This window comes from Sphingomonas sp. P4_G3 (assembly GCF_056401105.1).
This window is the reverse complement of record NZ_JBFUJZ010000006.1, coordinates 1-56,276: the sequence shown is the minus strand read 5'-3', so window position 1 is coordinate 56,276 and position 56,276 is coordinate 1. Positions and strand designations below refer to the sequence as shown.

At 65.7% G+C, this 56,276-nt stretch carries 50 protein-coding genes and 1 pseudogene (1 of these 51 running past the window's edge); 22 read left to right on the top strand and 29 right to left on the bottom strand.

The window, feature by feature from the left end:
- From AC1DQQ_RS15610 to AC1DQQ_RS15600, 3 genes are all read left to right on the top strand, one after another.
- On the top strand, positions 1–169 hold the 3' end of the coding sequence (locus AC1DQQ_RS15610) for an SRPBCC family protein (protein WP_478045703.1). It extends 302 nt beyond the left edge of the window; only the last 169 of its 471 coding nucleotides appear in the window; the start codon falls outside the window, past its left edge; it ends in the stop codon at positions 167–169.
- Entirely contained in the window at positions 162–824 is a 663-nt protein-coding gene (locus AC1DQQ_RS15605; RefSeq protein ID WP_478045702.1) for a dihydrofolate reductase family protein, read from the top strand. The genes AC1DQQ_RS15610 and AC1DQQ_RS15605 overlap by 8 nt, the downstream gene beginning before the upstream one ends.
- 64 nt (positions 825–888) lie before the next feature.
- Positions 889–2,172 (top strand): phospholipid carrier-dependent glycosyltransferase, encoded by a 1,284-nt coding sequence (locus AC1DQQ_RS15600; RefSeq protein WP_478045701.1) that lies wholly within the window; start codon positions 889–891, stop codon positions 2,170–2,172.
- A 104-nt stretch (positions 2,173–2,276) separates the two neighbouring features.
- Here the strand turns inward: AC1DQQ_RS15600 and AC1DQQ_RS15595 are convergent, their stop codons facing one another.
- Positions 2,277–2,729 carry a nuclear transport factor 2 family protein gene (locus AC1DQQ_RS15595; protein WP_478045700.1) on the bottom strand — a complete coding sequence of 151 codons (453 nt, stop codon included), beginning with the start codon at positions 2,727–2,729 and terminating at the stop codon, positions 2,277–2,279.
- Positions 2,730–2,817: 88 nt separating this feature from the next.
- The gene (locus AC1DQQ_RS15590) at positions 2,818–3,741 is read right to left on the bottom strand and encodes a LysR substrate-binding domain-containing protein (protein WP_478042797.1); all 924 of its coding nucleotides are present in this window, start codon (positions 3,739–3,741) and stop codon (positions 2,818–2,820) included.
- Between the two features lie 138 nt (positions 3,742–3,879).
- Between AC1DQQ_RS15590 and AC1DQQ_RS15585 the strand changes: the two genes are divergently transcribed.
- From AC1DQQ_RS15585 to AC1DQQ_RS15575, 3 genes are read left to right on the top strand one after another with little or no spacing between them, the layout of a single operon-like run.
- Positions 3,880–7,065, top strand: coding sequence for an efflux RND transporter permease subunit (locus AC1DQQ_RS15585; protein WP_478045699.1), 3,186 nt, complete (start codon positions 3,880–3,882; stop codon positions 7,063–7,065).
- Positions 7,058–8,197 (top strand): efflux RND transporter periplasmic adaptor subunit, encoded by a 1,140-nt coding sequence (locus tag AC1DQQ_RS15580; protein WP_478045698.1) that lies wholly within the window; start codon positions 7,058–7,060, stop codon positions 8,195–8,197. Before AC1DQQ_RS15585 ends, AC1DQQ_RS15580 begins: the two co-directional genes overlap by 8 nt.
- Positions 8,187–9,590: an efflux transporter outer membrane subunit gene (locus AC1DQQ_RS15575; protein WP_478045697.1), complete on the top strand. Its 1,404-nt coding sequence runs from the start codon at positions 8,187–8,189 to the stop codon at positions 9,588–9,590. Before AC1DQQ_RS15580 ends, AC1DQQ_RS15575 begins: the two co-directional genes overlap by 11 nt.
- A gap of 113 nt (positions 9,591–9,703) precedes the next feature.
- Here AC1DQQ_RS15575 and AC1DQQ_RS15570 read toward each other — a convergent pair whose 3' ends face one another.
- Genes AC1DQQ_RS15570 through AC1DQQ_RS15555 form a run of 4 tightly spaced genes read right to left on the bottom strand, consistent with a single transcriptional unit; the run spans position 9,704 to position 13,054 of the window.
- Positions 9,704–10,804 (bottom strand): glycosyltransferase family 2 protein, encoded by a 1,101-nt coding sequence (locus tag AC1DQQ_RS15570; protein ID WP_478045696.1) that lies wholly within the window; start codon positions 10,802–10,804, stop codon positions 9,704–9,706.
- A complete protein-coding gene (gene leuB, locus AC1DQQ_RS15565; RefSeq protein WP_478045695.1) occupies positions 10,801–11,865 on the bottom strand; it encodes a 3-isopropylmalate dehydrogenase in 1,065 nt (354 codons plus the stop codon). Before leuB ends, AC1DQQ_RS15570 begins: the two co-directional genes overlap by 4 nt.
- Before the next feature lie 33 nt (positions 11,866–11,898).
- Positions 11,899–12,510, bottom strand: coding sequence for a DNA repair protein RecO (gene recO / locus AC1DQQ_RS15560; protein WP_478032100.1), 612 nt, complete (start codon positions 12,508–12,510; stop codon positions 11,899–11,901).
- A gap of 58 nt (positions 12,511–12,568) precedes the next feature.
- Positions 12,569–13,054: a hypothetical protein gene (locus AC1DQQ_RS15555; protein ID WP_478045694.1), complete on the bottom strand. Its 486-nt coding sequence runs from the start codon at positions 13,052–13,054 to the stop codon at positions 12,569–12,571.
- Between the two features lie 325 nt (positions 13,055–13,379).
- On the opposite strand from AC1DQQ_RS15555, the gene AC1DQQ_RS15550 reads away from it, so the two are divergent.
- Entirely contained in the window at positions 13,380–14,183 is an 804-nt protein-coding gene (locus AC1DQQ_RS15550; protein ID WP_478032097.1) for an arginyltransferase, read from the top strand.
- Positions 14,184–14,206: 23 nt separating this feature from the next.
- On the opposite strand, the gene AC1DQQ_RS15545 is transcribed toward AC1DQQ_RS15550, so the two are convergent.
- The 5 genes from AC1DQQ_RS15545 to AC1DQQ_RS15525 form a co-directional block, all read right to left on the bottom strand.
- The gene (locus tag AC1DQQ_RS15545; RefSeq protein ID WP_478032095.1) at positions 14,207–14,905 is read right to left on the bottom strand and encodes a transglutaminase domain-containing protein; all 699 of its coding nucleotides are present in this window, start codon (positions 14,903–14,905) and stop codon (positions 14,207–14,209) included.
- On the bottom strand, positions 14,905–15,840 hold the full coding sequence (locus AC1DQQ_RS15540) for an alpha-E domain-containing protein (RefSeq protein ID WP_478032093.1): 936 nt from the start codon (positions 15,838–15,840) through the stop codon (positions 14,905–14,907). The genes AC1DQQ_RS15545 and AC1DQQ_RS15540 overlap by 1 nt, the downstream gene beginning before the upstream one ends.
- A 145-nt stretch (positions 15,841–15,985) precedes the next feature.
- The gene (locus tag AC1DQQ_RS15535; RefSeq protein ID WP_478042804.1) at positions 15,986–17,425 is read right to left on the bottom strand and encodes a circularly permuted type 2 ATP-grasp protein; all 1,440 of its coding nucleotides are present in this window, start codon (positions 17,423–17,425) and stop codon (positions 15,986–15,988) included.
- A gap of 171 nt (positions 17,426–17,596) precedes the next feature.
- A complete protein-coding gene (gene bla / locus AC1DQQ_RS15530) occupies positions 17,597–18,433 on the bottom strand; it encodes a subclass B3 metallo-beta-lactamase (RefSeq protein WP_478045693.1) in 837 nt (278 codons plus the stop codon).
- Positions 18,433–20,469 carry a protein-disulfide reductase DsbD family protein gene (locus AC1DQQ_RS15525; protein WP_478045692.1) on the bottom strand — a complete coding sequence of 679 codons (2,037 nt, stop codon included), beginning with the start codon at positions 20,467–20,469 and terminating at the stop codon, positions 18,433–18,435. The genes bla and AC1DQQ_RS15525 overlap by 1 nt, the downstream gene beginning before the upstream one ends.
- A 79-nt stretch (positions 20,470–20,548) precedes the next feature.
- Here AC1DQQ_RS15525 and AC1DQQ_RS15520 point away from each other — a divergent pair, with 79 nt between their 5' ends.
- Positions 20,549–22,189, top strand: a complete 1,641-nt coding sequence (locus tag AC1DQQ_RS15520; protein ID WP_478032086.1) for an alkaline phosphatase family protein — start codon at positions 20,549–20,551, stop codon at positions 22,187–22,189.
- Positions 22,186–22,539 carry a VOC family protein gene (locus AC1DQQ_RS15515; protein WP_478032084.1) on the top strand — a complete coding sequence of 118 codons (354 nt, stop codon included), beginning with the start codon at positions 22,186–22,188 and terminating at the stop codon, positions 22,537–22,539. Before AC1DQQ_RS15520 ends, AC1DQQ_RS15515 begins: the two co-directional genes overlap by 4 nt.
- A 108-nt stretch (positions 22,540–22,647) precedes the next feature.
- Here AC1DQQ_RS15515 and AC1DQQ_RS15510 read toward each other — a convergent pair whose 3' ends face one another.
- The 6 genes from AC1DQQ_RS15510 to AC1DQQ_RS15485 form a co-directional block, all read right to left on the bottom strand.
- A complete protein-coding gene (locus tag AC1DQQ_RS15510) occupies positions 22,648–23,583 on the bottom strand; it encodes a right-handed parallel beta-helix repeat-containing protein (RefSeq protein ID WP_478032083.1) in 936 nt (311 codons plus the stop codon).
- A 300-nt stretch (positions 23,584–23,883) separates the two neighbouring features.
- The gene (locus AC1DQQ_RS15505; protein ID WP_478032081.1) at positions 23,884–24,297 is read right to left on the bottom strand and encodes a nuclear transport factor 2 family protein; all 414 of its coding nucleotides are present in this window, start codon (positions 24,295–24,297) and stop codon (positions 23,884–23,886) included.
- 85 nt (positions 24,298–24,382) lie between these two features.
- Complete coding sequence (metH, locus tag AC1DQQ_RS15500) at positions 24,383–27,040, bottom strand: methionine synthase (RefSeq protein ID WP_478045691.1); 2,658 nt, start codon at positions 27,038–27,040, stop codon at positions 24,383–24,385.
- A 150-nt stretch (positions 27,041–27,190) separates the two neighbouring features.
- On the bottom strand, positions 27,191–28,237 hold the full coding sequence (locus tag AC1DQQ_RS15495; protein WP_478045690.1) for a homocysteine S-methyltransferase family protein: 1,047 nt from the start codon (positions 28,235–28,237) through the stop codon (positions 27,191–27,193).
- 91 nt (positions 28,238–28,328) lie between these two features.
- The gene (gene metF / locus AC1DQQ_RS15490) at positions 28,329–29,267 is read right to left on the bottom strand and encodes a methylenetetrahydrofolate reductase (protein WP_478032078.1); all 939 of its coding nucleotides are present in this window, start codon (positions 29,265–29,267) and stop codon (positions 28,329–28,331) included.
- The gene (locus AC1DQQ_RS15485) at positions 29,267–30,226 is read right to left on the bottom strand and encodes an ArsR/SmtB family transcription factor (RefSeq protein ID WP_478042811.1); all 960 of its coding nucleotides are present in this window, start codon (positions 30,224–30,226) and stop codon (positions 29,267–29,269) included. Before AC1DQQ_RS15485 ends, metF begins: the two co-directional genes overlap by 1 nt.
- Before the next feature lie 374 nt (positions 30,227–30,600).
- Here AC1DQQ_RS15485 and AC1DQQ_RS15480 point away from each other — a divergent pair, with 374 nt between their 5' ends.
- From AC1DQQ_RS15480 to AC1DQQ_RS15465, 4 genes are read left to right on the top strand one after another with little or no spacing between them, the layout of a single operon-like run.
- On the top strand, positions 30,601–30,900 hold the full coding sequence (locus AC1DQQ_RS15480) for a hypothetical protein (RefSeq protein WP_478032074.1): 300 nt from the start codon (positions 30,601–30,603) through the stop codon (positions 30,898–30,900).
- On the top strand, positions 30,900–31,097 hold the full coding sequence (locus AC1DQQ_RS15475; protein WP_478045689.1) for a hypothetical protein: 198 nt from the start codon (positions 30,900–30,902) through the stop codon (positions 31,095–31,097). The genes AC1DQQ_RS15480 and AC1DQQ_RS15475 overlap by 1 nt, the downstream gene beginning before the upstream one ends.
- On the top strand, positions 31,094–32,038 hold the full coding sequence (locus AC1DQQ_RS15470) for an aldo/keto reductase (protein WP_478045688.1): 945 nt from the start codon (positions 31,094–31,096) through the stop codon (positions 32,036–32,038). Before AC1DQQ_RS15475 ends, AC1DQQ_RS15470 begins: the two co-directional genes overlap by 4 nt.
- Before the next feature lie 23 nt (positions 32,039–32,061).
- Positions 32,062–32,886, top strand: a complete 825-nt coding sequence (locus AC1DQQ_RS15465; protein WP_478045687.1) for a protein phosphatase 2C domain-containing protein — start codon at positions 32,062–32,064, stop codon at positions 32,884–32,886.
- Positions 32,887–32,963: 77 nt separating this feature from the next.
- On the opposite strand, the gene AC1DQQ_RS15460 is transcribed toward AC1DQQ_RS15465, so the two are convergent.
- Positions 32,964–33,368: a GFA family protein gene (locus AC1DQQ_RS15460; protein WP_478045686.1), complete on the bottom strand. Its 405-nt coding sequence runs from the start codon at positions 33,366–33,368 to the stop codon at positions 32,964–32,966.
- Positions 33,369–33,454: 86 nt separating this feature from the next.
- Between AC1DQQ_RS15460 and AC1DQQ_RS15455 the strand changes: the two genes are divergently transcribed.
- Entirely contained in the window at positions 33,455–34,144 is a 690-nt protein-coding gene (locus tag AC1DQQ_RS15455; protein WP_478032066.1) for a helix-turn-helix transcriptional regulator, read from the top strand.
- A gap of 245 nt (positions 34,145–34,389) precedes the next feature.
- On the opposite strand, the gene AC1DQQ_RS15450 is transcribed toward AC1DQQ_RS15455, so the two are convergent.
- A complete protein-coding gene (locus AC1DQQ_RS15450; protein ID WP_478045685.1) occupies positions 34,390–35,985 on the bottom strand; it encodes an isocitrate lyase in 1,596 nt (531 codons plus the stop codon).
- A gap of 138 nt (positions 35,986–36,123) precedes the next feature.
- The gene (locus AC1DQQ_RS15445; RefSeq protein ID WP_478045684.1) at positions 36,124–36,651 is read right to left on the bottom strand and encodes a lipocalin-like domain-containing protein; all 528 of its coding nucleotides are present in this window, start codon (positions 36,649–36,651) and stop codon (positions 36,124–36,126) included.
- A 95-nt stretch (positions 36,652–36,746) separates the two neighbouring features.
- Between AC1DQQ_RS15445 and AC1DQQ_RS15440 the strand changes: the two genes are divergently transcribed.
- Positions 36,747–37,628 carry a LysR substrate-binding domain-containing protein gene (locus AC1DQQ_RS15440; protein ID WP_478045683.1) on the top strand — a complete coding sequence of 294 codons (882 nt, stop codon included), beginning with the start codon at positions 36,747–36,749 and terminating at the stop codon, positions 37,626–37,628.
- A gap of 3 nt (positions 37,629–37,631) precedes the next feature.
- Here AC1DQQ_RS15440 and AC1DQQ_RS15435 read toward each other — a convergent pair whose 3' ends face one another.
- The 5 genes from AC1DQQ_RS15435 to AC1DQQ_RS15415 form a co-directional block, all read right to left on the bottom strand.
- Positions 37,632–38,087: an AAC(3)-I family aminoglycoside N-acetyltransferase gene (locus AC1DQQ_RS15435; RefSeq protein WP_478045682.1), complete on the bottom strand. Its 456-nt coding sequence runs from the start codon at positions 38,085–38,087 to the stop codon at positions 37,632–37,634.
- Between the two features lies 1 nt (position 38,088).
- A complete protein-coding gene (locus AC1DQQ_RS15430) occupies positions 38,089–39,480 on the bottom strand; it encodes a helix-turn-helix domain-containing protein (RefSeq protein WP_478045826.1) in 1,392 nt (463 codons plus the stop codon).
- Positions 39,481–39,800: 320 nt separating this feature from the next.
- Complete coding sequence (locus AC1DQQ_RS15425) at positions 39,801–40,418, bottom strand: DUF4893 domain-containing protein (protein ID WP_478032057.1); 618 nt, start codon at positions 40,416–40,418, stop codon at positions 39,801–39,803.
- Positions 40,419–40,494: 76 nt separating this feature from the next.
- Complete coding sequence (locus AC1DQQ_RS15420; RefSeq protein ID WP_478032055.1) at positions 40,495–41,280, bottom strand: 3-hydroxybutyrate dehydrogenase; 786 nt, start codon at positions 41,278–41,280, stop codon at positions 40,495–40,497.
- Between the two features lie 13 nt (positions 41,281–41,293).
- Positions 41,294–42,427: a patatin-like phospholipase family protein gene (locus tag AC1DQQ_RS15415; protein WP_478045681.1), complete on the bottom strand. Its 1,134-nt coding sequence runs from the start codon at positions 42,425–42,427 to the stop codon at positions 41,294–41,296.
- A 107-nt stretch (positions 42,428–42,534) separates the two neighbouring features.
- On the opposite strand from AC1DQQ_RS15415, the gene ypfJ reads away from it, so the two are divergent.
- On the top strand, positions 42,535–43,458 hold the full coding sequence (ypfJ, locus tag AC1DQQ_RS15410) for a KPN_02809 family neutral zinc metallopeptidase (RefSeq protein WP_478045680.1): 924 nt from the start codon (positions 42,535–42,537) through the stop codon (positions 43,456–43,458).
- Positions 43,459–43,605: 147 nt separating this feature from the next.
- On the opposite strand, the gene AC1DQQ_RS15405 is transcribed toward ypfJ, so the two are convergent.
- The 3 genes from AC1DQQ_RS15405 to AC1DQQ_RS15395 form a co-directional block, all read right to left on the bottom strand.
- Positions 43,606–45,267 (bottom strand): ATP-binding cassette domain-containing protein, encoded by a 1,662-nt coding sequence (locus AC1DQQ_RS15405; RefSeq protein WP_478045679.1) that lies wholly within the window; start codon positions 45,265–45,267, stop codon positions 43,606–43,608.
- Positions 45,268–45,584: 317 nt separating this feature from the next.
- On the bottom strand, positions 45,585–46,184 hold the full coding sequence (locus tag AC1DQQ_RS15400) for an alpha/beta hydrolase (protein ID WP_478042825.1): 600 nt from the start codon (positions 46,182–46,184) through the stop codon (positions 45,585–45,587).
- A gap of 149 nt (positions 46,185–46,333) precedes the next feature.
- Positions 46,334–48,955: a DUF4118 domain-containing protein gene (locus tag AC1DQQ_RS15395; RefSeq protein ID WP_478042826.1), complete on the bottom strand. Its 2,622-nt coding sequence runs from the start codon at positions 48,953–48,955 to the stop codon at positions 46,334–46,336.
- A gap of 257 nt (positions 48,956–49,212) precedes the next feature.
- Here AC1DQQ_RS15395 and kdpF point away from each other — a divergent pair, with 257 nt between their 5' ends.
- From kdpF to AC1DQQ_RS15365, 6 genes are all read left to right on the top strand, one after another.
- On the top strand, positions 49,213–49,302 hold the full coding sequence (kdpF, locus tag AC1DQQ_RS15390) for a K(+)-transporting ATPase subunit F (RefSeq protein WP_066809408.1): 90 nt from the start codon (positions 49,213–49,215) through the stop codon (positions 49,300–49,302).
- 10 nt (positions 49,303–49,312) lie between these two features.
- Positions 49,313–51,046, top strand: coding sequence for a potassium-transporting ATPase subunit KdpA (gene kdpA, locus AC1DQQ_RS15385; RefSeq protein WP_478042827.1), 1,734 nt, complete (start codon positions 49,313–49,315; stop codon positions 51,044–51,046).
- 12 nt (positions 51,047–51,058) lie between these two features.
- Positions 51,059–53,080, top strand: coding sequence for a potassium-transporting ATPase subunit KdpB (gene kdpB, locus AC1DQQ_RS15380; RefSeq protein ID WP_478042828.1), 2,022 nt, complete (start codon positions 51,059–51,061; stop codon positions 53,078–53,080).
- A 129-nt stretch (positions 53,081–53,209) separates the two neighbouring features.
- Positions 53,210–53,806 carry a potassium-transporting ATPase subunit KdpC gene (gene kdpC / locus AC1DQQ_RS15375; RefSeq protein ID WP_478045678.1) on the top strand — a complete coding sequence of 199 codons (597 nt, stop codon included), beginning with the start codon at positions 53,210–53,212 and terminating at the stop codon, positions 53,804–53,806.
- A gap of 279 nt (positions 53,807–54,085) precedes the next feature.
- Positions 54,086–54,778, top strand: coding sequence for a response regulator (locus AC1DQQ_RS15370; RefSeq protein WP_478045677.1), 693 nt, complete (start codon positions 54,086–54,088; stop codon positions 54,776–54,778).
- A gap of 109 nt (positions 54,779–54,887) precedes the next feature.
- The gene (locus AC1DQQ_RS15365; protein ID WP_478045676.1) at positions 54,888–55,937 is read left to right on the top strand and encodes a LacI family DNA-binding transcriptional regulator; all 1,050 of its coding nucleotides are present in this window, start codon (positions 54,888–54,890) and stop codon (positions 55,935–55,937) included.
- Positions 55,938–56,014: 77 nt separating this feature from the next.
- Here AC1DQQ_RS15365 and AC1DQQ_RS15360 read toward each other — a convergent pair.
- Positions 56,015–56,276 (bottom strand): annotated as a pseudogene (locus AC1DQQ_RS15360) (S8 family peptidase); the annotation flags it as partial.

Sequence of the window (56,276 nt, the reverse complement as noted above, 5' to 3'; positions counted from 1 at the left end):
CGAATACACGCCCGAAGGCGACAAGACGCGCTTCCGCGCCGGCGCGCGCCACTGGACTAAGGAAGCGTTCGAGCAACATCAAACGATGGGCTTCGAGCAGGGATGGTCGGTCATGGCCGACCAGCTCGAAGAGGTCGCCAAGCGACTGACGGAGACGGCCGATGCGTAAAATTGTCGGCACCGTCTTCGTCTCGCTCGATGGGGTGATGCAGGCACCAGGCGGGGTGAACGAGGATATCACCGGCGGCTTCGCGCATGGCGGTTGGCAGTTCAAATTCCCCGACCCCGCGGCCGACGCAACGCTGGGCGCCACGTTCGATGGCTATGACCTGCTGCTCGGGCGGAGGACGTACGACATCTTCGCCGCTTACTGGCCCTATGTCGAAGGCGAGGAAGCCAAATTGGGCGAGACCTTCACGAACGCCGGCAAATATGTCCTGACGCGCGGCGATCAGCCGCTCGAATGGGAAAACAGCCACCGGTTGAAGGGCATGGACGATGTCGCGGCGTTGAAGCAGAGCGACGGCCCCGATCTGATGATCTGGGGGTCGAGCGAAGTCTATCCCGGCCTGTTGTCGGCCGGACTGCTCGATCGGCTGACGGTGATGATCTACCCCCTGACCCTGGGCGACGGCAAAAGGCTGTTTGGCGACGGCACGCCCGCCGGTGCACTGAAGATGGTCGATCACCAGGTCACGCCGTCCGGTACGATCATCGCGACCTACCAACCCGCTGGCCCGATCCCCGAAGGCGCGTCGGTGCCGCCGATCGCTACCGCGCGCGAGGCGGAGCGGCAGCGTCGGATGCAGGAAGGGACGTGGTGATCCCCACCTGATCGGACGTAAATTGCCGTCGCCGAAGCGCGAACGGCACGCTAAGCGGGCGGGGATGCATGGTCGTCCCCGCCCGTTTCTCGTCGCGATCCTGATCGGGCTGGCTGCGGAAGCCTTGTTCCTGTGGGGCGTCACGATCCCGTCGAAGATCGTGTTCGACGAGATCCATTACGTGCCCGCCGCCCGGGCGTTGCTTTCCCTGTCGGGGCCGGTCAACACCGAACACCCCCTGCTCGCCAAGGAGTTCATCGCCGCGGGGATCGCATTGTTCGGCGACAACAGCCTGGGCTGGCGCTTCTTCTCGACGATCGCCGGCGCGGCGACGGTGATGGCGGTGTTCGCGATCCTGTGGCTGCTCTACCGCCGCATGCGCCCGGCAGTGATGGGCGCGATCTTCGCGCTGCTCAACTTCACGATCTATGTCGAAGCGCGGATCGCGATGATCGATCCGTTCCTGGCCGCCTTCACCCTGTGGGGAATCGCGGCGATTCTGTGGGCGATGCGTGCGCCCGCCGGAAAGGTCTGGCCGCGCTGGATCCTGTCGGCCGTGCTGTTCGGCCTGGCCGTTGGTACAAAATGGGCGGCCGTCCCTTATGTCGCTTGGGCAGGGATGGGCTTCCTGGCGGTACGCTGGCGCGACACGGCGAGAGCGAAACGGCCGCTCGCGACTTTGTGGTCGGGCCGCGATCAGCCGCACTGGCCGGGACTTCCCGCGATCCCGGCGCTCGCCGTCTTCGGACTGGTATCGATCGCGATCTATTTCCTGACCTTCGCGCCGGCCTTTTTCTACCACGACCAGCCGCTGACGCTCGCCGATCTGCTACCCTTCCAGGACATGATGTACCGCGAGCAGACCCAGGTCCTGCCGCACCACACCTACCAGTCAGCGTGGTGGAGCTGGCCGCTGATGATCCGGCCGATCTGGTATTTCTACGAGCCGTCGGACGGGGCGATGCGCGGCGTGCTGATGATCGGCAATCCGGTGATCCTATGGGGCGGATTGCTGGCAGTGCTCGCTTGCCTATGGGGTTGGCTGCGGTCTCACGATCCCCGGCTGTTGTTCGCCGCCGGGCTGTGGCTGGCGAGCTATCTGATCTGGGCGATCATCCCCAAGTCGCTGGGGTTCTTCTATTATTACTATCTGCCCTCGATCTTCCTGTGCATCGCGCTGGCGGCCGCGTTCGAGCATTTCGGCAAGGGCAAGCTGCAGCATTGGGTTGAGGGGTTCGCGATCCTGGCGTTCGGCATCGCGGTCTATTTCTTCCCGATCATCTCCGCCGCGGCGCTGCCGGGAGAGCAGGCATTCATGCACTGGATGTGGTTTTCCACTTGGCCCTAGCGGAATAGCGGATGCTATTCCGCGCCCGAGGGCCAAGTCGGCCGGCGGCGCGCAGCGCCGACCGACGGCGCGGATTAACTCCGCGCCGTCCCACGGCCTTCCCACTACTTCACCATATTCGCCTGCGTGAACACCACTCGCCAGCGCCCGTCCCGCTTCGCCCAGACGTCGACGAACCGAGCGTGCGCCGTGATCGGCTTGCCGCGATCGGACCCCTTGGCATCGACCGTCCCGCCGAGCACGGCGCCGTCCGACCACACACGACGGACCGTCAGCGAGAGCGCGACATAGGTCGTCCTGCTGCCCGGCGCGGTTGCTTCGGCGATATATTGCGCCTTGGTCTGATTCTTCCCGTTCGACCCCGCGAGGATGTAATCGTCGGCGAGCAGCCGGTCGAGCTCGGCGCGGTTGGCCTTGAATTGCGCGAGATCGTAAGCGGTCGCCGCGGCAGCGAGATCGCGCGGCAACCCGCGATAATCGGCGCCTTGGAGACCCGTCTGCGCCGAAGCTCCGGTCAAGGCCATAAGCATGCCGATGACCCAGATTGCCGACCGCATGATGTGACTCCCCTGCAATGTACGGGCAAGAGTAGCCGGACGGCTCGCCGCGGCAATGACCCGCGAGGTCATGGCCAACGATGCACCACTAAGCCTCCATCGCGCTCGCCGGACGAGTGAGTACCTCGAGAAAATGCGTGCATGGCAGCGTCAGGTCGGCGGCGTGATGGACCAGCCACAGCATCATCGTCACGCCGGTCAGTGGGCGATAGGCCAATGCCGCCGATTGCAGATTGCACAAGGATTCCGCCAGTACCATCACGCCGATCCCAGCCGCGGTCAGCCCGAACAGGGTCGACACGTCGCTCACCACCTGCGCGACATTGGGCTCGACGCCGCGTTCACGCATCAACGCCATCAACTCGCCGGTGAACAGGCTGCGTTCGGTCGAGTAGAAGACCATTGGTTCGTCCGTCAGATCGACGAGGTCGACCGTTTCCTGCGCGGCCAGCCGATGATCGGGCGGCACCCCGACGAACAGGCGCTCGCGGAGGAAAGGCTGCGCGATCAGACCGCGCGGCAGGACGGGTTTCTCGCGGCTGCGCATGAAGCCGATGTCGAGCAGCCGGTCGTCGATATCCTCGACCTGGGCGCGTCCCGACGCCTCGCGCAGCACCAGCTTCACATCGGGATAGAGCCGGCGGAATTCGGCGATCGCGCGCGCGATCTCGGGAATGAAGGGGGCCGAAGCGTTGAACCCGATCGCCAGTTCGCCAAGCTCGCCGCGCGCCGCGCCGCGCGCGACCGCCATGGCGTGCTCAGCCTGGCGCAACGTCGCCCGCGCGGCATCGAGGAACAGTTTGCCGGCAGGAGTCAGCGCGACGCTGCGGCTGGTGCGGTCGAGCAAGCGCACCTGCAGTTCGTCTTCCAATGCCCGGATTTGCTGACTGAGCGGCGGCTGCGAAATGCCGAGATGCTTCGCCGCGCGTGCGAAGTGCAGATCCTCCGCGACGCGGACGAAATAGCGCAGGTGACGTAACTCCATGATCGATATGTAAGAAATATCAATCATGCCGTAAACAATATTGGACAGGCGCGATTGCCGCGCCCACTTCGCCGCAACGCAGCATCGGCTTGCCACCGGTGCCATCACCAGATCGCCGACGGCGCCTCCCAGCCCGCCATCGGCAATCGAGCATGGGAATCGCCGATGATCGGAATCGTCCGCATAGCGCTGACGCGACCGCTGACCTTCGTGGTCATGGCCATTCTAATCGCGCTGATCGGCGTGTTGACGGCGATCCGGACTCCGGTCGACATCTTCCCCAATATCCGCGTGCCGGTGATCGCGGTCGCCTGGCAATATAGCGGCCTGCCGCCCGACCAGATGTCGGGGCGTATCATCACGCCGTTCGAACGCGTACTGACGACGACGGTCAACGATATCGACCATATCGAGAGCCAGTCGATGCCCGGCATCGGCGTGACCAAGATCTATTTCCAGCCGGGCGCCGATATCCGCACCGCCACCGCGCAGGTGACCAGCGTGTCGCAGACCGTGCTCAAGCAGCTGCCGCCGGGCGTCACCCCGCCGCTGATCCTGAACTACAACGCCTCGACCGTGCCGATCCTGCAACTCGCTTTGTCGGGCAAGGGTCTGTCCGAAGGCAAGATGTTCGACCTGGCACAGAACCAGGTCCGCCCCGGGCTGGTGACGGTCCCCGGTGCGGCTATCCCCTATCCCTCGGGCGGGCGTCAGCGCCAGATCCAGGTCGATCTCGATCCCGCGGCGCTGCAATCCAAGGGCCTGTCGGCGCAGGATGTCGGCAACGCGATCGCCGCGCAGAACCAGATCAACCCGGTCGGTTTCGCCAAGATCGGCAGCTTCCAATATAGCGTCGCGCTCAACAACGCGCCGGGTTCGGTCGAGGAACTCAACAACCTCCCGGTCAAGGTGGTGAACGGCGCCACCATCTATATGCGCGACGTCGCGCACGTCCGCGACGGATCGGCGCCGCAGACCAATGTCGTCCATGTCGACGGGTCGCGATCGGTGTTGATCACCGTGCTCAAGAACGGTGCCACCTCGACGCTGGCGATCGTCCAGGGGATCAAGGACGCACTGCCCAACATCCAGGCGACATTGCCCGGCGCGCTCAAGATCGTGCCGATCGGGGACCAGTCGCTGTTCGTCAAGGCGGCGGTCGAAGGCGTCATCAAGGAAGGCGCGATCGCCGCCGCGCTCACCTCGGTGATGATCCTGCTGTTCCTGGGTTCGTGGCGGTCGACCGTGATCATCGCGATCTCGATTCCGCTGGCGATCCTGGGCGCGATCATCGCGTTGGCGGCGACCGGCAATACGCTCAACATCATGACCTTAGGCGGCCTGAGCCTCGCGGTCGGCATCCTGGTCGACGACGCCACGGTGACGATCGAGAACATCAACTGGCACCTCGAACAGGGCAAGCCGGTGTTCGCCTCGATCATGGACGGCGCGGCGCAGATCGTGACACCGGCGTTCGTCTCGTTGCTGTGCATCTGCATCGTGTTCGTGCCGATGTTCTTCCTGCCGGGCGTCGCCGGCTTCCTGTTCGTGCCGATGGCGCTTGCCGTGGTGTTCGCGATGATCATGTCGTTCATCCTGTCGCGCACGTTGGTGCCGACCATGGCGAATTATCTGCTGAAGCCACATGCCGGCGACATGCACGCGGCCGGGACGCCCGCCTCGCGCAACCCGCTGGTCCGCTTCCAACGCGGATTCGAACAGCGCTTCGAACGGTTTCGCAAAAGCTATGGCGCCTTGCTCGAACGCGCGCTGGCCAAGCCGCGCCCGTTCGTCATCGGCTTCCTGGCGTGCGTCGCGCTGTCTTTCCTGCTGGTGCCGTTCCTCGGCGAGAATTTCTTCCCGTCGGTCGATGCCGGGCAGATGGCGCTCCATGTCCGTGCCCCGGTCGGATCGCGGATCGAGGATACGTCGGCGCAATTCGACCGGATCGAGCAGCGCATCCGTCAGATCATCCCGGCGGACGAATTGGTGTCGGTAGTCGACAATATCGGCCTGCCGGTCAGCTCGATCAACACGACCTATAACAATTCGGGCACGGTGGGCCCGCAGGACGGCGACATCCTGATCCAGCTGACCAAGGATCATAAGCCGACCGACGATTATGTCCGCATGCTGCGCGAGCAATTGCCGCACGATTTCCCCGGTTCGACCTTCTCGTTCCTGCCCGCCGACATCACCAGCCAGATCCTGAACTTCGGCGCCCCCGCCCCGATCGATATCGCGATCTCCGGCAAGGACGGCGACGGCAATGCCGCCTTCGCACGCGAGGTGCTGCGCCGGATCACCGCGATCCCCGGCGTCGCCGACGCCCGCATCCAGCAATCGGCGCGCTATCCGCAGCTCGACGTGAACGTCGACCGTAGCCGGATCGGCCAATATGGCCTGACCGAGCGCGACGTGACCAATAGCCTGGGTAGCTCACTCGCGGGCACATCCCAGACCGCACCGGTCTATTTCCTCGATCCGGCAAGCGGCGTGTCCTACCCGGTGGTGGCGCAGACGCCCGAATATCAGGTCGGGTCGATCAGCGACCTCGCCAATGTGCCGGTATCGGCCGCGGGTGCGAGCAGCCAGATCGTCGGCGGCATTGCCACGATCGGCCGCTCCTACGCGCCGACGGTCGTATCGCACTATAATATCGCACCGGTGGTCAACGTGTTCGCGACCACCAACGGGCGCGATCTCGGCGCGGTGGCCGGCGATATCAATCGCGTGCTCAAGGATATGAAGGCGAAGGCGCCGAAGGGGACGACCGTCACGTTGCGCGGCCAATATGCGACGATGAACAGCGCGTTTTCGGGCCTCGCCTTCGGCCTGCTCGGCGCGATCGTGCTGATCTACCTGCTGATCGTGGTGAACTTCCAGTCGTGGCTCGACCCGTTCGTGATCGTCACCGCGTTGCCCGGCGCGCTTGCCGGGATCGTCTGGATGCTGTTCGCGACCGGGACGACCTTGTCGGTCCCCGCTCTCACCGGCGCGATCATGTGCATGGGTGTCGCCACCGCGAACTCGATCCTGGTGGTCAGCTTCGCGCGCGAACGCCTGGCCGAATTGGGCGACGCGACCGCGGCGGCGCTCGACGCCGGCCTGGTCCGCTTCCGCCCGGTGCTGATGACCGCGCTGGCGATGGTCATCGGCATGTTGCCGATGGCGCTGGGCCTCGGCGAAGGTGGTGAGCAGAACGCCCCGCTCGGCCGTGCGGTGATCGGCGGCCTGATGGTCGCGACCTTCGCCACCCTGATGTTCGTTCCCGTAATCTTCAGCCTCGTCCATCGGCGCCACGCCGAAAAGACGGACGCGGCTCCCAAGCTGGAGGAAGCCTATGCCTGACGGCGACGGCCCCAATCTGAAACGCACCGGCATCATCGCCGCGGTCGCCGCGATCGCGGTGGTCGGGATCGGGATCGGCACGCGCGTCCATTCGCAGGCGCAGCTCGCGACCTGGACGCACGACCAGTCGACCCCGACGGTCAATGTGATCCACGCCAGGCCGAGCGCCGCGACGACTGCGCTGACGCTGCCCGCGACGCTGCAGGCGCTACAGAGCGCGCCGATCTATGCGCGGACCAGCGGTTATGTCCGCAAATGGTATGTCGATATCGGTGATCCGGTCCGTCCGGGCCAGTTGCTGGCGGTGATCGACGCGCCTGAGGTCGATCAGCAGCTCGCCGCCGCGCGCGCCGACCTGCAGACCGCGCGCGCCAACCAGCAGCTCGCCGCGACCACCGCGACGCGCTGGCAGGCGATGCTCGGCAAGGATGCGGTATCGAAGCAGGAAACCGACGAGAAGGTCGGCGACCTCGCCGCCAAGTCCGCCGTCGCCAATGCCGCGCGCGCCAATGTCGGCCGGCTGCAATATCAGCAGGGCTTCACCCGGCTGACCGCGCCGTTCGCGGGTGTGGTGACGTCGCGCTCGACCGACATCGGCGCGCTCGTCACCGCGGGCAGCGCCGCCAGCGCGCCGCTGTTCACCGTATCGGATGTCAGCAAGATCCGCGCGTTCGTGAAGGTCCCCCAGGCTTATTCGGCGCAGGTCCATCCGGGCATGGAAATCCAGCTGAGCCTGCCCGAATATCCGGGCCGCCCGTTCAAAGCGGTGATGACCCGCTCGGCCGGCGCGGTCGATACCAGTTCGGGCACCGTGCTGGTCGAATTGCTCGCCGACAATGGCGACCGCGCGCTGAAGCCCGGCGCCTATTCGCAGGCGACCTTCCCGATCGGTGGCGCGGGCAATGCCGTCGAGCTCCCCGCCAGCGCGATGATCATCGGCAAGAACGGCACCCAGGTCGCGGTGCTCGATGCCGGCGGCAAGGTGCAACTCAAGACGGTGACGATCGGACGCGATCTAGGCGATCGCGTCCAGATCAGCGTCGGCCTGACCCCCGCCGACCAGGTAATCGACAACCCGCCCGATTCGATCCAGTCGGGCGACAAGGTGCAGGTCGCGCGCGGTGGTAAATAGGCGTCTCCTCGCGCTGTCGCTGGCGTTGCTTGGCGGGTGCTCGCTGGCGCCCGATTATCAGCGCCCGGCGATCAGCACGCCCGCTGCGTTCAAGGAAGCGCCGTGGCAGCCCGCCGGCAGCGATGTCGCCCCGTCCGGCAAATGGTGGGAAGCGTTCGGCGACCCCGCGCTGACGGCGCTCGAGGAACGGATCGACAAGGGCAATTTCGACCTCGCCGCCGCGTCCGCGCGCTATCAGCAGGCCTTGGGCGCCGCACGTCAGGCCCGTGGCGACCTGCTTCCCCAGGTCGGCGCATCGACCAGCATCGAGCGCCAGCGCCAGTCGGCGAACCGGCCCAACAGCCCGGGCAGGTCCAGCATCTTCACCGACAAGGCGATCGGCGCCTCGCTCTCCTACGAACTCGACCTGTTCGGCCAGGTACGAAACCGCGTCGCCGCGGGTGACGCGTCGGCCAAGGCCGCGGCGTTCGATGTCGATGGCATCCGGCTGGGCCTCCAGACCCAACTCGCCTCGACCTATTTCGATTTGCGCGGGCTCGATGCGAGGATCACGCTGCTCAAACAGACCGTCGCGTCCTACCAGCGCGCCTTCGACCTCACCGATACGCGCCATTCGGGCGGGATCGCCTCGGGGATCGACGTCAGCCGGGCGCAGACGCAGCTGTCGAGCGCCAAGTCCGAATTGTCGACGGTCGAGATCGACCGCGCGCAGGACGAGCACGCCATCGCCGTGCTGGTTGGCGAAGCGCCAGAGACCTTCTCTATCCCGGTGGCCGATCAACAGACGAAGCCGCCCACGATCGCCGCGGGCATTCCCTCGACCCTGCTCGAGCGGCGCCCCGATATCGCCGCCGCCGAACGCCGCGTCGCCGCGGCCAACGCCGAGATCGGTGTGGCGCGCGCCGCGCTGTTTCCCAACATCACCCTGGGCGGCGCGGCCGGTTACGAGGCAGCCGGCGGCAGCTGGCTGAGTGCGCCAAGCACCTTCTGGGCGCTCGGCCCACTCCAGGCCGTCCTGTCGATCTTCGACGGCGGCAAGCGCCGCGCTGGCGTAAAGATCGCACGAGCACAATATGACGAAGCCGCCGCCAATTACCGCCAGACCGTCCTCACGGCATTCCGCGAGGTCGAGGACGATCTCGCGGCGCAGCGCTTGCTGATCGCGAGCGAAGCCGATCAGGCAGAGGCGACGCGCGCTGCCGAGCGCACGCGCGATCTGGCGTTGACCCGGTATCATGACGGGGCGTCGGATTATCTTGAGGTGGTACTCGCGCAGACCGCGGCGTTGGATGCCGAGCGTAGTTTGCTGCAGCTGCGCGCGCGGCAACTGCAGGTGGCTAGCGATACGTTCCGGGCGTTGGGTGGGGGATTGGGGGCCAGCGCGTCGCAGTGATCCGCCGGCGAGCCGGCGCGAAGTGAATTCGCGCCGTCGGTCGGCGCTTTGCGCCGCCGGCCGGGCTCGGCGCCGAGGCGCGGAATAGCATCCGCTATTCCGCTGCGCCGAGCCTAATACCTCCCCCAAACAAACTTGCTCGACAGCGCGTAATTCCACACCGCGCCGATCAATACGCCGACCATCGCCGACGCCGCCCAGCCGCTGTCGCGGAAATCGTGCAGGAATCCCGCCACGCCGATATTGGCGACCAGCCCGACCGCACACACCGCGCAGAACGAAATCCAGCCGTCGATCAGCTGACGCACGCCCTTCAGCCGGCGGTCGCGATAGGTCAGCGCGTTGTTGAGGAAGAAATTGCCGGTCATCGCGGCGACCGCGGCGATGATCTGGCTGGTGAGGAAATGGATATTCAAGACGAACATCGCGAAGGTCAGCACCGCCATGTGCACGCCAACGCCGATCGCGCCGATCGCCGAGAACATCGCGAAGCGCACCGGGATGACGTTCCCGAACATGCGGTCGTAGAGCGCGATCAGATATTCCATCGCAACGACGTGATCGAGCTTGCTCTCGCCCTCGGTTCGGACGCGGAATGTATAAGGCAGTTCGCGGAAATGGAGCGGGCGCGGTGACCCGGTCATGATGTCGAGCAGGATCTTGAATCCGATCGCGGCGAGGCGCGGCGCGAGTTTGCGCACGATCTCGGTGCGGATCATGAAGAATCCGCTCATCGGATCGCTGAGATCGGCCTCGAGCACATGCCGCGCCAGCCTGGTCGCCAGCGCCGATTTGGCGACGCGGTCCTTGTCCCATTCGCCTGTCCCGCCGCCATCGACGAAGCGCGACCCGATCACCACGTCGAGCGTGGCATCCTCATGCAGCGCTTTGACCATGGCCGGTAGGATCGTCTCGTCATGCTGCAGATCGCCGTCGATCACCGCGACCAGGGGCGCGGCGGTCGCCAGCATTCCTTCGATACACGCCGAGGACAGCCCGCGCCGCCCGATCCGCTGGATCACTCGCACGCGGCGATCGACCCGCGCTAGTTCGCGCGCCGCATCCGCGGTGCCGTCGGGACTGTCGTCATCGACGAAGATCGCTTCCCAGGCGACTTCCTTCAGCGCCTCGTCGAGCTTGGCGACCAGCACGGGCACATTGCGACGCTCGTTGAAGGTCGGAATGACGACCGCGAGGTCGAGCAGGTCGCTCACAGGCCGGCGAGGATCGCGTCGCCCATCGCCGAGGTCGACAGCGTACCGCCCAGATCCGCGGTGCGCGCGCCGCCCGCAATCGCCTTGCCCACCGCCGCGTCGATCCGGTCCGCCGCTGCCGCCATGTCGAGCGAATGCCTGAGCATCATCGCCGCCGACAGAATCGTCGCGCAGGGATTGGCCTTCCCTTGGCCGGCAATATCGGGCGCCGATCCGTGGATCGGTTCGTACATGCCGAGGCTCGACCGCCAGCTCGACAGCGAGGCCGACGGCAGCATCCCGATCGACCCTGCGCACATGCTCGCCTGATCCGACAGGATGTCGCCGAACAGATTGCCGGTGACGATGACGTCGAACTGGCCGGGATTGCGCACCAGCTGCATCGCGGCATTGTCGACATACATATGGGTCAGCTCGATATCGTCATAATCCTCGGAGACCTCATTGACGATGTCGCGCCACAATTGCGAGGTTTCGAGGACATTGGCCTTGTCGACCGAGCACAATTTGCCACGACGGCGGCGCGCGGTCTCGAACCCGACGCGCGCGATGCGTTCGACCTCGGTCTCGTCATAGCGCATCAGGTCATGGCCCTCGCGCACGCCGCCCAGCCCGACGCGGCGGCCCTTTTCGCCGAAATAGACGTCGCCGGTCAGCTCGCGGACGATCACCATGTCGATCGCGCGGGCAATTTCGGGCTTGAGCGGCGAGGCATCCTCCAGGCCCGGAGTCAGCTTGGCCGGACGCAGATTGGCGAACAGACCGAGTTCGCGGCGTAGTCCCAGGATCGCCGCTTCAGGACGCAACCGGCGTTCGAGCCCGTCGAATTGCGGATCGCCCACCGCTCCGAACAGGATCGCGTCGGCGCGTTTGGCGAGCTCAAGCGTCGATGCCGGAAGCGGGTTGCCTGCTTGCAGATAGGCCTGGCCGCCGACCGGCGCCTCCTCGAACGTCAAGTCGAGCGCCAGCGCGTCGAGCACGCGGCGCGCTTCCGCAATGACTTCGGGTCCGATCCCGTCTCCGGGCAGCAAGGCGATCAACGGCACGCGGCTTCCTTTCATTCGACGCGCCCGCCTTTGCCGGGACGAACGCCGTCACGCAACCGCGCGCTTGAGCCTTTCGACCAGGCGCGCGCGGGCGGCCAATGCCTCGGCGCGGCGATCGGTCAACAGATGGGTCTCAATCTCGCGGCCCGTCAGCGCCAGCGCGGCGATGATTTCGGGCCAGCCGGACTCGCCGCTCACCGTCTGCGACTGGCCGAGGCCATAGCCAAGCTCGGCCAGCAGCAGATCCTCATACCGCACCAATGCCACCGCCCAGCCGCGCGCGGCGGGCGCCGCCTCGATCGCCCCGATCATGCCGTCGAGTGCACCATAAAGCCGTGGGTAAGCCTGGTTTTCGGGCAGCGCGATCGCGGTCAACGCGGTCACCCATTCCAGCGCGGCACTTGCCAATGGCTCGGAATAAAGTGGGGCGCGGCTGTGGATCAGTTCGACGGTCAGCCCGGCAAGCTGATCCTCGGTCCGCGCCCGCCACTCCCCCACCACGAGATTGGCCGGCTGCAACACCGGCCGCAGCGCCCGCGACCGCCCGCCACGAACATAGCCCGCGATCATCCCCGCCTCGCGCGTCAGGCAGCGCACCACGGCATTGTGCTCGCCATGCTGGCGGACCGACAGGACCAGGGCTTGCGCGCGAAGGTGCATGAGGCCGGGGTAGAGCGCGCGGCGGCGCTATGCCACCCCGAGCCTCAGGCAGTCCACGTTATTCCGCCGCCGGCCGCAGCACCGGCCCGGTCGCACGGCGACCGATTTCGTTCACATCATCCAGCGCCTGGACCAAGTCGCGATAGCGCGGCCTGGTGCGGCTTTGCTGCATCAAGGTCACGGTGTGGACGCGGCCGCTGACACGGCGCGTCAGCGCGCAGTCGACGCCGTCCATCACATAAGGCTTTTCCGGCGGCACTGTGCGTTGCTCGAAGCGCGCGAAGTCGAGTTCGCGCCAGATCTTGCTCACCTCGGCCTTGGTCGCCCGCGCCCGCAACACGCCATCCGACCGGCGAGTCACTTTCATCACCTGGCCATTGGCCAGAATCCGTGTCTGCTCATAGCGCCCGTCGAATCCACCGGTGCAGACGCTTTCGACATAATCGATTCCGCGCGGCGCGAACGGGAGAACGGGTTGCACGCGCTGCGCCGTCGCGGGGACGGCAAGTGGAACGATCAGGGCGGCAATCAACAAGCGACGCATCATCATCTCCTTAGAGTTCCTTGCAGCTACGCTGAGACGGTGCCGGGCCGGTGCCGCAACCGTTTCAGTTCCGCTGAAACAGAGCCGTCGCGGTTAATCAGGACTCCCTGAACCGAAGCTTGCGACAAAACGAATCGGAGCAGCGACGAGCCGCCTTGCGCCCGCGAGTCGCGAGGCCGTATTCTGTATCCGCAAGGCGGTTCGTCTCATTCTGGTGAATCATTAACCACCTTTCTTGGTAAAGCCGCTTTTCATCACGCCCCACTCGATTCATAGTGCGTTCCAGAGGCCGGATGGACCGGCGTCTGAGGGGACATATTCGTCGGTGACCGCGCCATTTCGTTTTCCGCGCTTTTTCGTGACATCGCCGTCGCCATGTCCCTATTTGCCGGGCCGGCAGGAGCGGAAGGTCTTCACCGAACTCAACGGCCCGCACGCCAGCGAACTTAACGACGCGCTCGGCCGGATCGGCTTCCGCCGCAGCCAGTCGGTCGCCTATCGCCCGAGTTGCGCGGGATGCTCGGCCTGCGTCTCGGTTCGCGTCGTGGCGCCCGAGTTCAAACCCAATGCGAGCCAGCGCAAATTGCTGCGCCGCCATGCCGATCTCGAAATCACCGCCTGCAATCCCTGGGCGACCGACGAGCAGTTCCAATTGCTTCGCCGCTATCTCAGCGCGCGGCACCCGGGCGGCGGGATGACGATGATGGACGACAGCGATTATGCCGACATGGTCGAGCAATCGCCGGTCAATTCGGTGGTCGTCGAATATCGCGAGCCAAGCCTGCATGGCGAACGCGGCCGGTTGATCGGCGCGTGCCTGACCGACCAGCAGGCCGACGGCCTGTCGATGATCTACAGCTTCTTCCTGGCCGATGAGGAAAGCCGCCCGGGCTTGGGCAATTTCATCATCATGGACCACATATTGCGCGCCCGCGCCGCCGGCCTGCCCTATGTCTATCTCGGCTATTGGGTGAAGGGATCGGCACGCATGGCGTACAAGACGCGCTATCGCCCGATCGAGGTGCTCGGTCCGTCGGGGTGGTCGTTGCTCGAAGACGAAGAGGCGAATTACGCTCCGCCAATCCACCCTGCCGAACAGGCGTTGGCGATTACCAGCGAGTTCGTCTGAAACCCTCCCTTTCGGGGGAAGAGCTAAAGCCTAATACGGCCCCCAATCACTGTCGCCACGCCGCTGAGATCGATCGCGCTGGCGACCCGTGCATGATCCTCGCCCGCGGACAGGCCAATCGCGGGATCGAAGCCAACCCAACCAACATCGGCGACATAGGCTTCGGCCCAGAAATGCGGCGTCGCGCCGCCATCGCGCGCGAAATAGCCCGACACGCATCGCGCCGGATAGTTCAAGCGCCGCGCCGCCGCGACGAACATCGCAGCCAGAACGTCCGCACCGGACTCCTCCGCACGGCGATGGAGCGCCACGTTGAGCAGATGCAGGCGATCGATATCGCCCTCCGCTTCGTCGATCGCGTCGATCGCGAGGGCGGCAAGGTCGGGCGCCTCCGCATTGCCGGACGATTGGCGCAGGAACAGCGACGGCGGCAAGGGTTCGGGGTGCGCCGCGCTGAGGATGCCGCTCGATGGACCGGTGAACACTTCGCCGCCGACATGGATCTCGATCCGGTTGAGCGGACCGTCGGCGTAGAGCATCGTCAGGATATTGCCATAACCGTCGCGCCCGACGTTGAGGCGGGCGTCGCAATCGGGACCGATCCGCCAGCCGGCGACGGTCTGGTCGTGATTGTCCTCCGGGGTAACGCGCAGCGCCAAGGTGACGCGCGGCAACGAAACGGGGAAGTCGACGATGATGGTGTGATCGACGACGATCCGCATCAGGCGAACTTGAACTGCCGCCCGATCGCGAAGTGCAGATCGGCATTTTCGGCAATGAAGGTCTCGAGATATTGGTGCAGCCCGCCCAGGATCACGTCGGCCGACCGCGTCTTCATCATCCGCGCGTGCCGCCCCCGCGCCATGCGATCGGCCTCGCCATGGTGCCCGGTGCGCTTGGCGAGGAGCGACAGCAATTCGACCGATTCCTCGACCGAGGCGGCCAGGCTGCGCGGCAGCTCGTGGCGCGCGATCAGCAAGTCGATGACGTTGGCCGGCGACAGGCCGTCCGAATAGAGCCAGCGATAGGCGGTCACTGCCGACACGGTTTGCAGGATGGTGGTCCATTGGTCGCGATCGACCACGCCGCCGACCGTCTCATCCTCGGGCAGCAGGATATGGTATTTGACGTCGAGCAGCCGCGCGGTGTTGTCGGCGCGCTCGATTGCCTGACCCAGCCGGATGAACCAGGTCGTCTGGTTGCGCAGCATACGGTGGATCGCGCCCTCGAACCCGCGCGTCTCCGCCTTGACTGCCTCGGCCAGATTGAGGGTCGCGGTGGCGCCGCCGGGCGACGAGCGGCTGTCGAACAACAGCCAGGCGCGATTGATTCCGGTCCAGGCGTCGCGGGTCAGTGCGGTTCGCACTGCGCGCGCATTGGTCCGCGCCTTGTCGAGGCATCGCACGATCGACCCGGGATGGCTGGCGTCGAGCGTCAGGAAGCGCGCCACCGACTGCTGCCCGATCGTCGCCCCCGAGGCCTCGAACGCTTCCTGCGCGTCGATCACCGCGAGCGCGCTGGCCCACGCTATATCGCCAGCGGGCCGGGGGGAGAGGACGTCGAGGCGGACTGTTGCCTCGACCAGGCGGGCGATAAAGTCGGCGCGCTCGACATAGCGGCCGAGCCAGTAGAGCGAGGAAGCGGTGCGAGAGAGCATCAATGGTACCCTCGTCCAATCCCGAACGCTTCCCCGGCGAAGGCCGGGGGCCAGTTCCGCTGCGTTTCGTTGGCGAGGACAATCCGGGCTAACTCAAGTCGCCGAAGCTGGGCCCCGGCCTTCGCCGGGGAGGTGTTGAGGAAGGTCATGCCGCCCCTCCCTGTACCTGGAAATGCGCCGGGCCGTTGTCGAGCAGCACGAAACTATCCTTGGTCCCGCCGCCTTGCGACGAATTGACCACCAGCGATCCCTCTCGCAATGCCACGCGCGTCAGCCCCCCTGGCACCACTTGCACGCCCTTCGATCCGGTCAGCACGAACGGTCGGAAATCGACGTGGCGCGGGGCGAGGCCTTGCTCGACCAATGTCGGCACGGTGGACAAAGCCAAGGTCGGCTGCGCGATGTAGCGATGCGGTTCGGCGATCAACGCCGCGCGGAACCGTTCGATCTCATCCCTCGACGCGGTCGGCCCGACCAGCATGCCGTAACCGCCCGATCCGTCGACCAGCTTCACCACCAGTTCGTCGAGATGCTCGAGAACATATTTCAGCGCATCGGGTTCGCGGCAGCGGAAGGTCTGAACGTTGGGCAGCTTGGCCTCGGCGCCCGTATAATAACGCACGATCTCCGGCATGTAGGAATAGATCGCCTTGTCGTCGGCGATGCCGTTGCCCGGTGCGTTGAGCAGCGCGACATTCCCCGCCGCATAGGCCGCGATCAGGCCCGGTACGCCCAGCATCGAGTCGGGGCGGAACACCAGGGGATCGAGATAATCGTCGTCGATCCGGCGATAGATCACGTCGACCTTCACCCGCCCGGCGATCGTCCGCATCCAGACGATATCGTCGTCGACCACCAGATCCGCCGCCTCAACCAGCTCGACCCCCATCGAATCCGCGAGAAAGCTGTGTTCGTAATAGGCCGAATTGAAATGGCCCGGCGTCAGCACGACACAGACCGGGTTGCTCCCCGTTCCCTGCGGCGCGACCGACTTCATCGTTTGGAGCAGGCGGTCTGGATAGGAATCGACCGCGGCGACGCGGAACTGGCGGAACAGCTCCGGGCACAGCCGCAACATCGCCTCGCGGTTTTCGAGCATGTAGCTGACGCCCGACGGTGTCCGCGCATTATCCTCCAGCACGAAGAAATCGTCGGGCCCGGTCCGCACCAGGTCGATCCCGCAAATATGCGCCCAGATGCCGTGCGGCGGCCGCATTCCGGCTATCTCGGGCCGGAATTGTGGATTGCCGAAGATCAGATCCTCGGGCAGCACGCCGTCCTTCATGATCCGACGAGCGCCGTAAATATCGTCCAGAAAGGCGTTGATCGCCTCGACCCGCTGCACCAGCCCCGCGGACAGGCGCGACCATTCGTCGGCGAGGAACACGCGCGGTACGATGTCGAACGGGATGATCCGCTCGCTGGCGTCCTCATCGCCATAGACGGCGAAAGTGATACCGAGCTGGCGGAACGTGACTTCGGCCGATTGCTGGCGGCGCTTGAGCTCGGCGGCGTCGGTGGTGTCGAGCCATTCGCCGAGCGCGGTCAGTTCGGGACGAACGAGCGCAGCACCCGAAGTGCCCATGATCTCGTCAAACGCCGGCCCGATTCCCACCAAATGCCAAAGCCCCACCAGGTGTCAGAGTTCCATGCTGCAATGGAATGCTGCGGCGCACAAGCGCCGCCGAAAAGAAATGCGTGCGGGGCACGCATTTCGGCGGCGCATTGCGAGGTAGCGAGCCGCAGGGAGGCTACATCACTTAGCGATCGCCTGCTGCTTGAGCAGTTCCTTGTCGAACGCCGCCTTGGACTCCGCGACCATTTTCGGGAGCAGGCCCGGGGTCAGCCACTTCCCGCTCACCTTGCGTCCCATCACGTCCGACAGTTCGGGGTGTGCGGTCAGCACGATATCCGCCTTCATCGCGCCGAGCCGTTTGAAGCTCGCGCGGTAATCGGCAACGATGCCGGGATAGGTCTTGTTGCCGTAGAGCTTGTTGCCGGCAACCGACAGGCTGCACGGGAACACTACACTCTTTACGCCCACCTTCAGCTTCACCGTCGTGGTCCAGGTCGTGCATCCGTGTGTATGCCCGGCGGTCACCAATGCGGTCATGGTCACCCCGCCCAGCGCCACTTTGTCGCCGTCCTTGAGGTGACGATCGACCTTAACCGGCGCGAAGGTGCCGACATAATTCTGATCGCCGAAATGCTTGCCGTTCTCCAGCGCCCAGACGTCGCCTTCCATCGCGTCGAGCTTGGCGCCGGTATCGCGCTTCATCGCCGCGAGCCCGTCGGCATGGTCGAAATGCGCATGGCTGTTGAGCAGGATCTTGATGTCGGACAGCTTGAAGCCGAGCGCCTTGATGTTCGCCTCGATCGCCGGGACATTCTCCTCCATCGTCGCATCGAGCAGGATCAGCCCCTTGGGCGTGGCGATCAGATAGGATGCGAGGCCCGCGGTCCCGACATAATAGATATTGCCGGCGATGCGGAACGGGGCGGTCGGCTGAGTCCAGGCCGGCGGATCGTTCGAAGGCGCCGCCGCGATGAGCGCGAGGGCGGCGACGGTCATACCCAGCATTCTGATGATCATCACAACTCCTCCAGCAGCGACTGGCTCAATACCTGCGGCAAGATACGCGGCTCGCCGCCGCCCGCGGGATAATAAAGATAGAGCGGCACGCCCGCGCGATTATGCGCTTCGATGAAGCGGCCGAGCACCGGATCGCCATTGGTCCAGTCTCCGACCAGGACCGCGACATTCTTCGCCTTGAACGAGGCATGGACGGCATCGGTGTCGATCGCGACGCGCTCGTTGACCTTGCAGGTCAGGCACCAATCGGCGGTGAAATAGGCGAAGACCGGGCGCCCTTCCGCGCGCAACTGGGCGAGCCGCGCCTCGCTGAACTTCTCCTCGCCCGCGCCGACGACAGCCGCTTGGCTGGGATGATCGCGCACCAACCATACGCCCGCCACCGCGACCAAGGCCAGGATCACCAAGGCTACCGCGCCAAAGCCCACGCCCTTCGCCTGCCGCCGTCCCGCCGCCCACAAAACGATGCCGGCGCCCAGCGAGACGAGCAGCGCCAGCGCCATGCCGTCGACGCCAGCCTGCTTGCCCAGCACCCAGGCAAGCGCGACCGCGGTCAACCACATCGGAATCGACAGGATGCGACGCAGCGTATCCATCCACGCACCCGGCCTTGGCAGCCGCTTGCGCAGCGCCGGTGCGAACCCGAGCAGCAAGAAGGGCAGCGCAAGGCCCAGCCCCAAGCCTCCGAACACAGCGAGTGCGGCGGGCCAGGGCAAGATCAACGCAGCGCCAAGCGACGCCGCCATGAACGGTCCGGTGCACGGCGTCGCCACGAACGCGGCGAGCGCACCGGTGACGAATGCGCCGCTCGCGCTACCGGTTCGGTTGACGAAGCCAGGCACGGGCACCTCGAACACGCCGGCGAGATTGAGCGCGATCGCGACGGTTAGCAGCAACAGCAGCATGACGACGCGCGGGTCCTGCAACTGGAACGCCCAGCCCACCGCGCTCCCACCGGCTCGCAGCGCCAGGATCGCCGCACCAAGCGCCAGGCACACCGCGATCGCGCCGCCGGCATAGGCCAGCGCCTCGTGCCGCGCCGCGCGCTCGTCGCCGCCGGCACGCGCCAGACTCAATGCCTTGAGGCTCAGGATCGGGAACACGCAGGGCATGACATTGAGGATCAGCCCGCCCAGCACGGCGCCGAGAAACGCGAGCAAGGCTGTCGACCAATCGCTCCCACCGGCAGTCGCAGTCGGCGCCGGAACGACGCCGGGGGCCGCCGTCAGTGCCAGTGCATGACCGTCGATGCTCAGCACGCCCTCGATCGGGCCCGGCGCGCCCTTGCCCTTGGTCGTGACGATCAGCCGATCGCCGTCGCGCACCACTTTTTGCGGTTCGGCATAGTCGATCGCATTGGCAGTAATCGGATAGAAATAGGCCCCTGCCCCGGCGGCGCCCGCCGGATAGGGGATCGCGATCCGCACCGCGCCGCCTTGCGCCTGATAGGTCGCGCGCGATCCCAGCGGCTGCGGCAATGCGCGCCTCCATTGCGCGAATTGCGGCGCCAGCGCCTGGTCGGGCTGCCCGTCGCCGACGGCCAGCTCCGTCGCGAGATCGGCCTGTTCGGGAACGCACAAGGTTTTGGTACAAACGAGATATTGGAGGTGCAGCTTGATCGGCAGCCGGGTTCCCGTCGCCAATCCCTGGGGCACGGTCAGCGGTACGATCACCGCATAAGGCTGCTCGAACACATAGTTCATCAACCCGGCGACGATCAGTTGCTGCGGCGCCGGATAGCGCGGATCGGCCGCGGTCACATTGCTTGGTAGCGTCCAGGCGAATTTCGCCGGAAATCCGGCGTCGCCCGGATTCTGCCAGTATCCATGCCAACCCTGCTGCGGCCGGCTATCGAGCGCGAGGTTGATCGTGCTGCCCGCTTTGGGCGTGCTTGTCTCCGCGACGAGCTGGATTTTCAGATGCGGCGGCGGATCGTTCGCCGGATCGCCTTGCGCGGACGCCGGAGCGGCCCAGGCGAAGATCGCCAGCATCATCGTCAGCATCATTGTCACGGGGACGAAACCGAACGCGCGCATGCGACCTCTTGTACCTGACACGTCCGCCCCTTAGCGGTCCTTCATCGCCTCGCCCAGCCCGCCAGCGGAGTTTCCCCCGATGCGCCTTGCCAAATTCGTCCCGCTTGCCCTCGCGCTCGTCGCCGCGCCGCTCGCCGCACAGGACGCCCCGCCGGCCGCCGCACCCGCCAAGGCGCCACCGCCGAAGCTCGTCGTGGTGATCTCGGTCGACCAATTCTCCGCCGATCTGTTCGCCGAATATCGCAATCGGTTCACTGGCGGGTTCAAGCGCCTGCTCGACGGCGCGGTTTTCCCCGCCGGATTCCAGAGCCATGCCGCAACCGAAACCTGTCCCGGCCATTCGACGATCATGACCGGCGATCGCCCGACGCGGACCGGGATCATCGCCAACGAGTGGTACGAATGGACCGGCCCGCGCCCCGGATCGATCTATTGCGCCGAGGATCCGTCGAAAGGCTCGGCCAAGGACTATGTCGCCTCCGACATTCACCTGCGCGTGCCCACGCTCGGCGAACGAATGAAGGATGCCGACCCCGACGTCCGGACGGTGTCGATCGCGGGCAAGGATCGCGCCGCGATCATGATGGGCGGGCACAGGGTCGACCAGCTCTGGTTCTGGCGCGACGGCAAGGGCTTCATTTCCTATGCCGGCCGCGCCGAGCCTGCCGCGGTGACCGCCGCCAACGCCGCGACGAAGGCCGAGATCGCCAAGCCCGGCGCCGCGTTCGCCGAGCCCGATTGGTGCAAGCCGGTCGACCGCGCAATGGTCGCCAACGGCCAGACCGTCGGCGCCGGCCGGTTCGAACGGGCCGCCAATGTCGAACCTAAATGGAAAGCCTCGCCCGCCTTCGACAGCGCGATCGTCGGGCTCGCCACCACCATGGTCCGCGACATGAAGCTCGGGCACGGCAAGTCGACCGACATACTGACGATCGGCGCTTCGGCGACCGATTATGTCGGGCACACCTACGGCACCGAAGGGTCGGAGATGTGCATCCAGCTCGCCAATCTCGACCAGACACTGGGCAAATTGTTCGCCGCGCTGGACAAGACCGGCGTCGACTATGTCGTCGCGCTGACCGCCGATCATGGCGGCAACGACATTCCCGAACGTGAACGTGAACGTGCGATGCCGATGGCCGACCGTGTCGCGCTCGCACTGACGCCCAAGACCGTTGGAGAGGTGATCGCCAAGGACATGGGGCTGACCGGTCGCATCCTGTACGGCGTCACCAATGGCGACGTCTGGATCGACCCCAAGCTGACCGGCGACCAGCGCGCCAAGGTGCTCGCCGCCGCCGTCGCGCATTACCGCGCCGATCCGCAGGTTGCCGCGGTCTATACCCAGGCGGAGATCGCCGCCGCGCCGCTGCCCGAAGGCCCGCCCGAGGGCTGGACGTTGCTCCAGCGCGAGCGCGCCTCGTTCGATCCTTCGCGGTCGGGCGATTTCGTCGTGTTCCTGAAGCCGCGCATCACCGCGATCCCGCCCGGCGATTATCCCGGCGCGGTGGCGACGCACGGATCGCCCTGGGATTATGACCGCCGCGTGCCGATCCTGTTCTGGCGCAAGGGGATGAAGGGGTTCGAGCAGCCGCTGTCGATCGAAACGGTCGACATCATGCCCAGCCTGGCCGGCGTACTCGGCTTCGCGCTCAAGCCGGGCGATGTCGACGGCCGCTGCCTCGATCTCGACGGCGGCACGGGGAGCACCTGCCCATGAGCTACGCGATGCGCCGCGTGATCATCTTCACGCACAATTTCGCCGCGATGCGCGACTTCTATCGCGACATGTTCGGGCTGGAGGTCGTCGAGGGGGACGATGGCTGGGCCGATCTGGCCGCAGGCGGCTGCAACATCGCGATCCATGCCGCAGGCAAAGGCGTCAAGATCGGTCCCGATTTCGAGGGCCCGCACAAGATCGTCTTTCACGCCGACGATGTCGCCAAGGCACGCGAGGATCTGGTGTCGCGTGGAGCCAAGATGGGGCCGGTCAAGGTGTTCGGCGATCTCCATCTGTGCGACGGCGACGATCCCGACAAGAACCGGTTTCAGCTGTCTAATCGGCCTTAAAACGATCCGCTTTCAGTGCTCCTGCGAAAGCAGGAGCCTAGGGTCGCAAGCGATTCCCTCTGTAACCCTGGGCTCCTGCTTTCGCAGGAGCACTTAGAGTAACGACCTTCAGCGCTCCTCGTATTTCCGGATGCCCGCCGCCAATTGGTTCTCGCCCACCTCCAACCGATCACGTCCGACATTGGCGACGAACGCCGGGCTCTTGGCGAAATTGGGCGCGAGGGTCGCGACATTGTCGACGACTTTCAGCCCGGTGGACGGATAGGTCCGCCCTTCCGCCGCGACGACGATGAAGCCGGTCCAATTCTCCTTGTTCGGTCCGTCGGCGAAGGTGTTGCGCGCGATCAGTCCGGTGCCGCCTTCCGACAAGTCGATCATGTAATTGGTCTTGCGGCCCTGGCTGTCGTCGAAGCTGTTGTCGGTGATCGACAGATTGGGCACCCGCAATTTGACGTAATGCCCGCCGGTGCCGCGCTCGAAGCGCGAGCGCGTGATCGTCACCGATCCCTTGTTCGCGAGATAGATCGAATGCGAACAATCGACCGTCTCGTCGCACTGGCCGAGCCCGGAAAAGGTCGAGCGGTCGATGACGATCTGCTGGCCCGCGGGCTGGCCGCCGAGAATGCCTTCCTGACTGTCGAGGAACATCGAGTTGCGCACGGTCAGGTTGCCCATCTCGGTGCGGATGCCGGCGCCGTTGCCGTCCGACACGCGCATGTTGCGGAAAACGATGCCGTCGACGACCGACGACAGTCCGCGCAGCACGAACGCCGCTTTGCCTTCGCACGCCTCGCCGTCGAAGATCACCTTGCCCGGTTCGGCCGCCTTGAAGGTGATGTTGCCGCCCGCCTGGACGGTGCATTGGTGATAGACACCGGGCGCGATCACGATCGTCGCGGTGCCCATCCGGATCGACTGCACCGCATCGTCGAGATTGGCGAAGCCTTGCCCGGTTTCCTGCACGGTGAACGGCGCGGCACCCGGCTCGGCCTGGAGGGGTGTTGCGGCGAGTAACGGGAGCAGGGCGAACAGGGCAGGGCGCATTGGGAGACTCCTTCGCGCGTGGCTATTCTACGCTCGGCGTGCCGACAGAAGGGCGAATGACGGTTAATTCCGCCTTTCCGCTGCGCGTGATCGCCTCAGATGTGAATCAGGTCGAGCGATGACCCAATGGGAGACAAATTCCTTCTCCCCTTGTGGGAGAAGGAGGGAGCGCCGAAGGCGCGGAAGGATGAGGGGGGGTCTGCGAGGTGGCTGAGAGTCCCCCTCACCCTTCCGCCGACTACGTCGGCTCCCTCCCTCTCCCACAAGGGGAGAGGGAAAGAGTTGCGCAATCCCCGCGCACTACCCAGCCGCCATCGCACTCGCGGCCATCTGCGCCATCGTCGCGGTATCGGCGAACTCGACCAGCGACACCGCCTTCAAGTCGTCGTCCAGCGTCCAGATGTCGCATATTTCGGTGACGTCTCGCTCACCGCCGCGTGCGGAGACATCGATACGCCAGTGCATGAAGACGGTATGATCATTCACCGCGACGTGCAGCCGCTCCATCTCGTGGAAAGTGAAGAGGTCGATCAACTCGTTGATCGCGCCCAGCGCGTCGACCGGCCCCACATCGAATCCCATGACATCGCTTCGGCCGACGAGCCGAAAGGTGGCGCCCGGCGCAAAACGCGTGGCGAGCGCTTCCTTGTCGCCCCGTTTGCGCGCGGCATAAGCGGCGTCGATTGCTGCGAGCACGGCATCACGATCGGCCATTAGTCCCTCCCCATTTCTATCGGGGGAAGGTTACCAGCCGAGGACCTCCGCATCCACGCGAGATGCCTCCGTTTCGGACGCGATCTCAGTCGAGATTGGGCCGCAGCCACCGCTCGGTCGTCGGCAGGTCCGTCCCGCGCCGCGCGCCATAATCCTCGACCTGGTCCCGGCCGATCCGCGCGACGCCGAAATACTCCGCCTGCGGGTGACCGAAATAGAAGCCGCTGACCGCCGCGGTCGGCAGCATCGCGAAGCTTTCGGTCAGGCTGATACCCGTCGCATGATGCGCGTCGAGCAGCTTGAACAATATCGGTTTCAGGCTGTGGTCGGGGCACGCGGGATAGCCCGGCGCTGGACGGATACCGCGATATTGCTCGCGGATCAGCGCCTCGTTGGTCAGCTGCTCGCCTTCGGCATAGCCCCAGAGCGTGGTGCGGACATGCTGGTGGAGCCGCTCCGCCAGCGCCTCGGCGAAGCGGTCGGCAAGCGCCTTCAGCAGGATATCGGAATAATCGTCGATCGCCGCCTTGAACCGCGCGAGATGCGGTTCGATGCCGTGAATCGACACCGCGAAACCGCCGAGCCAGTCGCCCGCCGGGTCGACGAAATCGGCGAGGCACATATTGGGCCGGCCTTCGCGCTTGGCGATCTGCTGGCGCAGGAACGGCAGACGGACATGGCTCTCGTCGTCGGCCATGTTGAGGAAATCGAAGCTGCGCAACTGCTCGGCGGTCCAGTCGCCCTCGGGTGCGACCACGACATCGTCCTCATAACGCGCGCACGGCCACAGTCCGACCACAGCTCGCGCGGTCAGCCACTTTTCCGCGACGATCTTGTCGAGCATCTTGTTGGCATCGGCAAACAACGACCGCGCGCTTTCGCCGACGATCTCGTCATCGAGGATCTTGGGATAAGTGCCGGCAAGTTCCCAGGCGCGGAAGAACGGCGTCCAGTCGATGCATTCGCGCAGGTCGCTCAGATCCCAATCGGCGAAGACATGGCGGCCGGGTTGTTTCGGCGCCGACGGTTTCAGCGCCATGTCGGCCTTGAAGCCATTGGCACGCGCCTGCGCCAGCGGCAGCAGCTCATTCTGCCCCTTATTCTCGCGCGACTTGCGCACGGCGGCATAATCGTCGGCGATCTTGATGACATAATCGTCGCGTTGGGTGTCGGACACCAGCGTGGTCGCGACGCCGACCGCGCGACTGGCGTCGAGCACATGGACGACCGGACCGTCATAGGCGGGCGCGATGCGCAGCGCGGTGTGCACCTTCGACGTCGTCGCGCCGCCGATCAGCAGCGGCATCGTCATCTTGGCGCGTTTCATTTCCTCGGCGACGGTGACCATCTCGTCGAGGCTCGGCGTGATCAGGCCCGACAGGCCGATCATGTCGGCATCGTTCTCGTTCGCCGCCTCGAGGATCTTCGACCACGGCACCATCACGCCCAGATCGACCACGTCGAAGCCGTTGCACTGGAGCACCACGCCGACGATGTTCTTGCCGATATCATGGACGTCGCCCTTGACGGTCGCCATGATGATCTTGCCCTTGCCCTTGGCGCCCGGCTCCTTCTGCGCCTCGATGAAGGGCAGCAGATGCGCCACCGCTTTCTTCATCACGCGCGCCGACTTCACCACCTGGGGCAGGAACATCTTGCCCGATCCGAACAGGTCGCCGACGACGTTCATCCCGTCCATCAACGGACCTTCGATCACTTCGATCGGGCGCGCGGTCTGTAGCCGCGCTTCCTCGGTATCCTCGACGACATATTGGTCGAGGCCCTTGACCAAAGCGTGTTCGAGCCGCTTGTCGACGGTCCAGCTACGCCATTCCTCGGCCGCCTTTTCGGCCGCCACATCGGTACCGCGGAACTTCTCGGCAAGCGCGACCAGCCGTTCGCCGGCATCGGGATCCTTGTTGAGGATGACGTCCTCGCACGCCTGGCGCAACTCGGGATCGATCGTGTCGTAAACGTCGAGCTGGCCGGCGTTGACGATCGCCATGTCCATGCCCGCGGGGATCGCATAATAGAGGAATACCGAGTGCATCGCGCGGCGCACCGGCTCGTTGCCGCGGAACGAGAAGCTCAGGTTGGACAGGCCGCCCGAGATATGGACGTGCGGGCAGCGCTGCTTGATCTCGCGCGTCGCCTCGATGAAGTCGACGCCGTAATTATTGTGCTCCTCGATCCCGGTCGCGATCGCGAACACGTTGGGATCGAAGATGATGTCCTCGGGCGGAAAGCCGATTCCGGTGAGCAATTTGTATGCGCGCTCGCAGATCTCGACCTTGCGCTCCCTTGTGTCGGCCTGGCCGACCTCGTCGAACGCCATGACGACGGCCGCGGCGCCATAAGCCATGCACTTGCGGGCATGGTCGAGGAACTGCTCCTCGCCTTCCTTCATGCTGATCGAATTGACGATCGGCTTGCCCGACACGCACTTCAGCCCCGCCTCGATCACCGACCATTTCGAGCTGTCGATCATCACCGGCACGCGCGCGATATCGGGCTCGGCGGCGATCAGCTTGAGGAAGGTGGTCATCGCATGGACCGCGTCGAGCAGGCCCTCGTCCATATTGACGTCGACCACCTGCGCGCCGTTCTCGACCTGCTGGCGCGCAACCTCGACCGCCTTGGCATAATCGCCGGCCATGATCAGCTTCTTGAACGCCGCCGACCCGGTGACATTGGTGCGCTCGCCGACATTGACGAAATTGGCGGAGGAAGGCGTGGTGGTCATTTTTTACTCTTCAATCCTCCCCGCTTGCGGGGAGGGGGACCGCTCGCAAGAGCGGTGGAGGGGGCTCTCCGGTTAGGTCAACGCTGGTGGAGAGCCCCCTCCACCATGCTGCGCATGGTCCCCCTCCCCGTAAACGGGGAGGAATTTATTTCAGGCCGCCATGATCATCGGTTCGAGCCCGGCGAGCCGCGTCCGCACCTCGGGGGTGACAATCGCGCGCGGGGCAAGTCCCTTCACCCCATCGGCGATCGCCTTTATGTGCGCCGGCGTCGAGCCACAGCAGCCGCCGAGGATGTTGACCTGTCCGGCTTCGGCCCATTCGCCGACCAGCCCGGCAGTGGTCGCCGGCTCCTCGTCATAGGCACCGAGTTCGTTGGGCAGGCCGGCATTGGGATAGACCATGATCAGCGTGTCGGCGATCCCGCTCAACGTCTTGACGTGCGGCCGAAGCTGCTCGGCGCCGAACGAGCAATTGAGCCCGATCGTCACCGGCTTGGCATGGCGCACCGCATGCCAGAACGCCTCGACCGTGTGCCCCGACAGGTTGCGGCCCGACAGATCGGTCAAGGTCATCGACAGCATGATCGGCAAGTCGCGGCCAAGCGCCTCGCCCGCCTCGATCGCTGCCATCACGCCGGCCTTGGCGTTAAGCGTGTCGAACACCGTCTCGATCAGCACGAAATCGATCCCGCCTTCGACCAAAGCGTCGATCTGTTCGCGATAAACGTCCTTGAGATAATCGAAGTCGATCTCGCGATAGCCGGGATCGTTGACGTCGGGCGACAGCGACAATGTCTTGTTGGTCGGCCCGATCGCGCCGGCGACGAAGCGTGGACGGCCGTCCTTGGCCTCGAACTCGTCGGCGATGGCGCGCGCCATCTTGGCGCTTTCGAGGTTGATCTCGCGGACCAGATGCTCGGCGCCGTAATCGGCCTGGCTGATGCGGTTGGCCGAGAAAGTATTGGTCTCGGCGATATCCGCGCCCGCCTCGAAGTAAGCGCGATGAATCGATGCCGGCACCTCGGGCTTGGTCAGCGCGAGGATGTCGTTATTGCCCTTCTGGTCGTGGCTCAGGCCAAGCGTGCCGGCATAATCGGCTTCCGAGAGCTTCCAGTTCTGGATCTCGGTGCCGAACGCGCCGTCGGTGATCAGGATGCGCTTCGCGGCTTCCGCGAGCAGTTTTTCACGTGGTGTCATAGTTCTTCCCGTCGCCCCGGCGGAGGCTGGGGCCGTTAAGTTATCTCGCGCCAGTCAACTCGGCGGCCCCGGCCTTCGCCGGGGCGACGACCTAAGCCGCTTCCGCTTTCGCCGCGTCCTTGGGCCGGATCCCCAGCAAATGGCAGATCGCGTAGCTGAGCTCGGCGCGGTTGAGCGTGTAGAAATGGAAATTGCGCACGCCGCCCGCATAGAGCCGCCGGCACAATTCCGCGGCGATCGTCGCCGCCACCAATTGGCGCGCCGCGGGATGATCGTCGAGCCCATCGAACAGTCGTCCCATCCAGCTCGGCACCGCGGTGCCGCACATCGCCGACATGCGCTGGACGCTGGCGAAATTCATCACCGGCATGATGCCCGGAACGATCTCCGCGTCGATGCCCGCCGCGGCGAGCGCATCGCGATAGCGGAAGAAGGTCTCCGCCTCGTGGAAGAACTGGGTGATCGCACGGCTGGCGCCGGCATCGAGCTTGCGCTTGAGATTGTCGATGTCCGCCGCCGCATCGGGCGAGTCCGGATGGCATTCGGGATAGGCCGCGACCGAAATCTCGAACGGATGGAGCTTGCGCAGCCCCGCGACGAGATCGGCGGCATTCGCATAGCCGCCAGGATGCGTGGCATATTTCTCGCCCGCGCGCGGCGGGTCGCCACGCAGCGCGACGATGTGGCGTACGCCGGCATTCCAATAATCATCAGCAACCTGATCGATCTCTTCCCGGGTCGCCTCGACGCAGGTCAGATGCGCGGCGGCCGGGATATTGGTCTCGCGCGCGATCCGGGCGACGGTCGCGTGCGTCCGCTCGCGGGTCGAGCCGCCGGCGCCATAGGTTACCGAGACGAAGCGCGGGGCGAGCGGGCTCAATGTCTGCAGCGACTCCCACAGGGTCTCTTCCATCTTCTCGGTCTTGGGCGGGAAGAATTCGAAGCTGACCTGGGCATCGCCCGCGACATCCGCGAACAACGGACTCGCCAGCGCCAGCCGCGCCTCCGCCATCTGCTTGACCGAAACCATTACGCTGCCTCCGCTATACGCGCCGGCGCGCCTGCCTTGCGCGCCAGCCACAATTTCACCGTCAGTTCGCCGCCCTCGAGCGTCTCGGTCCGCACCGGCGCGAGCCCCGAATGCTCGAACCAGCCAAGCATCTGCTCGTCCGAAAAGCCGAGACGCGCATGCGCGTCGCGAATCCGCAATTCCTCGCGCCCGTGCGGCGCGAAATCGACGATCAGCAACCGGCCGCCGGCATTGAGCACGCGCGCCGCCTCGGCGATCGCCGCGTCGGGCGTCTGCGCGAAGTGAAGAACGTGATGCAGGATCGCGAGGTCCGCCGTGCCGCTATCGAGCGGCAGCGCGTAGAGATCGGCCTGGCGCAATTCGGTATTGTCGAGCCCGCGCTCGGTCAGTTTGGCGCGCGCCAGCCGGAGCATTTCGGAGCTGCGGTCGATGCCGAGCGCATGATCGGCCTGACCGGCGAACAATTCGAGCATGCGGCCGGTGCCGGTGCCGATATCGACCAGCCGCTCGACCCGGGCATCGCCGAGCACCGCGGCCATCGCCGCTTCGACCTGTTCCTCGGCGATGTGCAGCGAGCGGATCGCGTCCCACTCGCCGGCATTACTCTCGAACCAGCCCGCCGCGTGCGCCGCACGGTCGGCGCGCACCGCCGCCAGCCGTGCCGCATCGGCTTCGGCGCGGGCATGCGCGCGGTCGCCTTCCCAGGCATCGAGCGCGATGCAGAGCGGTGCGGCGACATCGCGCGCGCCCATCGCGACGAACACCCAGCTGCCTTCCTTGCGGCGCTCGACGATGCCCGCATCGGACAATATCTTCACATGCCGGCTGACTCGTGGCTGGCTTTGTCCCAGCACTTGCGCGAGTTCGCCGACCGACAGCTCCATCGAGCGCACCAGCGCGACGATCCGCAGCCGCGTCGAATCGGCAAGCGCGCGGAAGATGTCGAGAGCGTTCGGCATGTCAGATAGAGATATAAAGATATCTTTATATGCCGTCAACGCGTTGCGCGCGGAACGGGGCGGCGGTAGCGGTGTGAGGGTGCGGACCCATTATTAATGAGGATCGAGACAGTCATGTCCGGGATGCTGTGGGAGGAGGAGTGCGAAGAACGGGGGGTTTCCCCCGTTCGAGCGCTCCGACGCGCCACAGCGCCCGGACATGGCTGCCGCGAAGCGGTGGGACGAAAAGGGCCGCTGGAGCGGTCGGACGCTTGCCAGATAGACACCGCTATCTGGCTGCGCGCCCTCTCTCCCAGCAGCCCTTTTCGTCTCCATCTCGACCTCATTAATAATAGGTCCGCACCCTAATCGATCAATTCCGCAGGAGAGTATAGATGACCAAGGCTCCCAAGACACTCGCCGTGTCGCTCGCGATCGTCGCCATGCTCGGCATCGCCGCGTGCAGCCAGAAGGCGCAGAACGAAGCGGCGCAAGCGGCCAACACCATGGCCGGTGACGCCAATGCGACGATGGCGCGTGCGGTCAACACCACCGACGCCGCGGTCGATTCGGCGCTGGGCGCCGCCGAGAACCACATGGATGCCGCATCGAACAAGATGGACAAGGCGACCAAGGATGCGAAGAAGGATGCCGGTCAGGCGCTGAAGGATGCCGGCAACGAGATCGAGGATTGATGCGCGCTCGCCTCGCTTTCGCCGGTCTCGCCCTCATGATGGGCATGGCGGCGTGCTCGAGCCGTGACGATACCGGCGGTGTGTCGGCCGACGACCAGCGTGCGTTGAACGACGCCGCGGCGATGCTCGACGCCAACAATGCCGTGCCGGCGCAGCCATCCGACCCGACGCCATCCGACCCAGGAAACGCGCAATGACCGATCTCCGCCGTCTCGGCGCCAGCCATCTACACACCCCGAAACTCTGCCTCGGCGGCAACGTGTTCGGCTGGACCGCGGACAAGGCGACCAGCTTCGCCGTGCTCGACGCCTTCGTCGATGCCGGCGGCACGCTGGTCGACACCGCCGACGTCTATTCGGCCTGGGTGCCCGGCCACAAGGGCGGCGAATCGGAAAGCGTGATCGGCGAGTGGATCAAGTCGAGCGGCAAGAAGGTTGATATCGCCACCAAGGTCGGCATGCTGCCGAGCGCGGCCGGCGAGAAGCTCGCCCCCGCGCGGATCGCCGAGGCCTGCGATGCGTCGCTCCAGCGGCTCGGCGTCGAGCAGATCGCCCTTTATTACGCGCATCAGGATGACGAGGCGACGCCGCAGGAAGCCTATATGGAGGCGTTCGCCAAGCTGGTCGCGGCGGGCAAGGTGGCGGTTCTGGGCGCGTCCAACTTCCACGCCGCGCGGCTCAAGTCGGCCAACGACGTCGCGCGCGCCGCCGGTCTGCCGCATTTTCAGGTGCTGCAGCCCGAATACAATCTGGTCAGCCGGCACAAGTTCGAAGGCGAACTGCAGGATTATTGCGTCGAATATAATATCGGCGTGCTGCCTTATTACGGCCTCGCCTCGGGCTTCCTGACCGGCAAATATCGCTCGGCCGACGATCTCGGCAAGAGCGTGCGCGGCGGGCGGATGACCGCCTATCTCGAGGGCAAGGGACCCGCGGTGCTGAAGGCGATGGACGAAGTGGCGGCGGAGACCGGCGCGACATTGGCGCAGGTCGCTTTGGCCTGGCTCGCCACGCAACCCGGCGTCACCGCACCGATCGCCAGCGCGACCAGTGTAGCCCAGCTTCAGGAATTGCTCCCGGCGATGGGCCTGACGCTCAGCGCCGCTCAGCTGGATAAGCTCGACACCGCCGGCGCCTGACTTCTCCAAAGCGAAGGGGGCACATGCATCTCGACCTGATCCAATCGCTGTCGATCGCCGGCGATTCGTCGAAGGCGAATGACGACCGCGCGGGCGCGGGCCATGCCCATGCCTGGGTGATCGATGGCGCTACCGATCTCGGCGAACCGGGGCTGCTCGGCAATCGCGGCGGCGCGGCGTGGATCGCGGCAGAGGCAGACCGCGCCTTCGGCCGCGCCCCGGACGACGGATCGATCGAGCAGACGTGCCGGACGGTGTTCGAGCGCGTCGCCGCCGCTTTTGCCGAGCAACGCACCCGCACACCTGAAAGCTGGGAGCTGCCTTCAGCCTCGTTCCTCGCGGTTTCGATTGCCGAGAATGTGATCGATTGCGCCTGGCTCGGCGATTGCGCGGCCCTGCTGATCCGCGATGGCCAGGCGACCCGGATCGGGCCGCAGCGCGATATCCGCGACGACGAAACCGATCTCGCCCGTAGCGTCGCACATCACGGCCTGGGGTCGGTCAAGCGCGCGGCGCCGGTGCTCGACGTCCTGCGGACGGCGCGCAGCCGGCCCGATCGCCTGGTGCTAGGCGTCGATCCGGCGGGTGCCGAGCACATCTATTATTCGAGCCAGCCCTGTGTGGTCGGCGACGAATTGCTGCTGATGAGCGACGGCTTTGCTGCCGTCACCGATCTCTATCGCCTGATCGAACAAGCGGCGCTGCCCGGCCTGCTCGCGGAGGGTGGACTATCCGGCATTGCCGCGCGGTTGCGCGCCGCCGAGGCCGAAGACGCCGAATGCATGCGCTGGCCGCGCTTCAAGCAAGGCGACGACGCCACCGCAATCTGGCTGCGCGTCGCCGCATAATCCTTGATCGAACCAAAGCCGTCGCCGCCCGGGCGTTGCACCCGGCCGCGCGGGCCTTGCTGGCGTGCGAATAAAGATCACAGATAGGACGTAACGGCCGGCGGTTCCCACCAGGCATTGTCGCGCCCGTTGGCGAAATTGACTGGCACCTCCGCCAGTTCCTGATCGCTGACGTCGTCGAGGCAATTGACGTTGACCGATACGTAATCGCCGCCGATCGCCTCGACATAACCATCGCCGAACGCCGCGACGCCGCAGGTCTTGCAGAAGCGGTGATGGCCGGATTTCGTCCCGAACTGATAGTCGGACAGATTGTCGGCGCCCGACAGCAGCCGGAACTGGTCGGGCTTGAGCAATGCACCCCAGGAGCGGCGCTTGGTGCAGATCGAGCAATTGCATTTCCCGGTGCCCGCGGCGAGATCGATATCCGCCTCGAAACGCACCGCGCCGCAATGGCAACTACCGTGATAGGTCTTCAACATCCCTGATCTCCTGTCGTTCACAGGAATCGACTTACTGCCACCCTGCTGCCACCATGCTGTCAGCATCGTGCAGCTAAAGAGCGGAAATGCGACGCGCCGACCGCCTGTTCCAGATCGTCCAGATCCTCCGCCGCGAGCGGCGGCCGATCACTGCCGAGGCGATCGCCATCGAGCTCGAGACCTCGAAACGCTCGGTCTATCGCGATATCGCCGCGTTGATGGGCCAGCGCGTGCCGGTGCGCGGGGAAGCCGGGATCGGCTATGTACTCGACGACGGCTATGACCTTCCGCCGCTGATGCTGACATCCGAAGAGGCAGAGGCTGCCGCGCTGGGCGCGCAATGGGTCGAAGGGCATGGCGATCCCGCCTTGGCGCGCGCCGCCCGCGACCTGCTCGCCAAGATAGCCGCGGTCGTGCCGAACGACATGGTCCCGCTGATCACCGATGCCGTGGCGCGCACCGCGCCGGGCTGGCGGATCGCGCCGGACAGCGTCGATGCCAGCCGATTGCGCACCGCCATCCGCAGCGGCAGCAAGATCCGCCTCACCTATCGCGACGAGCAGGACCGGGTCAGCGAGCGTATCGTCTGGCCAGTCGCGATCGGCTATCTCGACGCCGCGCGGCTGCTTGCCGCCTGGTGCGAGCTGCGCGAGGATTTTCGATCTTTCCGGCTCGACCGTATCGTCGCGGCGGATGTCCTGGAGGAACGTTATCCGGTGCGGCCGGCTGCGCTCAGGGCGCAATGGCTCGATCGCTTCCGCGACGGCGCGGCGTAAGTCGGCGCGGTGTCGCCTTGCCCTTCCGGTCTCTCTTTAAAAAACGAAACGGCCCGGAGGGGCTACTTCCTCCGGGCCGTCCCTGGTTCGCCGCATGCGGGGGCTGACGCGGCGAACGTCGCGGCCAGGCCGCGATTATATTGTTGCCGGTAACGCCGCGGCAAAGCCGCGTCGTCAGTCGGGGCTGTGGGCCCGCCGGCCGGGCGCGAGCGCTAGCGCGGGATAGCCTGCGCTATCCCGCTCGATCACGCCGCGAATTGGTTCATCGTATTGTGCGCGCCGCCCGCCTTGAGCGCCGCCTCTCCTGCGAAATACTCCTTGTGATCGTCGCCCAGGTCGCTGCCCGACATGTTCTGGTGCTTCACCGCGGCGATGCCCTGACGGATTTCCTGGCGCTGGACGTTCTTGACGTAGCCCAGCATGCCGGCCTCGCCGAAATATTCCCTGGCCAGATTGTCGGTCGACAGAGCAGCGGTGTGATAGGTCGGCAAGGTGATCAGGTGGTGGAAAATCCCCGCTCGCTTCGCGGCATCCGCCTGGAAGGTGCGGATCCGCTCATCGGCCTCGGCTGCCAGATCGGTCGCGTCGTAATCCACGCTCATCAGCTTCGCGCGATCATAGGCCGAGACGTCGCGGCCCGCTTCGACCCAGGCGTCATAGACTTGCTGGCGGAAATTGAGCGTCCAGTTGAAGCTGGGTGAATTGTTGTAGACCAGCTTGGCGTTGGGCACGACTTCGCGGATGCGGTCGACCATCGAGGCGATCTGCTCGATATGCGGCTTCTCGGTTTCGATCCACAACAGGTCGGCACCGTTCTGCAGCGAAGCGATGCAGTCCATCACGCAGCGATCGGCACCGGTCCCATCGCGGAACTGATATAGGTTCGACTTCAGCCGCTTGGGACGGACCAGCTTCCCGTCGCGCTCGATCACGACGTCGCCAGCCTTGAGGTCGCCGATCGCAATCTCCTCGCAATCGAGGAACGAATTGTATTGGTCGCCGAGATCGCCCGGCGTGTGGCTGATCGCGATCTGCTTGGTCAGCCCCGCCCCCAATGAGTCGGTGCGCGTGACGATGATCCCGTCCTCGACACCGAGCTCCAGGAAGGCGTAGCGGCAGGCGCGGACCTTCGCGAGGAAGTCCTCATGCGGCACGGTGACCTTGCCGTCCTGATGCCCGCATTGCTTTTCGTCTGAGACCTGATTCTCGATCTGCAACGCGCAAGCACCGGCCTCGATCATCTTCTTGGCGAGCAGATAGGTCGCCTCGGCATTGCCGAAGCCGGCATCGATATCGGCGATGATCGGCACGACGTGCGTCTGGTGATTGTCGATCGCGTGGATCAGCCGCTGTTCGGCAACTTCGTCGCCCGCCTCACGCGCCTTGTCCAACTCACGGAACATCATCCCCAGCTCGCGCGCATCGGCCTGACGCAGGAAGGTGTAGAGCTCCTCGATCAGCGCGGGAACGCTGGTCTTTTCGTGCATCGACTGGTCGGGCAGCGGTCCGAAATCCGAACGCAATGCGGCTACCATCCAGCCCGACAGATAGAGATAGCGGCGCTCGGTCGAGCCGAAATGCTTCTTGATGCTGATCATCTTCTGCTGGCCGATGAATCCGTGCCAGCAGCCGAGCGACTGGGTATAGTTGGCCGGGTCGGCGTCGTACGCCGCCATGTCGCGGCGCATGATCGCCGCAGTGTAGCGGGCGATGTCGAGCCCGGTGCGGAACCGGTTCTGGATCTGCATCCGCGCTACTGCCTCGGCGCCGATTCCGTCCCAGGTGCCGTTGTGGCTCGTGATGAGCTGGCCGGTCGCAGCGATCGAATCTTGGTAGGTCACGGTACGTCCTCGCTTGTAGTGATGCGAGGTTATGTACAGCTATTTACATGATTCGCCGTCAGCGGCTCGAGGACGATAGTGGTCATGATGTGACTGCGAGCGCAGAATCGTCCGATAATATGTAATCTAATTTACAATCTAATCGACCTTCCGCCAGACCGAGATCGGGATGTCGCCATTGGGGCGCGCGGCGACGGTGTAGCGCAATACCTTGCCCTGCAACTCGTACTGCCTGACCTGCCTCGTCCCGTTCCAATTGGCGAAGCTCGCTTGCTCGATCGCGAAGGTCAATTTGTGCGCCTTCACGTCCGCGCTCAACGTCCCATAATGCACGCTCATCCCCAACGCGGTCTCGCGATATTCTTCCGGCGTGCCGGTGGCTCGGTCGCCCGAGGCGAAGCGGGGTCGTTCGCTCTTGTAGATCATCAGCGTGTAGCGGCCGGCAGCATCCACCATCATGCTGCCGCGCGGCGCCGCCCCATAGTCACGGCCGATACTGCCGTCGGGATGCCGGACGTCCGCGGCGACCAGCGACCAGGTACCGACTAGCCCGCGGGGCAGCGACGGGCGCTCATCCGCGGCGGATGCCGTGGCGAGTGACCCGCCAATCAGGACAGCAGCGACAGCCACTTCGATCGTGCGTGGCGGCGGCAACAGTCTGAACATCTTTAGTCTCCTTCCTCATCGTCGCTACCCGAAGCCTACTATCCATAAAAACAAATAGTTTTTATCATTCTCTTCAGTTATTCTGAAGTATGCAATTGCCCAATCTCGACATGGACGTGCTCCGGACGCTGGTGCTCGCCGAGCAATTGGGCGGTTTCGGCCGCGCTGCGGAACGCGTGGGGCGGTCGCAATCAGCGGTCAGCCAACAAATCCGCAAGATCGAGGACCAGGTCGGAGAGCCGCTGTTCGCGAAACAGGGCCGCGGTCTGGCGCCGACGCCGGCCGGTGAAATCCTGCTCGCTTATGCGCGTCGCATCCTCGACCTCAACGATGAGGCGCTGATCGCCGTCCGGGGCACGGCGGCGCAGGGTCAGGTGCGCTTCGGCCTGCCCCCCGATCTCGCCGAAACCTGGCTTCCCGACGTGCTCGGACGATTCAATCGCGCGCATCCGGGCGTGCGCCTGGAAACGATCGTCGATCGCAATCGTGCGCTCGTCGACCGACTGGACCGCGGCGAGCTCGATGTCGCGCTCGCCATGAACCAGACCGACCGCGCCGATGCCCGCCCGCTGGCCGCGCTGAAGGCAATCTGGATCGGACCATCGTCCCGCCGTTTGCACTGGGATCCGGCAGGCAGCGAGCCGCTGCCACTCATCCTGACCGAAGCGCCCTGCTTCTTTCGTCAGCGTGCACTTGCCTTGCTGGAAGCCGCCGGCATCCCGTGGCGCGTCGTGCTGACCAGCGCGAGCGCGCGCGGCCTGTGGGCCGCGGTCGAAGCCGGGCTCGGCGTGACCTTGCGCATTCCCGTCGGCGTCCCGGCCGATCTGCACGTCCTTGGCATCAAGCAGGGACTTCCCGATCCGACCGGCGAGCCGTTCGTCCTGTCGATCCATGATGGCGGCCGCATCCTCGAGCCCGCCGCTCGGCAACTCTACGATATTCTTGCCGCCGCGATGACCGACCGGCCCGGCGGCTAAGCTTCAGTCGAGATCGATATCGAAGTGCAACACGTCCTCGCGCCTGCCCAATCCCGAGTAGAGGGCAATCGCGGGATCGTCGCCCAAATCGGCCTGGACGAAGATGACATAAGCGCCGCGCGCTTTCGCCACGCGCTTCAGTTCCTCGATCAGCGCGGTCGCGATGCCGCGCCGGCGATAGGGCTCGGCAACGGCCAGATCGTAGAGATAGATCTCGCGCTGCGCCTGTCCGAACTTGTCGAGGACATAGGCGGCGATCCCGCCCACCACGGCGCCATCGGCCAGCGCTGCGAGCGCAATGAAGCTTTGGCCGCCGAGCAGGCGCGCGAGCCAGGCGTCGTCAGGTCGCGCATCATCATAGCCAGCCGGATCCTCGAACGCCGCGCCGAACATGCCGAGCATCTGGTGCATCAGCGACAAGTCGGTGGGCCCGAGCAATCTGATCTCAGCCGCGGCCATCTCAATCGCCACCGAAGGTGAACGGACTGACCCCGCGTTCGCGTTCGTTGACCAGCAGCGCGCGGCCCGCCGGCGCGGCGCTACGCTGCGGGCAGGATGAGCGCGCGCAAGCGCGACAGCCCAGGCCGATCGGGGTCGCCTCCCCCGTCAGGTCGATCCCCCGTGCCGCCGCCATGCCGCCCGCCACGTCCGCCGCGACGCCAAGTCCGACCGCGAATTCCGCCTGCACCGCGCCATAACGGCGACCCTGCGGCGTCACGGTGCGCGAAAGTGTCAGCCAGCGCGCACCATCCTCGAGTTCGACCAGCTGGACCGCAAGGTCGCCCGGCCGATCGAACGCCGAATGCACCCGCCAGAGCGGGCAGCGCCGGTCGCTCTCGACCAACGGCGAACCGCTCGCGCCCGAAAAGCGCTTCGAGACCTGACCGGCGCGGTCGATCCGCACCATGAAGAAGGGCAGCCCGCGTGCGCCCACGCGCTGGAGCGTGGTCAGCCGATGCGCGACCTGCTCGAACCCCGCGCCGAAGCGCCGCTGCAACAGTTCGAGATCGTAGCCGGTCGCCTCGCAGGCGCGCAGGAAGCGGGCATAAGGCATCATCACCGCCGCGGCGAAATAGCTCGTCAGATAACGGCGATAGAGTCGCTCGCCCGCCCGGTCGGCGAACGCTGCGCCCTGAACCAGCGCCTCGACCATCGATCGCGCCTCGATCTGGCCGAGTTGATAGGCCGCGGCGAAAGTACGGCTGGCGGCATCGAGCGTCTCGGACACTTGCAGCTGGCGGGCATGGAGATCGGTCCGCCGCAGCAGATCGGGCATCACGTCGACCGGCAGGATTCGGATGGTGAGCTGGTGCTTGACGCGCAGCCGTTCGGCGATCGCGCCGTAAAGGTCGCCGGCGCCCATCCGCAACTCGTCGGCCAGCGCCTCTGCCGCCGCATCGAGATCGGCGTAATGGCCGCGCCAGCGCTCGATCTCCTTGCGCAATTCGGCGATCGCGTCAGTCGACCCACCCGCCTCCCCCGTCGCCGCGCCTTGTCCCAGCCGATCGAACACGCGCGCAAAGGCCTCGGCGCCGCCGGGCGCGCCTGCCAACCATTCCTCCACTTCGTTACGGTCGATCTCAAGGTCGGCGAACATCGGATCGGCGAGCCGACGCCGAATCGCCGCCGCGCCGCCGCCGGGCTCGCCCGCCGCCAGCGCGCGCGGATCGAAATCGAATGTCTCGGCAAGCTTGACGAGCAACGCCGCTGATAGCGGGCGCTGATTCTTCTCGACTAGATTAAGATAGCTGGGCGAGATGACGAGCATCTCCGCCATCGCCGCCTGAGTCAGTCCAGCGCGCCGACGCAACCGTCGGACCGCGTGCCCTGCCAGCAATTTGCGATCGGCCATGCCAGTCCCCGAATAGAATTGCCCGGCGGCAGCGATCCGGCGGCGGCGGTCAATTGTCAATACTTTACATACCGACTGGCAATGTCGCCCGATCGGTCGACAGCCCGACCTCGGCACGGACCGATGCGATATCGCCCAACGCGCGAAATTCGGCCAGTTGCCCGCTCAGAGACGAGCGTCTGCGCTTCAGTCTTGTAAGGTTTCCGACTTTCCTGGGGAGGAAAGGATGCCCGCCGGGTCGATCTCGGCGGGCATTTTCTTTGTCAAAATCCTGCAGCGGCGGGTGCGGAGGGCTGACCCGTGCCGCGGCACGCCGAGGATCAGTCGATCGGCACCAATTCGACCACGTCGAGCAAAGATTCGAAATGCGGATAGGGCAGCACCAGCCGCCAACGCCGCGGCCCGATCCGCTGGACGATCCCCGCCATGTCGCGATTGGCATCGCGGCCATAATCCATCGGATTCTCTTCGTCGCCGAGCGATAATGTGCCGAGAAATATCTGGCGATAGCGGTCGTCGTCGAACACCAGCCCCGCGGGGCGCTGCGACCCGCCGATCTTGTAGAAACTCAGCATCTCGCCTTCGGGATCGATGCGGCAGCGGAAGGCGGGATAGGCAGTGAAGTCGCGATTGCCCGGCCGCTGTCCGCCGAGCTTGAAGACGCGGCAGCGATAATCGCCGGCGGGTGGCTTGGCACCTACCAGAGCTCGATCAGGATCGAACAACACGCCTTGCGCGGCGATCGCCTTACCCTGGCCCGCCGCGCGTGCTTTGGCGAGCGCATCCAGCCACGCTTGACGCGTATTGCGCAACCGCACGCGGTCGTCCGCCGTCGCCACGCGCCGCCAGTCCGCCGGTATGTCGTCTTTCGCCATCGCCGGAGCGACCGCGACCACGAACAGGGCACCTATCAGCGCCCCGAAATGCGCCCTTTTCATGCCGAGACAACCAACCACCGAAGGGATGGTTGCGCAGGCGATACGTTAGAGTCGGTTTCAGCAAGCTGAAAAGACGTCAGGCCGCGGTCCAGCCGCCGTCGACGGTCATATTGGCACCGGTGATCGACTTGGCTTCGTCGCGGCACAGGAACAGCGCGAGCGCCGCGACTTGCTCGGGCGTGACGAATTCCTTGGTCGGCTGAGCGGCGAGCAGGACGTCGTTCATCACCTGCTCGCGCGTCAGACCGCGCGCCTTCATCGTATCGGGGATCTGGTTCTCGACCAGCGGCGTCCAGACATAACCGGGCGAGATCGCATTGACGGTGATCCCGTCGGTCGCAACCTCGAGCGCCGCAGTCTTGGTCAGGCCGGCGATGCCGTGCTTGGCGGCGACATAGGCCGATTTGTTGGGGCTGGCGACCAAGCTGTGCGCCGAGGCGGTCGAGATGATCCGCCCCCATTTCGCCGCCTTCATGTACGGGATCGACGCGTGCATCATGTGGAACGCGCTGGTCAGATTGATGGCGATGATCGCGTCCCATTTGTCGGTCGGGAATTCGTCGATCGGCGCGACATGCTGGATGCCGGCATTGTTGACGATGATGTCAGGTCCGCCGAGCTCGTCATGGCAGCGCTTGACCATCGCCTCGATCGCCTCGGCCTTGGTCATGTCGGCGGCATCGTACAGCGCCTTCGTCCCGCTCGTCGCTTCCAGCGCGGCGCGTTCTTTCTCGATCGCGGCAGCGTCACCAAAGCCGTTGATCATCACGCTCGCGCCCTCGGCAGCGAACGCCTTGGCATAGGCCAGTCCGATGCCCGAGGTCGAACCGGTGACGATGGCGCTCTTACCCTTGAGGAACATGCGGGTCTTCTCCTTAGCGGGGGGTGAGGTCGAAGGCGGCGGTCTTGCCGTCGATGATGTTCTCGGCGACCAGTTCTGCGTTGGCCATCGTCGCGGCGACGTCTTCGCTGCCCGCCTGCCAATGTTCGCGCATCGTCCGCGCCGAGAATTCGAAATCGCGCGCGCCGCCTTCCCAGGCATTGGCGCGATAGATCAGATGGACCAGATTGACCGGATATTCGGCCGATCGCTCGGCCAGCGCGCGAACGTCGGGGTCGTTGCCCATTTCGGGCGGCAGTTTGGCGAGCACGCGCCGCGCGATCTCGCGATCCTTGCGCAGCCGCATCAATTGCGTCGAGATTTCGCGCGAGCGGCTGGAAAAGCGGATCTCCTTTTCGCGCGCCATTACGTCCATGATCGTTCGCGGCCGCACCGCGATCGACGGGAACAGGTCGACCTGGAACACCAGCAGGGCTTCGGCCTGGTGATCGAGCACATGGCTGAGCGGGGTATTGGAGACGAGCCCGCCGTCCCACCACAGCCGACCCTCGATCTCGACCGGAGGAAGCCCCGGCGGCAACGCGCCCGAGGCCATGATGTGGCGCGCGTCGATCCGATCGAGGCGATTGTCGAAATAACGGAAATTGCCGCTTTCGACATCGACCGCGCCGACCGACAGCCTGACCGGCCCGTCGTTGAGCAAATCCCAGTCGACCAGCTCGTTGAGCGTGTCGCGGAGCGGCGCGCTGTCGTAGAAGCTGAGCGCGGCATCGGTCCCCGGCGCCGCCATCATCGGCGCCAGGCCGCGCGGCGAGAAAAAGCCCGGGACGCCCGCCAGCATCACGAACCCCGCCGACCATTCGTGCAGCGCTTCACGCACCATATCGTCGGGGAAGATCGGAAAGCTGGGCAGCGAACTGGTCACCTTGTCCCAGAACGCGGTCAGCCGTTCGACTCGCCGCTCGGGCGGGTTGCCCGCGACGATCGCGGCATTGACCGCACCGATTGAAATGCCGGCGACCCAGTCGAGCTCGATCCCGTTGGTCTCCAGCCCTTCGATGACGCCCGCCTGATAGCTGCCCAGCGCCCCGCCCCCCTGGAGCACCAATGCCACTTGTTCGGGCAAGGGGAGCGCCTTGGCGCGGCGGCGGGCTTTAATATCGGCCATCGCGAGCCCGCATGGGCCAAGAGCCCGAGTCGATCAATCGGGCGATTGCAACCATGGCCGTTGGAGCGCATTTTGATACGCGACGAAAACGACAAAAGGGGCAGCCGATGCGGCTCGACGACTTCGATCCCAACATCAATGTCGAGGATCAGCGTGGCCAGGGCGGCAGCGGTTTCGGCGGATTCGGCGGCGGTGGAGGGGGCGGTGGACTGCTGTTCGCCTTCCTGCCCTTCATCTTCAACCGGTTCGGCTGTCTGGGTGTGGCGGTTGTCGTCGGACTGTTCTTCGTGTTCAGCGGCGGCCTGCAATTCGCCGACACCGGTAGCACCGGCGGCAGCCGCGCGCCGACCGAAGCAAGCCGCACCGCCGGCGGCAGCGACGTCCGGTCGAGCTGCACCCTCGACGCGTCGTCCAAGGTCGCGTGCAATGCCTTCAGTTCGGCGGACAAGACCTGGGCGGCGATCTTCCAGCAACAGGGTCAGCGCTTCGTCGCCCCCAAGCTGGTATTCTATTCGGGCAACGGCCAGTCGGGCTGCGGCGCCGCGCAATCGGCGATGGGGCCGTTTTATTGCCCCGGCGACCAGGGCATCTATCTCGACACCAGCTTCTTCCAGGAATTGTCGCAGCGCTTCGGCGCGCCCGGCGACTTCGCGCAGGATTACGTCATCGCGCACGAATTCGGCCATCATATCCAGAGTTTGTTGGGCATTTCCGATCGCGTAACGCGGCTGAAACGCAGCTCGAGCGAGGCCCAAGGCAACCGCTTATCGGTGATGCTCGAGCTCCAGGCCGATTGCTTTGCGGGCGTCTGGGCGGCGCAGAACCGCAATCGCATGGATCCCGACGATCTCCAGGAAGGCATGACCGCGGCCAAGGCGATCGGCGACGACACGCTACAAAAGGAAACGCAGGGTCGCGTGGTCCCGGACAGCTTTACCCACGGCACGTCCGAGCAGCGCATGACCTGGCTGAAGCGCGGCCTCGACAGCGGGGATTACCGCCAGTGCGATACCTTCGCGGGCGCGATTTGAGGAAAGGCAACCATTAGATCTACACGTCAACCCGGCCCTGTGCCGGGGTCCAACGGGCAGCAAGGGATTACCTAGACCCTCTTGTCATTCGTTAACCGGCACGTTGGATGCCGGGACGAGCCCGGCATGACGTTGATGTGGAGGATGTCACCCCATCACCCGCGCCACCCCGTCATCGACGCGGATCAGCGTGTCGCACAGCCGCAAGCTCGAATCGCGATGCGCGACGATCAGGATAGTCGGGCGCGGGTCGAGTGCGGCCAGACGCTTTAGCAAATCGCCCTCGCTCCCCTGATCGATCGCGTTGGTCGCCTCGTCGAGCACCAGCAGGCGCGGCTTGCGCAGCAGCGCGCGGGCGATGGCGAATCGCTGGCGTTCGCCGCCCGACAGCAGCGCACCCCGCTCGCCGACGATGCTGTCGATCCCTTTGGGCATCCGCGCGACGATCGCGGTGGCACCGACCGCATCGATCGCCGCGTGCATCATGTCCTCGCTGACTGTCTCGTCGCCCCAATCGAGATTGCGGCGCACACTGTCGTGGAACAGGAAGCCGTCCTGCGGGACATAGGCGATCGCCCCGCCCCAGCCGCTGCCGAGCGCGCGGCCGCCGACGGTAATCGTGCCCTGTTGCGGTTCGAGCAGGCCGGTGATGATGTCGACCAGGGTGGTCTTGCCGCCACCGCTCGCCCCGGTCAGCCCGGTGATCGATCCTTCGGCGATGGTCAGTGTCGCGTCGCCCACGCCACCGCCGCCGTGATGGCGATAGGTCACGTGCGACAGCTCGATCGGTCCGGGGGGTGGCACGTCGGCCTCGGCCTGCGCGAACGCGCCGAAATGCCGTTCCGCCTCGCGCACCGCTTCGAACGCGGGGACGCCATAAGCGACTTGCTGGATCGATTGCTGGATCGCCTGGGCCGGCCCCACCATCCGCCCGAACACCAGGACGACGATGATCAGCCGCGCCGGCGGCACGCCCAGGAGGTTGACACCCGCGAGCACCACGCCCGCCAACGCCACCGCCGATCCCAACGTGAACCACAAGCGCGCCCGCGCCTGGTCGCGCTGGAACCACAATTGCCGCCGCCGCGCGACCGATTGCGACGCGGCGAATTCGTCGACAAACCGATCGCGCATCTGCTGCGCGGCGGCGATCTTGAGCCCGCCCAGAAAGCTGCTGGCGTTGCTCATCATGTTCTGGCCCGCGCGCATCGCCAGTTCGCCGCTACTGTGGTTGCGCGCCTGGTTGAGCGCGATCAGCACCGCCCCGATCACCATCGCCACGCCCGCGATCAGCGCCAGTACGGGCGCGAGCGCGGCGACGACGGCAAGCTGCACCAGCGTGGAGATCAAGGCGACAGTCATCTGGATCAGCTGCTGTGCCGTGACGCCAATCCGCATCACGTCGATTCCGATCAACGTCGTCGTCCGCGAATGGTCGAGTGCGGCGATTTCCCGCCACGGCGCGACCGCCAGCGCGCGCAGGACGCGCAGGCGCTGGGCATCGACGAAGCGCGCCTGGAGCGCCTGCATCGAAAGATCGCGCGCATAGAGCACCAACCCGCGCACGACCATCATCGCCATGAAGGCGATCATCATCCACGCGATCAGGTGTGGGGTGCCGGCAATGCCCCATTTCGCGGCATAGCGATGCACCCAGCCGGGGCCACCGCCCGTCACCACAGTCAGGATAGGCACGAGCAGCAACAGGCCTGCACCTTCGACCGCGGCGCCGCTAAGCGCGAGGCCCAAGGCGGTCGCCGTCCGTCGCGGGCTCATCGCGGCCAGGGCACGCGTGATCGCCAGCATCATTCGCAGCGTTCTTGTGGCGTCGCCCCCGGTCACCGCGCCTTGTTAGGGGCGAAGCGCGCCGCTGTCACCGCTGCGTGATGGGTATCGCAAGACATGTTTTGAGCTTGGCAATCCAGTGCGGGGCGACGTTCAAATTTTCCCTCCCTGCTTGCAGGGAGGGGATCAAGGGGTGGTTTAGCGTCGGGCGAGGCTCGATGCCTCGTCCGACGCTGTTTTGCCGGTAGGTCGATGAGTCTTTTTGGGCGCGCAGACGCGCGCACCCACCCCCAACCCCWCCCTTGCAGGGAGGGGAGTCTGAAAGCCGGACTATCGTTACCCTAATCGACCAGCGAGAGCAGCCGTTCCTGTTCGATGGGCGCCGGCGCCGGACTCGTAAAAGCATCGCCGCCAAGCGTCGCGAGCAGGTCGACCAGCCTTTGCTCGGCATGGGTGCCGGTCGCGCTGCGATTGCTCGGGTGACCGGGCATGAGACTGCTGGCGTCGACGAAGCGGCTTCCCCAGCTGTCGGCCAGCGCCAGCACCTGTTCGACCGCGGGCGACGGATCGCAGGCGACGATCGACGGAAACGGCAGCTTGGTCGCGGGGCTCAGCCGCACGTTGCGCGCGATCGCCGACTGGCCGAAGCCATAGCTTAGCGGCGACAATAGCACCGCGCCGCGGATGTTGCGCAGGTAGGAGCGCGGCGAGAGCTGCGCCCACCACGCCACCGCCAGGCACGCCACGCCCTGCGCCAGGATGACGGCGGGCTCGGCGCGATTGGCCATCACAGCATCGAGCTGCAATGCCCAGCGCCCGCTGTGGAAGCGGGAAAGATCGAGTTCGACGCGCTGCAAGCGCGCCGCGATCTGGGTATCGCCCTTGACCGAGACGATAATCGGAACAGGCTTGTCGAACGACGTATCGAAGTCGCGATCCATGACAGCTCTCCCAAGCGGGCGCGTCGCCTCTGTTCTTGCGAGCGCCTCCGACTCGGCGGCGCCTGATGCAAAGCTATTCCGATCGATTTGATGTACAAACGCCTTGCGACGAATTGAGGTGCGGCAGAGCCGGACCGGAAAAAAACCGGTTACACGGCGAAGGCCAGCGAGAACTCAGCCCCGCCATCGGGGTGATTGCGGGCGGCGATACCGACCTGCATCGCTTCGGCGAACCCCTTGGCGATGGCGAGGCCCAACCCGCTACCGCCGCTGCGGTCGCTGCCGCGCCCCTGCGCGAAGGTATCGAACACGCGTTTTTCCGATCCCGGCTCCAGTCCGGGACCGTGGTCACGCACCGCCAGCAAGACGGCGTCCGGCATCCGCTTGCCGATGATCGCGACGCGTCCGTCGCCGCCATGGATCGCGGCATTGGCGAGCAGGTTGATCAGCACATGGTGAAGCAGAGTCGGGTCGGCACGGACCAGCGGCAAGTCCACCGGCACCTGTAAATCGATATGCACGCCACGCAGCAAGTCTTTGAGATCGTGGACCGCACTGGCCACCGCGTCGGTCAGGTCGATCGCCTCTGGGGAGATCACCAGCGCCCCCGTATCGAGCCGCACCATGTCGAGCAGATTGTCGAGGAAGCGCCGCAGCCGCGCGATATCGGCGCGCGCCAACGGCACTGCCGCGGCATCGGGATATTGCCGCGCCAGGGCGTCGACCGAGGCGGCGACCGAGGTCAGCGGGGTGCGCAGATCGTGTCCGATCGACGACAGCAATGCCGCGCGCAACCGGTCACGCTCGCGCAAGACCGATACGTCGCGCAACTGGTCCTCGAGCTTCAGGCGCTCCTGTGCGAGCGCGGCCTGGCCCAGCAAGGTGGTCAGCAGCACCGCGCGATCCGCACCGACCGGGTTGCCGCCATCCTCGGCGAGCAAGCCCACCACGCCGAGCACGCCGAGCGATGTCTTGAGCGGCTGGAACTGCCAATCGGCGGAGACCAAGGTTGCGGTGCCGACTCCGGTCGCCTCGCCCCTGCTCCACGCCCAGTCGGCGGCGGCGCGATCGACCGTGCCGAGTTCCGGCGTCGGGCCGGGTGCCGAAGCGATGCACTCGAGTTCGCCGTCGCGCTGGTCGAGCAGGATCACGGTCACGCCGAGCAATCGCGCCGCTTCGCTGCAGATCGTCTCGCTGGTCGTCCGCCAATCCGACGCGCGGGCCAGCGCCTGGCCGAACCCCGCCACCGCGGCGTTCTCGTGCGCGCTGCGTGCACCGATCGTCGCGCGCACTCGGAGCCGGCCGGTCAGATTGGCGGTGAAGGTGGCGATGCCGATCAGGACGAACATCGTCAGCACACTCTGCGGATCGGCGATGGTGAAGGTGTAGAGCGGCGGCAGGAAGAAGAAATTATAGGCCAGTCCCGCCAAGATGCCGGTGCCGACGCCAGGCCACAGTCCGAGGCGCGCCGACGCCACGATCACCGGCAACAGATAGATGAGGTCGATCCCGCCGGGTCCGATCCACGGCTCGGCCGCCCGGGCCAGGATCGTCGTCATGGCCACCAACATCAGCGGCACGAACGCGTCGATCGCGAGGCTCCAGTCGCCGCGTGGAACGCTGGTCCTGATCCGCTGCGGCGCATCGCCGGCCGGAATGACATGGACTGCCAGGCCCTCGCCTGTCGCCAGCATCGCTTCGACCACCGAGCGATGGCGCAAGGCGAACCACCAGCTGCGGCTCGATTTGCCGATCACCAATTGCGTGATCCGTGCCTCGGCGATCTGGTCGCGCAGGCCGGCGGTGACGCTTTCGGCCGGTACGGTGGCGATCGTCGCGCCCAGGCTGGAGGCGAGCCCCAACATGTCCGCGATCTGGCGCCGCTGCTCCTCGCCGAACCCGGCGGCACGCGGCGTTTCGATGAACACCGCTTGCCATGGCGCCTTCAACGCATCGGCCAAACGCTTGGCGGCGCGAACCAATGTGTCCGCGCCCGGCAGCTCGCTGACCGCCACCAGCACGCGCTCGCCGCCGGCATAGGTTCCCGTCACGGCATGGGTATCGAGATGCTCGGTCAGTGCCTGATCGACGCTCTGCGCCGCGCGGCGCAACGCCATTTCGCGCAACGCCGACAGATTGGCCTTGGAGAAGAAGCGGTCGAGCGCGCGGGTCGCCTCGGCCGGAATGTAAACCTTGCCTGCTTTCAACCGCTCGATCAGCTCGTCGGGCGGCAGATCGACCACCTCGACCTCGGCGCCGTCGAACACGCTGTCGGGGACGGTTTCGCGCACCCGCACGCGGGTGAAGCTCGCAACGACGTCGTTGAGGCTATCGACGTGCTGGACGTTGAGCGTGGTATAGACGTCCATCCCCGCATCGAGCAGCTCCATCACGTCCTGCCAGCGCTTGGGGTGACGGCTGCCCGGTGCATTGGTGTGGGCGAATTCGTCGACGAGGACGAGCTGCGGCCGGCGCTCCAGCACGGCGTCCAGGTCCATTTCCTCGAGTTGGTGCCCTTGATAGTCGATCGGCCGGCGCGCGATAATCTCGAGCGGTTCGACCAGCGCCTGGGTCTCGGCGCGGCCGTGCGTCTCGACCACCGCGACCACCACGTCGATTCCGGCGCGCTGGCGCTCGGCGCCTTCGCGCAGCATCTCGAACGTTTTGCCGACCCCGGGCGCGGCGCCGAGGAAGATCTTCAGCCGCCCGCGCTCTTCGGCTTTCGCGGCGCGGAGCAGCGCGTCGGGGGAAGGGCGATTATCGTCGGGCAAGTGCGCAAAACTCCAGTGTCGAAAGCAGAGCACGGGATCGGCATGAACCGCGGATAAGGCAAGTCACGACGGCTCGATTCTAATGGCTTCTTAATGCCGCGGCCACGCTTTCGCCCGCGCACCTTAATGCCCTACCCTCCTATCTCGCCGGCCGACCAATAGGAGGCCGATCATGCCCGACATCATCTGGCTCGCCATACTCGGCGGGCTGTTCCTGGCGACGCTCGCCTTCGTGCGCCTGTGCGACAACGCCTGAAATGAACCTGCACCTCGCGCTCGCTGGGCTGACCGCATTCGGCCTGCTGATCTACCTCGTCGCCGTTCTCGTGCGGCCCGAACGCTTCTGAGGATATTTCCATGACGCTTCAGGGATGGGCGCTGATCGCGCTCTTCGTCGCCGTGCTGGCGGCATTGGCCAAGCCGATCGGGCTGTGGCTGTTCGCGCTTTACGAGGGGCGGCGCACGCCGCTTCACGTCGTGCTCGGCCCGGTCGAGCGCGGATTCTACCGACTGTCGGGGATCAATCCCGACACCGACCAGAGCTGGCGTCGCTACGCCGTTCATATGCTGGTCTTCCAGCTGATCACGGTGTTGCTGACCTATCTGATCCTGCGCGCGCAGGGCTTCCTGCCGTTCAATCAGAGCAAGCTACCCGGGGTCGGCGCGGATGGCTCGATGAACACCGCCATCGCCTTCGTCACCAACACCAATTGGCAATGGTATGTCGGCGAATCGACCATGTCGAACCTCAGCCAGATGATGGCGCTGACGATCCACAATTTCCTCAGCGCGGCGACCGGCATCGCCATCGCGTTCGCGCTGTTCCGCGGGTTCGCCCGGCGCCCCTCCCCCAACCCGGGGTCGGGCGGCACCGCGTCGCCCGGTATCGGCAATTTCTGGGCCGATATCACCCGGATCACGCTCTATCTGCTGCTGCCGATCAGCGTCGTTTACGCGCTTTATCTGCTGTTGAGCGGCGTGCCGCAAACCTTCGCCATGTCGATCGAAGCGACCACGCTGGAAGGCGTCAAGCAAACCATCACGATGGGTCCGGTCGCCAGCCAGGAAGCGATCAAGATGCTCGGCACCAATGGTGGCGGCTTCTTCAACGCCAATTCGGCGCATCCGTTCGAGAATCCCTCGGCGATGACCAACATGGTGCAGATGCTGTCGATCTTCGCGATCGGCGTCGGGCTGACCTATACGTTCGGCAAGGCGGTCGGTGATACGCGCCAAGGCTGGGCGATCCTGGGCGCGATGACCATCCTGTTCCTCGCCGGCGCCATCGTCGTCTATTGGCAGGAAGCCGCGGGTAACCCGGTCCTCCATCATCTCGGCCTCGCGGGTCCGAACATGGAAGGCAAGGAAGTCCGCTTCGGTACCCCCGCGAGCGCCTTGTTCACCGCGGTCACCACGGCCGCCTCGTGCGGTGCAGTCAACGCGATGCACGACAGCCTGACCGCGTTGGGCGGCCTGGTCCCGCTGTTCAACATGCAGTTGGGCGAGATCGTCGTCGGCGGGGTCGGCTCGGGGATGTACGGCTTTCTGCTGTTCGCGATCCTGGCGGTGTTCGTCGCCGGGCTGATGGTCGGCCGCACGCCAGAATATGTCGGCAAGAAGATCGAAGCGCGTGAAGTCAAGCTCGCGGTGCTGGCGATCGCGGTGCTGCCGCTGTCGATCCTTGGCTTCACCGCTTTGTCGGCTGTGATGCCCGACGGCCTCGCGGGCCCGCTCAACAAGGGACCGCACGGCTTTACCGAGATCCTCTACGCGTTCAGTTCGGCGACCGGGAACAATGGCTCCGCCTTTGCCGGCCTGACCGCGGGCACGCCCTGGTATAACGGCCTGCTCGGGGTTGCGATGTGGGTCGGACGGTTCTTCGTGATCGTCCCCGTGCTCGCCATCGCCGGCAGCCTGGCGGCCAAGAAATACACGCCGGCCGGCGCGGGATCGTTCCCGACCACCGGCGGCCTGTGGGTCGGCCTGCTGGTCGGGATCATCCTGATCCTGGGCGGTCTCACCTTCCTGCCGAGCCTCGCGCTCGGACCGATCGCCGATCATCTCGCGATGATCCACGGCCAGCTCTTCTGAGAGTAACCCAAGATGACAACCGCTACCTCGATGTTCTCGGCGAACCTGGTCGTCCCGGCGATCGGCGACTCCTTCAAGAAGCTCGATCCGCGCCAGCTGATCAAGAACCCGGTGCTGTTCACTACCGCGGTGATCGCGTTGCTGCTGACCGTCCTGCTCGCGCTCGGCGGCGAGCAGCTGCCCGTCGGCTTCCAGGCCCAGCTGATCGTCTGGCTGTGGCTGACCGTGTTGTTCGGCACCTTCGCCGAAGCGCTGGCCGAAGGTCGGGGTCGCGCCCAGGCCGCATCCCTGCGCGCCACCAAGTCGGAGCTCCAGGCCAAGCGCCTGACCGGCGTTGGCGACACCTGGGGCATGGTCGAGGCCTGGCGCCTCCAGAAGGGCGAGATGGTGCTGGTCGAAACCGGCGACCTGATCCCCGCCGACGGCGAAGTGGTCGAGGGCGTCGCCAGCGTCAACGAAGCCGCGATCACTGGCGAATCCGCTCCCGTCATCCGCGAGGCGGGCGGTGATCGCTCGGCGGTGACCGCGGGCACCCGCGTCATCTCCGACCGGATCAAGGTCCGCGTGACGCAGGAGCCGGGTCAGGGATTCCTCGACCGCATGATCGCTCTCGTCGAAGGCGCCGAGCGGCAGAAGACGCCGAACGAGATCGCGCTCACCATCCTGCTCGTCGGACTGACGATCATCTTCCTGATCGCGGTCGGCACGATCCCCGGTTTCGCCAGCTATGCCGGCGGCAGCGTTCCCGTCGCGATCCTCGCGGCGCTGCTGATCACCTTGATCCCGACCACTATCGCCGCCTTGCTGTCCGCGATCGGCATTGCCGGCATGGATCGCCTGATCCGCTTCAATGTGCTCGCCAAATCGGGCCGCGCGGTCGAGGCGGCAGGCGACGTCGATACCTTGCTGCTCGACAAGACCGGCACGATCACGATCGGCGACCGCCAGGCGAGCGAGTTCCGCCCGCTGACCGGCGTCGATGTAAAGACGCTGGCCGAGGCGGCGATGGTCGCCAGCCTGGCCGACGAGACGCCCGAAGGCCGCTCGATCGTCACGCTCGCTCGCGAGAAGTTCGCGCTCGCCACCACCTTGCCGGCAGACGCCGAGATCATCCCCTTCACCGCGCAGACGCGCAGCTCGGGCGTCAAGGTCGGCGACGACAAGGTGTTGAAGGGCGCGGTCGATTCGATCCTCAGGATGCTCGGCGCCGACACTCCCGGCGCGGTCGAGATCAAGCGCACGACCGACGAGATCGCCCGCGGCGGCATGACTCCGCTCGCCGTGGTCCGCAACGGCCGGCTGCTGGGTGCGGTGGCGCTCAAGGACGTGGTCAAGGCGGGCGTCCGCGACCGTTTCGCCGAGCTGCGCCGCATGGGGATCCGCACGGTGATGATCACCGGCGACAACCCGCTGACCGCCGCCGCGATCGCCGCCGAAGCTGGCGTCGACGACTTCCTCGCCGAGGCGACACCCGAGGACAAATTGGCGCTGATCCGCACCGAACAGACCGGCGGCAAGCTGGTCGCAATGTGCGGCGATGGCACCAACGACGCCCCTGCTCTGGCGCAGGCCGATGTCGGGGTGGCGATGAACACCGGCACGCAGGCGGCACGAGAAGCCGGCAACATGGTCGACCTCGACAGCGACCCGACCAAGCTGATCGAGATCGTCGGGCTGGGAAAACAGCTGCTGATGACTCGGGGCGCACTGACCACTTTCTCGGTCGCCAACGATGTCGCCAAATATTTCGCGATCATTCCGGCGATGTTCGTCGTGCTCTATCCGGGGCTCGGCGTGCTCAACGTGATGGGGCTCGGCAGCCCGCGCTCGGCGATCCTGTCGGCGATCATCTTCAACGCGCTGATCATCCCGTGTTTAGTCCCGCTGGCGCTCAAGGGCGTCAAATATCGAGCGATCGGCGCCGGGCCGCTGCTCGCGCGCAACCTTGCCGTCTACGGCCTCGGCGGCCTGCTCGCGCCGTTCGTCGGGATCAAGCTGATCGACCTGGCGGTGGGCGGGCTGGGGCTAGCCTAGCCGCAACAAAGCCCCTCCCCTTCAGGGGAGGGGTTGGGGGTGGGGGATGCCTCGCAGAGCACATTGCCCGCGGCACTGCCCCACCCCAACCCCTCCCCTGAAGGGGAGGGGCTAGAAAGGAAGAAAGACATGCTCAAGGATTTCACCACTGCCCTCCGCCCAGCCTTTGTGCTGACCTTGCTGTTCGCGATCCTTCTCGGGTTCGCTTATCCGGCGGCGATCACCGGCATCGGCCAGATCATCGCCCCCGGCGCCGCAAACGGCAGCCTGATCCGCGATGCCAAGGGCACTATCATCGGCTCGTCGCTGATCGGCCAGGGCTTCACCTCGGACCGCTATTTCCACGGCCGCCCCTCGGCCGCGGGCAAGAATGGCTATGACGCCACCGCCTCGTCCGGCTCCAATCTCGGCCCGACCAGCCAGGCGCTAGTCGACCGCGTCAAGAGCGACCTCGCGTCGGCCAAGGCATCCGCTCCCGCACCAGGTTCCAATGTACCCGCCGATCTGGTGACGGCCTCCGCCTCGGGGCTCGATCCCGATATCAGCCCCGAGGCGGCTTTGTTCCAGGTGTCGCGCGTCGCCAAGGCGCGCGGGATCGACCCCGCCAAGCTGCGCCAGGTCGTCGCCGACAACACTGCCTATCCCTTGCTCGGATTCCTCGGCGAGCCACGCGTCAACGTCCTTGCCCTCAATCTTGCCCTCGACCGGATCGCGCCGCGCCCGTAACGTTGCTAGGGTGCAGACCGATTACCAATGAGGATCGAGACAGCCATGTCCGGGATGCTGTGGGAGGAGGAGTGCGAAGAACGGGGGTTTTCCCCCGTTCGAGCGCTCCGACGCGCCACAGCGCCCGGACATGGCTGCCGCGAAGCGGTGGGACGAAAAAGGCCGCTGGAGCGGTCGGACGCTTGCCAGATAGCCTCCGCTATCTGGCTGCGCGCCCTCTCTCCCAGCAGCCTTTTTCGTCTCCATCTCGACCTCATTGGTAACCGGTCTGCACCCTAAATGGCCGCCCAGCCCCGGATCCTGATCGTCGAGGACGACGCGCATATCCGCCGCCTCCTGCGCGTCGCGATCGAGCGTTCAGGCTATGCGGTGACCGAAGCGGCGACCGCGCGTGAAGCGCTGACGGCCGCCGATATCGACAAGCCCGAGGTCGTGTTGCTCGACCTCGGGCTACCCGATCGCGACGGGCTCGAACTGATCCAGCTTTTCCGGGCTCGCATCGGCGCCACAGTCATCGTCGTCTCCGCACGCGGCGAAACGGCGGAAAAGGTCGCCGCGCTCGACCTCGGCGCGGACGACTATCTGACCAAGCCGTTCGATACCGAGGAATTGCTCGCGCGAGTCCGCACGGCGCTGCGCCACCGCGTTGCCGGCGAGACGGGGCAGACGACAGTGACCACCGGCGACGTCGAAATCGACCTCGAGCGCCGCCGTGTCCGCCGAGCGAGCGAGGAAGTCCACCTTTCCCCCAAGGAATATGACGTGCTCGCCGAACTCGCCAAGCGGCCCGACCGCGTGATCGGACATCGCCAGCTGCTACGCACGGTCTGGGGCCCGGCGCATGAGGACCATGTCGATTATCTGCGCATCGTCGTGCGCAATTTGCGCCAGAAACTGGAAGCCGACCCCGCGCGACCGCGGCTGATCACCAATGAGCCCGGCGTGGGCTATCGGCTGACCGGCGTCCGCTAGCGGACGCGGCATACTGGCGCTCCCCCTCGCCACCATTGCTTGCGCTTCTGATCGCGCGAGGTCGAATTTTAGAGACAGGTCCGCCGGCAACGTCGATAATTGCATCCCGATGCAAACCGAATTCGACGAGGAGAGGACCAGCGAGCGGGCGCATCGCCCTACCTCGTTCGACGTCGCATCGCTTGCCCAGGTGTCGCAATCGACCGTGTCGCGCGCCTTGCGCGGTGACGCCTCGATCACGGCCGAGACGCGCGACCGCGTCGCCCGCGCGGCGGCAGAGCTCGGCTATCGTCCGGACAGCCGGGCGGTCAGGCTCCGCGGCGGTGCGGTCGGGACGGTGGCGGTGGTTCTGTTGACGTCATCGGAACTCGAGCGGCGCGCGCTCAATCCCTTCTATTTCGACATATTGGGCGCGGTCGAGGCGGCGGCGGCGCGGCGCGGCATGGGTATCCTGCTATCGTATCAGAGCACGTCGGACTCGCTGCGCAGCGACTTCGAACAACGGCGCGAAGCCGACGGCCTGATCGTGATTGGCACCGCCGCGAACCGCTCGGCCTGGGACTATTTCGCCCGCGCGCGGCAGGCCGGCAGCAACCTCGTCGCTTGGGGCGCGCCGGATGACTCTCTACCGATCGTCCGCGCCGACAATCATGCGGCGGGCGTGCTGGCGGTCGAGCATTTGATAGGTGCCGGCCGCCGGCGGATCGCGTTCGTTGGACCCGGCTGGGAGGCGCATCAGGCGTTTCGCTTGCGGCGGCAGGGGTATCTCGATGTGCTGGCGAAACACGGCCTGCCCCCGATCGAGGCGACGGCACCGCCGATCGACGACCGCCACGCGCAGGGAGAAGCGGCGGCCGCGCAATTGCTGGCAATAACCCCCCCGATCGACGCCGTGTTCGCGGCGTCGGATACGCTTGCCTCGGGCATCATGCGCGGCTTGCAGGAAGCGGGCATCCGCATTCCCGCGGACGTCGCGATTGTCGGCTTCGACGGTGGTTTCGGCGCGCGCCAATCCACGCCAGCGCTGACGACGATCGAACAGGACGTGGCAAGCGCGGGCGAGATGTTGGTCGAGGCGCTGTTCGGACCGACAGAACCGGCGGGCGGAACCGGAAAGGCGTTCGTTCCCGTGCAATTGGCGGTTCGGGGAAGCAGTTAGAGTCTGAGCCGGCGGGTGATACCGCGCCCGTCGCAAGATTTAAGCGGTGCGTCAGAAACTCCAGCCCGCGCTCGCCGTCAGCGCGGCTTCCCCGCGAGCCGGTGGTCGATCGCGCACGAGCAATCACAGGCCGGCGATGTCCCGACCAGGGTCGCGCAGGCGTCGATCGCGCCGCCCGCCATGCGGTTCAGCGCGATCCGTGTCGCGCGACCGCTGGACTGGCGCACCAGCGCGATCAGCCCGCTGACATGCGCGACCGCATAGGAACTGCCATTGACGAGGTACCATTTACCCCCCGGTTGTGTCGTCGGCACGTCGCGGCCGGGCGCAATGTACACG

What these genes read in the sequence shown, in the direction of transcription:
- kdpA (WP_478042827.1), top strand. Translation starts at nt 49,313, where the DNA reads ATGACGCTTCAGGGATGGGCGCTGATCGCGCTCTTCGTCGCCGTGCTG.
- AC1DQQ_RS15540 (WP_478032093.1), bottom strand. Translation starts at nt 15,840, where the DNA reads ATGCTCTCTCGCACCGCTTCCTCGCTCTACTGGCTCGGCCGCTATGTC.
- AC1DQQ_RS15600 (WP_478045701.1), top strand. Translation starts at nt 889, where the DNA reads ATGCATGGTCGTCCCCGCCCGTTTCTCGTCGCGATCCTGATCGGGCTG.
- metF (WP_478032078.1), bottom strand. Translation starts at nt 29,267, where the DNA reads ATGGTTTCGGTCAAGCAGATGGCGGAGGCGCGGCTGGCGCTGGCGAGT.
- AC1DQQ_RS15460 (WP_478045686.1), bottom strand. Translation starts at nt 33,368, where the DNA reads ATGTTGAAGACCTATCACGGTAGTTGCCATTGCGGCGCGGTGCGTTTC.
- AC1DQQ_RS15480 (WP_478032074.1), top strand. Translation starts at nt 30,601, where the DNA reads ATGACCAAGGCTCCCAAGACACTCGCCGTGTCGCTCGCGATCGTCGCC.
- AC1DQQ_RS15400 (WP_478042825.1), bottom strand. Translation starts at nt 46,184, where the DNA reads ATGGATCGCGACTTCGATACGTCGTTCGACAAGCCTGTTCCGATTATC.
- AC1DQQ_RS15585 (WP_478045699.1), top strand. Translation starts at nt 3,880, where the DNA reads ATGATCGGAATCGTCCGCATAGCGCTGACGCGACCGCTGACCTTCGTG.
- AC1DQQ_RS15505 (WP_478032081.1), bottom strand. Translation starts at nt 24,297, where the DNA reads ATGGCCGATCGTGATGCCGTGCTCGCAGCAATCGACGCCGCTTATGCC.
- AC1DQQ_RS15465 (WP_478045687.1), top strand. Translation starts at nt 32,062, where the DNA reads ATGCATCTCGACCTGATCCAATCGCTGTCGATCGCCGGCGATTCGTCG.
- AC1DQQ_RS15580 (WP_478045698.1), top strand. Translation starts at nt 7,058, where the DNA reads ATGCCTGACGGCGACGGCCCCAATCTGAAACGCACCGGCATCATCGCC.
- AC1DQQ_RS15445 (WP_478045684.1), bottom strand. Translation starts at nt 36,651, where the DNA reads ATGTTCAGACTGTTGCCGCCGCCACGCACGATCGAAGTGGCTGTCGCT.
- recO (WP_478032100.1), bottom strand. Translation starts at nt 12,510, where the DNA reads ATGCACCTTCGCGCGCAAGCCCTGGTCCTGTCGGTCCGCCAGCATGGC.
- AC1DQQ_RS15370 (WP_478045677.1), top strand. Translation starts at nt 54,086, where the DNA reads ATGGCCGCCCAGCCCCGGATCCTGATCGTCGAGGACGACGCGCATATC.
- AC1DQQ_RS15510 (WP_478032083.1), bottom strand. Translation starts at nt 23,583, where the DNA reads ATGCGCCCTGCCCTGTTCGCCCTGCTCCCGTTACTCGCCGCAACACCC.
- kdpC (WP_478045678.1), top strand. Translation starts at nt 53,210, where the DNA reads ATGCTCAAGGATTTCACCACTGCCCTCCGCCCAGCCTTTGTGCTGACC.
- AC1DQQ_RS15365 (WP_478045676.1), top strand. Translation starts at nt 54,888, where the DNA reads ATGCAAACCGAATTCGACGAGGAGAGGACCAGCGAGCGGGCGCATCGC.
- AC1DQQ_RS15525 (WP_478045692.1), bottom strand. Translation starts at nt 20,469, where the DNA reads ATGCGCGCGTTCGGTTTCGTCCCCGTGACAATGATGCTGACGATGATG.
- AC1DQQ_RS15605 (WP_478045702.1), top strand. Translation starts at nt 162, where the DNA reads ATGCGTAAAATTGTCGGCACCGTCTTCGTCTCGCTCGATGGGGTGATG.
- AC1DQQ_RS15435 (WP_478045682.1), bottom strand. Translation starts at nt 38,087, where the DNA reads ATGGCCGCGGCTGAGATCAGATTGCTCGGGCCCACCGACTTGTCGCTG.
- AC1DQQ_RS15415 (WP_478045681.1), bottom strand. Translation starts at nt 42,427, where the DNA reads ATGGCCGATATTAAAGCCCGCCGCCGCGCCAAGGCGCTCCCCTTGCCC.
- AC1DQQ_RS15535 (WP_478042804.1), bottom strand. Translation starts at nt 17,425, where the DNA reads ATGGGCACTTCGGGTGCTGCGCTCGTTCGTCCCGAACTGACCGCGCTC.
- kdpF (WP_066809408.1), top strand. Translation starts at nt 49,213, where the DNA reads ATGAACCTGCACCTCGCGCTCGCTGGGCTGACCGCATTCGGCCTGCTG.
- AC1DQQ_RS15425 (WP_478032057.1), bottom strand. Translation starts at nt 40,418, where the DNA reads ATGAAAAGGGCGCATTTCGGGGCGCTGATAGGTGCCCTGTTCGTGGTC.
- AC1DQQ_RS15430 (WP_478045826.1), bottom strand. Translation starts at nt 39,480, where the DNA reads ATGGCCGATCGCAAATTGCTGGCAGGGCACGCGGTCCGACGGTTGCGT.
- metH (WP_478045691.1), bottom strand. Translation starts at nt 27,040, where the DNA reads ATGACCACCACGCCTTCCTCCGCCAATTTCGTCAATGTCGGCGAGCGC.
- AC1DQQ_RS15555 (WP_478045694.1), bottom strand. Translation starts at nt 13,054, where the DNA reads ATGCGTCGCTTGTTGATTGCCGCCCTGATCGTTCCACTTGCCGTCCCC.
- ypfJ (WP_478045680.1), top strand. Translation starts at nt 42,535, where the DNA reads ATGCGGCTCGACGACTTCGATCCCAACATCAATGTCGAGGATCAGCGT.
- AC1DQQ_RS15590 (WP_478042797.1), bottom strand. Translation starts at nt 3,741, where the DNA reads ATGATTGATATTTCTTACATATCGATCATGGAGTTACGTCACCTGCGC.
- AC1DQQ_RS15485 (WP_478042811.1), bottom strand. Translation starts at nt 30,226, where the DNA reads ATGCCGAACGCTCTCGACATCTTCCGCGCGCTTGCCGATTCGACGCGG.
- bla (WP_478045693.1), bottom strand. Translation starts at nt 18,433, where the DNA reads ATGATCATCAGAATGCTGGGTATGACCGTCGCCGCCCTCGCGCTCATC.
- AC1DQQ_RS15515 (WP_478032084.1), top strand. Translation starts at nt 22,186, where the DNA reads ATGAGCTACGCGATGCGCCGCGTGATCATCTTCACGCACAATTTCGCC.
- AC1DQQ_RS15595 (WP_478045700.1), bottom strand. Translation starts at nt 2,729, where the DNA reads ATGCGGTCGGCAATCTGGGTCATCGGCATGCTTATGGCCTTGACCGGA.
- AC1DQQ_RS15420 (WP_478032055.1), bottom strand. Translation starts at nt 41,280, where the DNA reads ATGTTCCTCAAGGGTAAGAGCGCCATCGTCACCGGTTCGACCTCGGGC.
- AC1DQQ_RS15545 (WP_478032095.1), bottom strand. Translation starts at nt 14,905, where the DNA reads ATGCGGATCGTCGTCGATCACACCATCATCGTCGACTTCCCCGTTTCG.
- kdpB (WP_478042828.1), top strand. Translation starts at nt 51,059, where the DNA reads ATGACAACCGCTACCTCGATGTTCTCGGCGAACCTGGTCGTCCCGGCG.
- AC1DQQ_RS15520 (WP_478032086.1), top strand. Translation starts at nt 20,549, where the DNA reads ATGCGCCTTGCCAAATTCGTCCCGCTTGCCCTCGCGCTCGTCGCCGCG.
- leuB (WP_478045695.1), bottom strand. Translation starts at nt 11,865, where the DNA reads ATGAAAGGAAGCCGCGTGCCGTTGATCGCCTTGCTGCCCGGAGACGGG.
- AC1DQQ_RS15405 (WP_478045679.1), bottom strand. Translation starts at nt 45,267, where the DNA reads ATGATGCTGGCGATCACGCGTGCCCTGGCCGCGATGAGCCCGCGACGG.
- AC1DQQ_RS15470 (WP_478045688.1), top strand. Translation starts at nt 31,094, where the DNA reads ATGACCGATCTCCGCCGTCTCGGCGCCAGCCATCTACACACCCCGAAA.
- AC1DQQ_RS15495 (WP_478045690.1), bottom strand. Translation starts at nt 28,237, where the DNA reads ATGACACCACGTGAAAAACTGCTCGCGGAAGCCGCGAAGCGCATCCTG.
- AC1DQQ_RS15475 (WP_478045689.1), top strand. Translation starts at nt 30,900, where the DNA reads ATGCGCGCTCGCCTCGCTTTCGCCGGTCTCGCCCTCATGATGGGCATG.
- AC1DQQ_RS15455 (WP_478032066.1), top strand. Translation starts at nt 33,455, where the DNA reads ATGCGACGCGCCGACCGCCTGTTCCAGATCGTCCAGATCCTCCGCCGC.